The sequence below is a fragment of the Pseudomonas sp. Sample_22 genome (assembly GCF_004307635.1).
In the GTDB taxonomy this organism is placed as follows: domain Bacteria; phylum Pseudomonadota; class Gammaproteobacteria; order Pseudomonadales; family Pseudomonadaceae; genus Aquipseudomonas.
This window is the reverse complement of record NZ_RCNY01000042.1, coordinates 1-56,501: the sequence shown is the minus strand read 5'-3', so window position 1 is coordinate 56,501 and position 56,501 is coordinate 1. Positions and strand designations below refer to the sequence as shown.

Genomic DNA, 56,501 nt, shown 5'->3' with positions numbered 1-56,501 from the left:
AGCGCATTGGTGCGACGGGTACGGTCAAGGATGGCGCGCGACTGGTTGAGGCGCGATGGGCCTGGCGTGACGGCATCCGCCAAAGATTGCTGGCGGTGGATGCACAGGGTCGAACGGGGGCACTGGCGGCGTTGGTGCTGGGCGATGGTGCCGGGCTCAGCCGCGAAGACTGGCAAGTGTTGCAAGACACCGGCACCGTGCACTTGCTGGTGATTTCCGGTCAGCACATTGGATTGCTGGCGGGCGTGGTGTACTTGCTGATCGCCGGTCTGGCCCGCTATGGACTCTGGCCAACTCGCCTCCCTTGGCTGCCCTGGGCTTGCGGCCTGGCATTCATCGCCGCGCTGGTTTACGGATTGTTGGCCGGGTTTGAAGTCCCGGTTCGCCGTGCCTGTCTGATGATCGGTCTGGTGTTGTTGTGGCGTCTGCGTTTTCGTCACCTGGGTGCCTGGTGGCCGTTATTGCTGGCGCTCAATGGCGTATTGCTGCTAGACCCGCTGGCCAGTCTGCAACCGGGATTCTGGCTGTCCTTCGCCGCAGTCGCGGTTTTGATTTTTACCTTTGGCGGTCGTCTCGGCCCCTGGCGTTGGTGGCAAACATGGACCCGCGCCCAATGGCTGATCGCGATTGGCCTGCTGCCGTTGCTGTTGGTGCTGGGATTGCCGATCAGTGTCAGCGGACCATTGGTCAATTTGCTGGCAGTGCCATGGATCAGTCTGCTGGTATTGCCTCCTGCATTGCTCGGCACCCTGTTATTGCCGTTGCCTCACGTAGGTGAAGGCCTGTTGTGGCTCGCGGGCGGTTTGATCGATTTTTTGTTCAAGGGGTTGGCATTGGTCGCTGGGCGGATTGCAGCGTGGGTGCCCATGGCGATTCCGTTCTGGGTAGGGTGCGTGGGGGCCATGGGCGCCTTACTTCTGTTGTTGCCCCAGGGCGTGCCAATGCGTCCGTTGGGGTGGCCGATGCTGCTGTTGCTGGTGTTTCCTCCACGGGCAGAGTTGCCCGAAGGAATCGCCGACATCTGGCAGCTGGACGTCGGGCAAGGCCTGGCGATCCTGGTGCGCACTCGCCATCAGGCCTTGCTGTATGACACCGGCCCGCGCTTCGGTGATTTCGATCTGGGCCAGCGGGTGGTGTTGCCTTCATTGCGCAAGCTTGGCGTAAAAGAGCTCGATTTGATGCTGATCAGCCACGCCGACGCCGATCATGCCGGCGGCGCCCTGGCGGTCGCCAAGGGGTTGGCTGTGAAGCGTGTCATCAGTGGCGATCCGCTGGCACTGCCTGCCGAGTTGCAAGCCCAGGCCTGTGAAACCGACCGGCAATGGATCTGGGACGGGGTGAAGTTCCGGCTCTGGCAATGGTCATCAGCCGGTGACAGCAATCAAAAGTCCTGTGTTTTGCAGATCGAAGCCAATGGCGAGCGCTTGTTGTTGACCGGTGATATCGATGCCGCCGCCGAGCGATCGCTGCTCGACAGTCCATTGGCCGTACCGACCGACTGGTTGCAGGCTCCGCATCATGGCAGCCGCAGTTCGTCGTCCATGGCGTTGCTCAATGGCTTGCAGCCTAAAGCGGTGCTGATTTCTCGTGGGCACGGCAATTCATTCGGCCATCCGCACCCAACCGTCGTGGCGCGCTATCTCAAGCGTGGCATTGCGATCCATGACAGTGCGCATGAAGGTGCCATTCATCTGCAACTGGGGCGGTTTGAATCTCCCCGCTCGATGCGTCTGGAGCGGCGGTTCTGGCGCGTCCCGCCAGTATCGGTTCAATAACCGAGCGTTACTAAAGCCCGACCGGATGCGACATCACGGTCTTCGGTGCGTCCACCCCCTATGTTAGAGTGGCGCACTTTTTCGAGGGGACTGACACTGTGTGGGAATTGGTCAAATCCGGCGGCTGGATGATGCTGCCGATCATCCTGAGTTCCATCGCGGCCATGGCAATCGTTGCCGAGCGTCTGTGGACCCTGCGGGCCAGCCGCGTGACGCCGGAGCATTTGCTCGGTCAGGTCTGGGTCTGGATCAAGGACAAGAAACTCAACAAGGACAGGCTCAAGGAACTGCGCGCCAACTCGCCGTTGGGTGAAATCCTGGCCGCGGGCCTTGCCAACTCCAAGCATGGTCGCGAGATCATGAAAGAGTGCATCGAAGAAGCTGCCGCACGGGTCATCCACGATCTGGAGCGCTACATCAACGCGCTCGGCACAATTGCCGCCATGGCGCCGCTGCTGGGCTTGCTCGGTACGGTGTTGGGCATGATCGATATTTTCAGCGCATTCACCGGCAATGGCATGACCACCAACGCGTCGGTGCTGGCCGGTGGTATCTCCAAGGCCCTGATCACCACGGCTGCCGGTTTGATGGTCGGTATCCCGGCAGTGTTCTTCCATCGATTCCTGCAACGCCGGATCGATGAGCTGGTGGTGGGGATGGAGCAGGAAGCGATCAAACTGGTCGAAGTGGTGCAGGGCGACCGCGACGTGGATCTGGCTGAGGGCAAAGCGTGAAATTCCGCCGCAAACCGCGGGAAACAGTGGACATCAACCTCGCGTCGCTGATCGATGTGGTGTTTATCCTGCTGCTGTTTTTCGTTGTGACCACCACATTCACCCGTGAAACCCAGCTGCGCGTCGATCTTCCCGAAGCGGTCAGTGGATCGCCCGCCGAAGACCAGAACAAGCCGCTGGATATCGCCATCAGTGCCGACGGCGTGTTCTCGGTCAACAACCAGGTGCTGCCCAAAAGTGATCTGGCCAGCCTGATGGACGCATTGCAGAAGGAGTCCAACGGCGATACCAGCCGGCCGCTGTCGATCAGTGCCGATGGTAAGTCCCAGCATCAGTCCGTCGTCACCGCGATGGACGCCGCTGGCAAACTTGGCTTCAGCCACTTGCGCATGACCACAGTCGAGGCGGCGCCGCCCGCGCCCTGATGGCCATGTCCGATCGCCTGTTAGCCGCATGGTACCGAGGCCATCCCGCGCTGAAGCTGTTGCAGCCACTGGAGTGGTTGTATCGGCGTGTGGTCGATAAAAAGCGCAAACGCTTTTTGGCGGGCGAGGGGGAAATCTATCAGCCACCGGTGCCGCTGATCGTGGTGGGCAACATTACAGTCGGTGGCACCGGCAAGACGCCGTTGATTTTGTGGATGATCGATCACTGCCAGCGCAGCGGTTTGCGGGTCGGTGTGGTCAGTCGTGGCTACGGCGCCAAACCGCCACAGTTGCCATGGCGAGTCGAAGCGCAGCACAGCGCGGAAATTGCCGGTGACGAACCGCTGTTGATCGTCCAGCGCACCGGCGTGCCGCTGATGATCGACCCGAACCGCAGCAACGCCGTCAAAGCCTTGCTGGCGAGTGAACCGCTGGATTTGATCCTGTCCGATGATGGCATGCAGCATTACCGAATGGCCCGGGATCTGGAGCTGGTGTTGATCGACGCCGCCCGTGGCCTGGGTAATCGGCGTTGTTTGCCGGCCGGGCCTTTGCGCGAACCGGCCGAGCGCCTGCAAAGTGTGGACGCGGTGCTCTACAACGGCGCCACCGCCGATCGTGAGGATGGGTTTGCTTTTCAATTGCAACCCACTGCGCTGGTCAATCTGCGAAGCGGCGAACGACGTCACCTCGATCACTTTCCCTCGGGCCAGGCATTGCACGCGGTGGCCGGGATCGGCAATCCGCAGCGTTTCTTCAAGACCCTCGAAACGCTACACTGGCAACCAGTCCCGCACGCGTTCGCCGACCATGCCGAATACAGCCTGCAGGCCTTGAATTTCACCCCGTCATTGCCGTTGGTGATGACCGAAAAGGACGCGGTGAAGTGCCGTGCCTTCGCCGCTGCCGACTGGTGGTACCTGGCGGTCGATGCTGTGCCGACGCCGGCCTTCGTGGCCTGGTTCGATACGCAATTGATGCGCCTGTTGCCGGCTCGTCTCTTGCCTTAAATCCGTTTTTATCCAGGGAATGCTCATGGACACCAAATTGCTCGACATCCTCGCTTGCCCGGTCTGCAAAGGCCCGCTCAAGCTCAGCGCCGACAAGACCGAGCTGATCAGCAAGGGCGCTGGTCTCGCGTACCCGATTCGCGATGGCATTCCGGTGATGCTCGAAACCGAAGCCCGCACCCTGACCACCGACGAGCGTCTGGATAAATGACCACAGCCTTTACCGTTGTCATTCCATCGCGCTACGCCTCCACCCGTTTGCCCGGCAAACCGCTGCTGTTGATCGCCGGCAAGCCGATGATCCAGCACGTCTGGGAACAGGCAAGCAAAAGCAGCGCCCAGCGTGTGGTGGTTGCCACTGATGACGCGCGCATCGTCGAGGCCTGCGAGGGCTTTGGTGCCGAAGTGGTGCTGACCCGTGAAGACCACAACTCCGGTACCGATCGCCTGGCGGAAGTCGCGGCGAAACTGGGCCTTGCTCCTGACGCTATCGTAGTCAATGTCCAGGGTGATGAGCCGTTGATCCCGGCGAGCGTGATCGATCAAGTCGCCGCCAATCTGGCTCTGCACACCGAAGCGCGCATGGCCACCCTGGCCGAACCGATCGAAGACGTGGAAACCCTGTTCAATCCCAACGTGGTGAAAGTGGTCAGCGACCTCAATGGCCTGGCGCTGACCTTCAGTCGTGCCACGCTGCCATGGGCACGGGACGCGTTCGCCCAGAGCCGCGAGCAATTGCCGGAAGGCGTGCCGTATCGTCGCCATATCGGCATCTACGCCTACCGCGCCGGTTTCCTGAATGACTTCGTCAGCTGGGGGCCATGCTGGCTGGAAAACACCGAGTGCCTGGAACAGTTGCGGGCCCTGTGGCACGGCGTGCGCATTCACGTCGCCGATGCGCTGATCGCGCCACCTCCGGGCGTCGATACTGTTGAAGACCTTGAGCGCGTTCGTCGCCTGCTGGAGGCCTGATGCGGGTTCTGTTTGTCTGCCTGGGCAACATCTGCCGTTCACCCACGGCTGAAGGCGTGTTGCGCCACAAACTGCGTGAGGCGGGGCTGGCCGGTCAGGTCGAAGTCGCCTCCGCCGGCACCGGTGACTGGCACGTCGGCAGGGCGCCGGACAAGCGCAGCCAGGCGGCGGCGAAGCTGCGTGGCTACGATCTGTCAGCCCAACGCGCCCAGCAAGTGACCAAAGCTGATTTCGCCACCTACGACCTGATCCTGGCGATGGACAACAGCAATCTGCTCCACCTCAAGGCTTTGCAACCGGCAAAGGGCAAGGCTGAGCTGGATTTGTTCCTGCGCCGCTATCAGGTGGAAATCGACGAAGTCCCGGACCCGTATTACGACGGCGACCAAGGCTTTGAGCAGGTGCTGGATCTGATCGAGCGCGCCAGTGATTTGCTGGTGATCGAGCTGAAGGGACGGTTATGAGTTTGCAGGTTCGGTCGCAGGTTTCGCTCAAGCCGTTCAACAGCTTTGGCGTGGATGTCCAGGCCCGGTTGTTTGCCCAGGCCCATAGTGACGCCGATGTACGGGAGGCCTTGGCCTACGGGCTGGAGCATCAGGTGCCGGTGCTGGTAATCGGTGGTGGCAGCAATTTGCTGCTGACGGCGGATATCCAGTCATTGGTGCTGCGCATGGCCACCCGCGGGATTCGTGTGGTGAGCGACGATGGCAACAACGTGGTGATTGAGGCCGAGGCCGGTGAGCCTTGGCATCCGTTTGTGCAGCACACGTTGGCACAGGGCTTGTCAGGCCTGGAAAACCTCAGCCTGATTCCCGGCACCGTCGGTGCAGCACCCATGCAGAACATCGGCGCTTACGGGGTCGAGATCAAGGACGTATTCGCCGGTCTGACCGCGCTTGATCGCCAGAGTGGCGAACTGCGCGACTTCAGCCTGCAAGAGTGCAACTTCGCCTACCGCGACAGTTTGTTCAAACAGCAACCGGGGCGCTGGCTGATTTTGCGCGTTCGCTTTGCCCTCAACCGTGTCGCGCCATTGCATCTGGAATACGGCCCGGTGCGTCAGCGCCTGACCGAGCAAGGCATCGAACACCCGACCGCCAGCGATGTCAGCCAGGCCATTTGCAGCATTCGCAACGAAAAACTGCCGGACCCGGCGGTACTGGGCAATGCCGGCAGTTTCTTCAAGAATCCGTTGGTGCCAGCGGCGCTTGTCGCGCAGCTCAAAATCCAATACCCGGATCTGGTGGCCTATGCGCAACCCGACGGGCAGATGAAAATCGCCGCCGGTTGGCTGATCGAGCGGGCAGGCTGGAAAGGTTTCCGTGATGCCGACGCGGGCGTGCATAAATTGCAGGCGCTGGTGCTGGTCAACTACGGCAGCGCCACGGGTTTGCAATTGCTCGACCTGGCGCAGCGTATTCAGAAAGACATTTCAGAACGTTTTCATGTCGAACTGGAAATGGAGCCGAACCGTTATTGAAGCTAAGCTTTCAGGACTGATTCCCAAGCCCTGCACAATGACCATTGTGCAGGGCTTTTTTGTTAATGCTGGGTTAACTTAGTCAGCTAACGATGCAAACGATTTGTTCTACCAAAGGCCCGGTGCAGACGCTGCCGTTTGCGCAAGAGAGCCGATTTAGCCTGAGCCGATCTGCGTTCCGAACCAAGATCCAACGGCAGATTGCTCGACCCCATAACTCAAGAAATATGCGGGCGTGCCCATGATTACCCTGAAACTCAACGGTCAAGACCATCAACTCGACGTCACCGAGGACATGCCGCTGCTCTGGGCTATCCGCGACGTGGTGGGCTATAACGGCACCAAATTCGGCTGCGGCATGGGCCTGTGCGGCGCGTGCACCATTCATATCGGAGGTGCGCCGGCGCGTAGTTGCATCACGCCGATCGGCTCGGTGGTCGGACAGAACGTCACCACCATCGACAACCTGCATGCCGACCCGGTAGGTAAAGTGGTGCAACAAGCCTGGCTCGATACGGCGGTGGCCCAATGCGGTTACTGCCAGGGTGGACAAATCATGTCCGCCACGGCCCTGCTCAAGACCAACCCGAACCCCAGCGACGAACAGATCGAAGAGGCGATGGTCGGCAATATCTGCCGCTGCGGCACTTATAACCGCATCAAGACTGCCATCCGCCAGGCATCCACCCACCTGAAGGAGGCCAAGGCATGAGCCAGTTACCAATGGATTTCGCCCTGAGCAACCTCAGTCGCCGTGGTTTTCTCAAGGGCGTGGGCGCTGCGGGTGCCCTGGTGGTTGCCGCAAGCTGGGGCTGGCAAGACGCGTTTGCCGAAGAAGTGAAGAAATTCGGCGCCGACGGCATGCCCAATGGTTGGGTGGATGACCCCAAGGTGTACGTCAGCATCGCCGCCGATGGCACGGTAACCGTTGTTTGCAACCGTTCGGAAATGGGCCAGGGCGTGCGCACCAGTCTGACCATGGTGGTTGCCGATGAACTGGAAGCTGATTGGGCGCGAGTCAAAGTGCGGCAGGCGCCGGGTGACGAAGTGCGCTTCGGCAACCAGGACACCGACGGTTCGCGCAGCATGCGCCACTGGTACGAGCCGATGCGCCGCTGTGGCGCCGCCGCGCGGACCATGCTGGAGCAGGCCGCTGCCGATCAGTGGAAAGTGCCGGTCGGCGAATGCCATGCGCAGCTGCACAAAGTCATCCACAAGCCGTCCGGCCGTGAACTGGAGTATGGCGCGCTGGCCGCAGCCGCCGGTGCCTTGGCCGTTCCGCCGCGGGACAGCCTGAAGCTCAAGCAACCGTCGGAATTTCGCTACATCGGCAAGGAAGGCAGCAAGGCCATCGACGGTGACGACATTGTCAACGGCCGGGCAGTGTATGGCGCCGATGTGCATTTCGACGGCATGTTGTACGCCACCATTGCCCGGCCTGCGGTCTACGGTGGCAAGGTCAAAAGCTTCGATGCCACTGCGGCGATGAAAGTCCCGGGCGTGGTCAAGGTGCTGCAGATCGAAAGTCGTCCGCTGCCATCGGAGTTCCAACCATTGGGCGGAATCGCCGTGGTGGCGAACAATACCTGGGCGGCGATCAAGGGCCGCGAAGCGCTGAAAATCGAGTGGGATGACGGCGCCAATGCCAGCTACGATTCGATCGCCTACCGCAAGGAACTCGAAGCCGCCTCCCTCAAGCCAGGCAAAGTCGTCCGCAATACCGGCAACATCGACGAAGCCATGAGCAGCGCCGACAGCACGCTGGAGGCCTCCTACTATCTGCCGCACCTGTCGCAATCGCCAATGGAGCCGATGGTCGCCATCGCTCGCTACAAGGATGGCGCCTGTGAAGCGTGGGGGCCAAGTCAGGCGCCACAGGTCACCCGCGAACGGATCGGCGAGCGTCTGGGTCTGCCGTTCGATAACGTCACGTTCAACGTGACCTTGCTTGGCGGCGGTTTCGGTCGCAAGTCCAAACCCGACTTCATCATCGAAGCGGCCATTCTCGCCAAAGAGTTTCCCGGCAAGGCTGTGCGTGTGCAATGGACCCGTGAAGACGATATCCATTGTTCCTACTTCCACACCGTCTCGGCCGAATACCTCAAGGCCAGCCTGAACAAGGACGGCCTGCCATCCGGTTGGCTGCACCGGACGGTTGCGCCGAGCATTACCGCATTGTTCGCGCCGGGCATGAATCACGAGGCGGCTTTCGAGTTGGGCATGGGCTTCACCAACATGGCCTACGCCATCCCGAATGTGCGCCTGGAAAACCCCGAAGCCACCGTGCACACCCGCGTGGGCTGGTATCGCTCGGTGTCGAACATCCCGCATGGTTTCGCGATCCAGAGCTTTATCGACGAACTGGCGCACAAGGCCGGGCAAGACCCGCTCAAGTACCAGATCAAGTTGCTTGGACCGGACCGGCAGATCGATCCGCGCACCCTGAGTGAGGAATGGAACTACGGCGAATCGCCCGAGCGCTATCCGATCGATACCGGGCGACTGCGTACCGTGCTGGAAACCGCTGCCAAAGCCGCGGGTTGGGGCCGCGAGTTGCCGAAGGGCCGGGGCCTGGGGCTGGCGGTACATTACAGCTTCGTCACCTACGTGGCGGCGGTGATCGAGGTCGAAGTCAAAGACGATGGCACGTTGCTCGTGCACAAGGCTGACATCGCCGTGGATTGTGGGCCGCAGATCAACCCCGAGCGGATTCGCGCGCAGTTTGAAGGCGCTTGCGTGATGGGGCTGGGCAATGCGGTGCTGGGCGAGATCAGCTTCAAGGATGGCAAGGTCCAGCAGGATAACTTCCACATGTACGAAGTGGCGCGCATGTCGCTGGCACCGAAGGAAGTCGCTGTGCATCTGGTCACACCACCAGGCACCGTACCCTTGGGCGGTGTGGGTGAGCCGGGTGTGCCGCCGATTGCCCCGGCGCTGTGTAACGCGATCTTCGCCGCCACCGGCAAACGCATTCGCGACCTGCCGGTTCGCTATCAACTGCAAGACTGGCGCAAGGCGCAAGCCTGATGGACAGCGTCGATCTGAACGTCCTGCGCAGCGTGCTGGAGTGGCGCCGCGCCGGAAAGCGAGTGGTGTTGTACAGCGTGGTCCAGACCTGGGGCACCGCGCCCCGGGCGCCGGGTGCGATGCTTGCGTTGCGCGAGGACGGTGTCGTGATCGGCTCAGTGTCCGGCGGTTGCGTCGAAGATGACCTGATTGCACGGTTGCATGACGGTCGAATACCCTCCGACGGGCCGCCGGTGCAGTTGATTACCTATGGCGTCACCCGCGAGGAGGCCGCACGTTTCGGTTTGCCCTGCGGCGGCACGTTGCGTTTGACCGAAGAGCGGGTCGGCGATGTGGATTGGGTGGCCGAGTTGCTGACGCGCTGCGAGGATCATCAAATCGTCGCGCGTTCGCTGGATATCGAATCGGGCAAAGTGCTTTTGCAAGCGGCCGACAAATCGGACGTGCTGACGTTTGATGGAAAGACGCTGCGGGCCATTTATGGTCCGCGCTGGCGCCTGCTACTGATCGGCGCGGGACAATTGTCCCGATATGTCGCCGAAATGGCACGACTGCTGGATTTCGAAGTGCTGATCTGCGATCCGCGCACTGAATTCGTCTACGGTTGGGAGGAACAGCACGGGCGCTTCGTCTCGGGCATGCCCGACGACGCAGTACTCAGCATCCAGACCGACGAGCGCACAGCGATTGTTGCGCTGACGCACGACCCGCGGCTGGACGACATGGCGCTACTCACCGCCCTGGATTCCAAAGCATTCTATGTTGGCGCATTGGGCTCGCGGATCAACAGCCACAAGCGCCGGGAAAACCTCGCGCAGCTGGGTTTGTCGCAACAGTCCATCGAACGGCTACATGGCCCGATCGGCCTGCACATTGGCAGCCACAGCCCGGCGGAAATCGCGTTGTCGCTGATGGCCGAGATTGTGGCGATCAAGAACGGTGTTGAGTTGAAACAGAAAAAACCGTTGCGGGAGGGCGTATGAACGAGCCCATCGGAGTCATCGTTCTGGCGGCGGGGCAGGGCAGTCGGTTCCGGCAGGTGGCGGGTGAGGAAAAAGACAAGTTGCTGGCGGACTGTAAAGGGCGGGATGGCGCTGTCCGTTCGGTGATCGAGCAGGTGCTGGTGAATCTGCCGGCCACGTTGGACCAACGTGTGCTGGTCACCACGACGGATCGCCCGCAGGTGATTCGGATGGCCAAGGCTTATGGCTGCGAGATCGTGCTGGTCGAATCCACGGGAATGGGTGACAGCATCGCCGCTGGCGTGGCGGCTTGTGCGCAGCTCGGTGGGTGGTTGATGGTGTTGGGGGATATGCCGTTCATCCAGCCTTCGAGCATTGAACACGTTGCGGCGCAGGTGGCTGACGACTGTATCAGTGTGCCGGTGCAGGACGGCGAATATGGCCATCCGGTGGGTTTTGGCCGCAGTTTTGGTTCAGGGTTGATGGCGCTGTCAGGTGATCGCGGGGCCAAGCCGCTGTTTGCACAGGGGCGCGTGGTTGAAGTCGCGGTGGATGATCCAGGTGTGTTGTGGGACGTGGACGTGCCGGAAAAGTTGATCTTTTAAGCTTTAATCAAACAATAAAAAGCCCCGCCTGGGTTCACCAGGCGGGGCTTTTTACTGACCGATGGAATCAGACGAGTGGTTTAGGCTCGTGTTCCTTTTCCTCGGCTTGTTCGTGTTGCTCTACCGCTTCCTGTACGGAGCGCGGTGCTTCCTCGATCACCGACTCAACCTGCTCGGCGGCGACTTCGGCAGCCGGGGCAGGTGCTGCCTCGACCACTTCGGCAGCAACCGGTGCCGCGACAGCAGCTTCAGTCTGAGCAGCAGCGGCAGCCAGTTCGGCTTCCTTCTGCAGGCGCTCTTCTTCACGCTTGCGACGACGCACTTCACGCGGGTCGTTCGGCGCACGGCCGCTTGGCGTCAGGGCGCTGACCGGAGCCGCTTCAACGACAGGTGCTGGCGCTTCGGCGACGACCGGTGCTTCTACAACCGGGGCTGGCTCGGCAGCGGCAACGACCGGTTCGGAAACCGACGCTGCAGGCACTTCAGCTTCGGCAGCCGGTGCTGGAGTTTCGGCAACGGCTGGCTCGGCGACCCAGTTGAACGCAGTTTGCTCTTCGCGGACTTCACGAACGGTTTCAGTCACGGTTTCAACAACCGGTTCTGCAACCACCGCAGGCGCTTCGGCAACCGCGGCTGGTTCAGCAGGCGCTTCAACCACAGGTTGTGCTTCTGGTGCCTGGGCCACTTCGATTTCCGGCGAAGCGGTTACTTCTACCGGCGTGGTCGCTTCAACGACTGGCGCTTCAACTGGAGCAGTCTCCAGGGTGGCGGCAGTGGCGCGTTCGGCTTGCTCGTGAGCTTGTGCTTCGGCCGGAGCGCTGATCACGCTGCTGGCAACGGCTGCGGTAACAGCCAGGCCGGCGGCCAGATCGGCAGTGCTTGGCGCTTCAGCGTTGTCGCCAGCTTCGGACTCTTCCGAACCTTCGATCACGTTGCCGTTGGCATCACGCTGACGCTCGCGACGGTTGCTGCGGCGACGCTGACCACGGGAGCGGCGGCGTGGACGATCGCCTTCGGCGCCTTCCTGACCATCTTCCTGCAGTTGCTCTTCGTTGGTTGGCAGTTCTTCTTCGGCTACAGCGGCAGCGGCTTGCTCGGCACGCGGCTGACGTTCTTCACGCGGTGGGCGTGGAGCGCGTTCTTCGCGTGGCTGGCGGGCCGGACGTTCTTCCACGCTCGCAGCAGCGGCCGGGGCAGCATCCAGTGGCTCACGCAGTTCACGTACGCGTTCTTCACGCTCGCCACGTGGCTTGCGATCTTCACGTGGAGCGCGTGGTGCACGTTCTTCACGCGGAGCGCGTGGAGCGCGTTCTTCACGGGCTACGGCTGGAGTCTCTTCCCGGGCTTCGCGTGGTTGACGCTCTTCGCGTGGTTCACGTGGTGCGCGTTCTTCACGCGGTGCACGTTCCTCGCGCGGCTTGCGTTCTTCATCGCGGCGACCGTTACGGTTGCGGCTCTGTTGGCGACCGTTGCGACGCTCTTCGTTGCGAGCAGGACGCTCGGTAGCCGGCTTCTCGACCACAACGGGAGCCACTGGCTCTTCCTTGGTGGCGAACAGGCTGACCAGCGACTTCACCAGGCCCTTGAACAGGCTTGGCTCTGGCGCGGCGGCAGGGGCGGCAACAGGTGCTGCGACCACTTCGGTCGGAACCGGAGCATTGGCGCGGGCCGGTGCGGTCTTGACCGCGGCTTCCTGGCGAACCAGGGTGCGGGTGGCGGCAGCTGGCTGGACTTCTTCGACTTCGGCAGCGGCTGCAGCGATTTCGTAGCTGGACTGGTTGGTCGCGGCTTCCGGGCTGTCATCACGCAGGCGCTGCACTTCGAAGTGCGGCGTTTCGAGATGATCGTTCGGCAGGATGACGATGCGGGCACGGGTGCGCAGTTCGATCTTGGTGATCGAGTTGCGTTTTTCGTTGAGCAGGAACGCGGCCACCGGGATCGGCACTTGTGCGCGAACTTCGGCGGTGCGGTCTTTCAGGGCTTCTTCTTCGATCAGGCGCAGGATCGCCAGGGACAGCGATTCAACGTCACGGATGATGCCGGTGCCGTTGCAACGCGGGCAGACGATGCCGCTGCTTTCGCCCAGGGATGGACGCAGGCGCTGACGGGACATTTCCAGCAAACCGAAGCGCGAGATGCGACCGACTTGCACGCGAGCGCGGTCGGCTTCCAGGCATTCGCGGACTTTCTCTTCCACGGCGCGCTGGTTCTTGGCAGGGGTCATGTCGATGAAGTCGATGACGATCAGGCCGCCGATGTCGCGCAGGCGCAACTGACGGGCGATTTCTTCGGCGGCTTCGAGGTTGGTCTGCAGGGCGGTTTCTTCGATGTCGCTGCCTTTGGTGGCGCGCGCCGAGTTGATGTCGATGGACACCAGGGCTTCGGTCGGATCGATGACGATGGAGCCGCCGGAAGGCAGTTCGACAACGCGCTGGAAGGCGGTTTCGATCTGGCTTTCGATCTGGAAGCGGTTGAACAGCGGAACGCTGTCTTCGTACAGCTTGATCTTGCTGGCGTACTGCGGCATCACCTGGCGGATGAAGGTCAGGGCTTCGTCCTGGGCTTCAACGCTGTCGATCAGCACTTCGCCGATGTCCTGGCGCAGGTAATCGCGGATGGCGCGGATGATCACGTTGCTTTCCTGGTAGATCAGGAACGGCGCGGCGCGGTCCAGCGAGGCTTCCTTGATGGCGGTCCACAGTTGCAGCAGGTAATCGAGGTCCCACTGCATTTCTTCGCTGCTGCGGCCCAGGCCGGCAGTGCGCACGATCAGGCCCATGTCGGCCGGTGCAACCAGGCCGTTCAGCGCTTCACGCAGTTCGTTGCGCTCTTCGCCTTCGATGCGACGGGAGATGCCGCCGGCACGCGGGTTGTTCGGCATCAGCACCAGGTAACGACCGGCCAGGCTGATGAAGGTGGTCAGGGCGGCGCCCTTGTTGCCACGTTCTTCTTTTTCGACCTGAACGATGACTTCCTGGCCTTCGCTCAGGACGTCCTTGATATTGACGCGACCTTCCGGGGCTTTCTTGAAGTATTCGCGGGAGATTTCTTTGAGGGGCAGGAAGCCGTGGCGCTCGGAGCCGAAATCGACAAAGGCAGCCTCAAGGCTTGGTTCGATGCGAGTAATCCGGCCTTTATAGATGTTGGCCTTCTTCTGCTCGCGTGCACCGGATTCGATGTCCAGGTCGTAGAGGCGTTGGCCATCTACCAGTGCAACACGCAACTCTTCAGGTTGAGTTGCGTTAATCAGCATTCTTTTCATGTAGTACCGTCGGTTTCCGGGCTGCCGGAAACGGCGTTCGGCACACACGACTTCTCACGGTCGGTGTCAGGTGCGTCGGGAGTGGTTGGCCATTCCCGTGTCCAGCGATGTCCGGCCAATGTGGGCCTGCATCGCGACGTACGCGTCCTGCTTGCTGTGGCTACTTAAGCACTCAGTCAGGAGGAGGAATCAACCGGCGGCTGTGGACGAGATGAAGCGTCTTGATAAAGCCTATTGCTACACAGTCCAGCGGTTGTGCATCTCCACCCTACACGTATCCCTGATAATTCGGGTGCTGCCGCGCGCAGAATCCGCAGCGGGTTGGCATTTACCGTGAGCTCCGAAAGGGGAGGTCACGCATCATGGCTAATTTAGGCAATGTTTCCGAAGCGTTCGCTCGGGGTCATTCGCAGCTGACTGCACTTTGTGAACTGGCCGTGAATATGGCGCGCAAAACGAGTCAAAACTCTGCTTTGCGGCGTGATTCAGGCCTCATGTCACCTGCGCTCGTTACACCTGCAAACTCCACCGTTACGTAGCGAAAGCCCCGTAGGACGGCCTCGCGTCCTGGTGAATTGCGTTGGTCAGGGTCGGTTTTTGACCGTTGGTCCGCTGTCCAGGCCGCTTTTGGCGGCGTTCGCGACTATAGCAGCAATGATTAAGTGCTTCAATTCCATAAAAAATTGTTATCATCCGCGCCATGACGACTACTGCCCCTTCGACCCCAGGCGTACAACTGCTTGAGGTCTCGCCGGAATATGCCGGCCAACGTATTGATAACTTCCTTCTCGCTCGGCTCAAAGGCGTGCCCAAGACCTTGATTTATCGCATTTTGCGCAAAGGCGAAGTGCGGGTGAACAAAGGTCGGATCAAGCCCGAATACAAGCTGCAGGCGGGCGATATCGTGCGCGTGCCGCCGGTTCGCGTGCCTGAGCGCGACGAACCCGTGCCGCTGGCACAAGGCCTGCTGCAGCGACTCGAGGCCTCGATTGTCTACGAAGACAAGGCGCTGCTCGTGATCAACAAGCCTTGCGGCATCGCGGTTCACGGCGGCAGTGGCTTGAATTACGGGGTGATCGAAGCCTTTCGTCAGTTGCGTCCCGATTGCAAGGAGCTGGAACTGGTTCACCGTCTGGACCGCGACACTTCCGGCCTGCTGATGATCGCCAAGAAGCGCAGCATGTTGCGTCACTTGCATACGGCACTGCGCGGCGATGGCGTCGACAAGCGCTACATGGCGCTGGTTCGCGGTAACTGGGCGTCCTCGATCAAGCAGGTCCGGGCTTCGCTCGGCAAGAGTAACCTGCGCTCCGGCGAGCGAATGGTCGAGGTGGACGAGGAAGAGGGCAAAGAGTCCGTGACCGTGTTCAAGGTCCTGCGTCGCTTTGGCGACTTTGCCACCCTGATCGAAGCCAAGCCTATTACCGGCCGTACCCACCAGATCCGCGTCCATACCTTGCACGCCGGGCACTGTATTGCCGGCGACAGCAAGTACGGTGATGACGATTTCAGCAAGGAAATCCGTGATCTGGGCGGCAAGCGCCTGTTCCTGCACGCCTACATGCTGACCGTGCCGTTGCCCGATGGCGGTGAACTCAAGTTGCAGGCGCCGGTCGACGAAATGTGGACCAAGACTGTGGAGCGATTGAGTGCGCCCATCTGACTACAAGCTGCTGATATTCGATTGGGATGGCACCCTGGCTGATTCCATTGGTCGGATTGTCGAAGCGATGCATGTGGCGTCCGAGCGATCCGGTTTTCAATTGCGCGATGATCTCGCCGTCAAGGGCATCATCGGGCTGGGGTTGCCGGAGGCGATCCGCACGCTGTATCCGGACATCAGCGATAGCGAGCTGATCGCCTTTCGCGAGCATTATGCCGACCACTACATCGCCTCGGAGGCGGTGCCTTCTCCGTTGTTCGAGGGGGTGGTTGAATCGATGCAGGCGTTTCGCGCCGAGGGATATCACCTGGCAGTCGCAACGGGCAAGGCTCGGCGTGGGTTGGATCGGGTGTTGAATGCGCACGGTTGGGCTGACTATTTCGATATCACTCGTGCCGCCGACGAAACCGCCAGCAAGCCTCACCCACTGATGCTTGAGCAGATTCTTGCGCATTGCGAGGTTCGCCCGGAACAGGCGCTGATGGTCGGCGACTCATCCTTCGATTTGCAGATGGCGCGCAACGCCGGCATGGATTCGGTCGCGGTCAGCTATGGCGCCCAATCGATCGAGTCGTTGAAACTGTTCGAGCCTCGCTTGGCCATCGATCACTTTTCAGAATTGCATGCCTGGCTGAGTCAGCGGGCTTAATACGTTTTTGCTGGGGTAGATGTCATGACCGACGAATGGAAAGCACCCGCCAAGGCGAGCGCAGAGAGCGGTGACGAGAAGAGCTGGAAGCTGTTGGAAAAAACCTTGCTGGCGGGCGTTCAGGAGCAGCGCCGTTCCCGGCGTTGGGGGATTTTCTTCAAGCTGTTGACCTTTGTATACCTGTTTGGCGCGCTGTTGTTGTTCTCGCCGCTGATGGACATGGAAAAAGCCGCTACCCGCAGCGGCAACTACACCGCGCTGATCGACATCAATGGCATGATCGCCGACAAGGAGCCGGCCAGCGCCGACAATATCGTTGGCAGTCTGCGTGCGGCCTTTGAGGACAAGAAGGTCAAAGGTGTCATCCTGCGCATCAACAGCCCGGGTGGCAGTCCTGTGCAGTCAGGCTACGTCTATGACGAGATCCGTCGTTTGCGCGGTCTGCACCCTGATACCAAGCTCTACGCAGTGATTTCCGATCTGGGTGCTTCCGGTGCCTACTACATCGCCAGTGCTGCCGATCAGATCTACGCCGACAAGGCGAGTCTGGTGGGTTCCATCGGTGTGACGGCGGCCGGGTACGGTTTCGTCGGCACCATGGAAAAGCTGGGTGTCGAGCGTCGCACCTACACCTCGGGCGAGCACAAGTCCTTTCTTGATCCGTTCCAGCCGCAAAAGCCGGAAGAAACAGCGTTCTGGCAAGGCGTGCTCGACACCACGCACAAGCAGTTCATCAACAGCGTCAAGCAGGGTCGGGGCGATCGCCTGAAGGACAAAGAGCATCCGGAGCTGTTTTCCGGTCTCGTATGGTCTGGCGAGCAGGCTTTGCCGCTGGGGCTGGTGGATGGCCTGGGCAATGCCAGTTCGGTTGCGCGTGATGTGATCGGGGAAAAAGAACTGGTCGACTTCACCGTTCAGGAATCGCCATTCGACCGCTTCTCGAAAAAGCTTGGTGCCAGCGTGGCTGAGCATTTGGCGATGTGGATGGGGTTCAGCGGTCCGTCGTTGCGCTGATTTCGACACAATCAAGAAAACCGGCCCCACATTTGCGTAATGCTGTTCACTTGAGGGTGAACATTGTACCCGTGGCGAGGGAGCTTGCTCCCGCAGGGGCGCGAAGCGGCCCCAAAAGCGATCCGACAAGCTCCCTCGCCACAGGATGCCTCAGGGGATTTGCACGCCCTCGGCCAGCAGCATGTCGATCAGGCGGATCAGCGGCAGGCCGACAAGGCTGGTGGCGTCGGTGCCTTCGGTGCTTTGAAACAGGCTCACACCCAGGCCTTCGGCCTTGAAGCTGCCAGCGCAATCGTAGGGCTGCTCGGCGTGCAGGTAGCGTTCGATGCGCGCTGCCTCGAGTGTGCGCATGTGTACGGTGAACGGCACGCAGTCGACCTGGCAGTGGCCGGTCTCGCTGTTGAGCAGCGCCAGTCCAGTCAGGAAGGTCACGCTGGCACCGCTTGAGGCCAGCAGCTGTTCGCGGGCCTTTTCGAAGGTGTGAGGTTTGCCGATGATCCTGTCGCCGAGTACGGCGACCTGGTCGGAACCGATGATCAGATGAGCGGCATGGCTGTGCGCCAGTGCGCGGGCTTTGTGCTCGGCGAGACGTTTTACCAGATCAATGGCAGGCTCGCCGGGGCGATGGCTTTCATCAATGTCCGGAGAGCTGCAAGTGAACGGCAGCCGCAGGCGGGCCAGCAAATCCCGGCGATAGACCGAGCTGGAAGCAAGTAATAAAGGCAGCATGCGCAACTCCAAATGGCAGGTGCGAATTCTAGCGAGGCTTCCAAGTGACGGACAGGGCTGAATTTCCTTTGACATGGGCGGGTGCATCCCTATAATGCTGCGCCTATGTTGAATGACCCGATTCCACCTCACGTTGACCCGCGCAAATTGGCTGACCGTGGCACCACCCTTCAAGGTGAAATGCTGCTGGCCGATTTGGAGAGACTCTGCGACCCGCTTTCCGACAATGTCGGTACGGTGCAGGCTAAATTCGTTTTTGAACGAGATGAACGTAAATCTGTGGTAATTCACAGCTTTATCGACACTGAAGTCAAAATGGTTTGCCAGCGTTGTCTTGAGCTGGTCACCCTGCCGATCCATAGCGAATGCAGTTATGCTGTGGTGAAGGAGGGTGCGAATACCCAGTCGTTGCCGAAAGGTTATGACGTGCTGGAACTGGGCGAAGATCCATTGGATCTGCAGTCACTGATCGAGGAGGAGCTTCTGCTCGCCTTGCCCATTGTGCCTGCTCATCATCCGGAAGAATGCCAGCAGCCGGCGGGAGCAGATGAGCCCGAACCGAGCGAGGACGAGGTAACGCGGTCCAACCCGTTCAGTGTATTGGCGCAGTTAAAGCGTGACCCAAACGTTTAGGAGTTAATCAATTATGGCTGTTCAGCAGAACAAAAAATCCCGCTCTGCCCGTGACATGCGCCGTTCGCACGACGCTCTCGAGGCTAGCACCCTGTCTGTAGAAAAAACCACCGGTGAAGTTCACCTGCGTCACCACGTATCGCCAGAAGGCGTATACCGTGGCCGTAAAGTGATCGACAAGGGCGCTGACGAGTAATCACTTGTCCGCTCAAGTCATCGCGATTGACGCAATGGGCGGGGACTTCGGTCCCCGCAGCATTGTCCAGGCCAGCCTTGCTTGCCTGTCTGCTACACCCTCGCTACACCTGACCCTCGTCGGTCAACCCTCCCTTCTTGAAGAACTGATCGCTGGCCATTCGGCTGTGGATCGCGCGCGCCTGTCGATTGCTCCGGCGTCCGAAGTCATCACCATGGACGAGAAACCTGCCCAGGCCCTGCGTGGCAAGCCCGATTCGTCGATGCGCGTGGCGCTTGAGTTATTGCGCGACGGCAAGGTTCAGGCGTGTGTCAGTGCTGGCAATACCGGCGCGTTGATGGCGTTGTCGCGGTTTGTGCTCAAGACGTTGCCGGGTATCGATCGCCCGGCCATGGTGGCGGCGATTCCGACGCAGAAAGGTTACTGCCAGTTGCTCGACCTGGGGGCCAATGTCGATTGCAGTGCCGAACATCTGCTGCAATTTGCAGTGATGGGCTCGGTCGCGGCAGAAACCTTGGGTATTGTTCGTCCACGGGTGGCCTTGCTGAACATCGGCACCGAGGACATCAAGGGCAATCAGCAGGTCAAGCTGGCTGCAACCTTGTTGCAAAGTGCCCGTGGTATCAACTACATCGGCTTCGTCGAAGGTGACGGCTTGTACCGTGGCGAGGCGGACGTGGTGGTGTGCGACGGGTTTGTCGGCAATATCCTGCTCAAGTCCAGCGAGGGGCTGGCGACCATGATCGCCGGGCGAATCGAAGCGTTGTTCAAGAAAAGCCTGCCTTCGCGCATGGTGGGGGCGTTGGCGCTGCCGCTGATGAAGCGACTGCAGGCTGACCTGGCGCCGGCACGACATAACGGTGCGAGCTTTCTCGGCTTGCAGGGTATTGTCGTAAAAAGCCACGGTTCCGCCGGGGTGCAGGGTTTTCAGAGTGCTATTTCCCGTGCCTTGATCGAAATTCAGGAAAATCTGCCAGAACGCATTCACGGTCGTCTGGAGGATTTGTTGCTTTAGGCGTTTTCGTCGGACAATGCTTAAATGTGACCGCTCAGTTCAATTGGCCATCCAACTGTCAGTTTCTTGCGTCCCCGATGGCGGGACGTCAATTCTCCGACGACAAGATCATTAGGGGCTTGTTACATGTCTGCTTCCCTCGCATTCGTCTTTCCGGGACAAGGTTCGCAGTCCCTCGGCATGCTGGCCGAGTTGGGCGCGCAACATCCGGTTGTCCTCGAAACATTCAAAGAAGCCTCCGATGCTCTGGGTTACGACCTGTGGGCACTGACCCAGCAAGGGCCGGAAGAGCAACTCAATCAAACCGATAAAACCCAACCGGCGATCCTGACCGCTTCGATCGCCCTGTGGCGCTTGTGGCTGGCAGAAGGCGGCGCGCGCCCGGCTTATGTTGCCGGTCACAGCCTGGGTGAATACAGCGCACTGGTTGCCGCTGGCAGCCTGAGCCTCGGCGACGCGGTGAAGCTGGTCGAGCGTCGTGGTCAGTTGATGCAGGAAGCCGTTCCGGCCGGGCAGGGCGGCATGGCCGCGATCCTTGGTCTGGACGACGCCGATGTGCTGGCAGCCTGCGCCGAAGCGGCGCAAGGTGAAGTGGTCAGCGCGGTCAACTTCAACTCCCCTGGCCAGGTGGTGATCGCCGGTGCCAAGGCTGCGGTCGAGCGTGCCATCGAAGGTTGCAAGGCGCGTGGTGCCAAGCGTGCCATGCCGTTGCCGGTCAGCGTGCCGTCGCACTGCGAGCTGATGCGTCCGGCTGCTGAGCGTTTTGCCGAGTCGATCGCAGCGATCGACTGGCAGGCTCCGCAAATTCCGCTGGTGCAGAACGTCAGTGCCGATGTGCCTGCCGATCTGGAAACCCTCAAGCGCGATCTGCTTGAACAGCTTTACAAGCCTGTACGCTGGGTCGAGTCGGTCCAGGCGCTGGCAGCCAAGGGTGCGACCAATCTGGTCGAGTGCGGTCCTGGCAAGGTGCTCGCCGGCCTGAACAAACGCTGCGCCGAAGGCGTATCGACTTCCAACCTCAATACCCCAGACGCTTTCGCTGCCGCCCGTGCAGCGTTGGCCTGAATCAGGAGAAACTTGCATGAGTCTGCAAGGTAAAGTTGCACTGGTCACCGGTGCAAGCCGTGGCATCGGCCAGGCCATCGCCCTGGAACTGGGTCGTCAGGGCGCCATCGTTGTTGGCACCGCGACCACCGCTTCGGGTGCCGAGCGTATTGCCGCCACTTTGAAGGAAAACGGTATCCAGGGCACCGGCATTGAGCTCAATGTCACCAGCGACGAGTCCGTGGCGGCTGTCCTGGCGAGCATTCAGGAGCAGTTCGGTGCGCCGGCGATTCTGGTCAACAATGCCGGTATCACCCGCGATAACCTGATGATGCGCATGAAAGACGACGAGTGGCATGACGTTGTCGATACCAACCTGAACAGTCTGTTCCGCCTGTCCAAGGGCGTTTTGCGCGGTATGACCAAAGCCCGTTGGGGACGAATTATCAGTATTGGCTCGGTTGTGGGTGCCATGGGCAACGCAGGCCAAGTAAACTACGCTGCCGCCAAGGCCGGTCTGGAAGGTTTCAGCCGTGCACTGGCGCGTGAAGTCGGTTCGCGTTCGATTACGGTAAACTCGGTGACTCCAGGGTTCATTGATACCGATATGACCCGCGAACTGCCCGAGGCACAGCGTGAAGCCTTGCAGACGCAAATTCCGCTGGGTCGTCTGGGACAAGCTCAAGAGATCGCGTCTGTGGTCGCTTTTCTTGCCTCCGACGGTGCGGCTTACGTTACTGGGGCTACAATCCCGGTGAACGGCGGGATGTACATGAGTTAAATGTGACGGATTGCTTCAAAAAAATGTCATACGAGCTGTCTAAAATCCGTTATAAAGCTGCAATCTATTTATAGGCAGAGGGTCACCGGGTTTGAGGAGTGAAGCTTTCAGTTGAAAAACTGAAAAGTCTTTCTATACACTTACCCACTGGCCAGCTGCCTGAATTTGTCCATTAGGAGTGAAAACAAGGTATGAGCACCATCGAAGAGCGCGTCAAGAAAATCGTTGCCGAGCAACTGGGCGTTAAAGAAGAAGAAGTGGTCAACACTGCTTCCTTCGTTGAAGACCTGGGTGCTGACTCCCTTGACACCGTTGAGCTGGTGATGGCTCTGGAAGAGGAATTCGAGACCGAAATCCCTGACGAAGAAGCTGAGAAGATCACTACTGTACAAGCTGCAATCGACTACGTTACTAGCCATCAGGCGTAATAGTTTGTAATCGTTGCTTGCTGTCATGGAAAAACCGCACTGCCATCATGGCGTGCGGTTTTTTCTTTAGGCCTGATGCAAAGTCGTCATTTGAAAAAAGGAGAGTGCTGTGTCGCGTAGACGCGTCGTAGTCACCGGTATGGGTATGTTGTCGCCACTGGGCACGGATGTGCCGAGCAGTTGGCAGGGCATTCTGGCTGGCCGCAGTGGCATTGGTCTGATCGAACACACCGACCTTTCTGCCTATTCCACCCGTTTTGGCGGCTCGGTAAAGGGCTTCAATGTCGAGGAATACCTGTCGCTCAAGGAAGCACGCAAGCTCGACCTGTTCATTCAGTACGGTCTGGCCGCAGGTTTTCAGGCAGTGCGCAATGCGGGCCTGGAAGTCACCGACGCCAACCGCGAGCGCATCGGCGTGGCCATGGGTTCGGGTATTGGCGGCTTGACCAATATCGAAGAAACCAGCCGCACGCTGCACGAAACCGGCCCGCGACGGATTTCTCCGTTTTTCGTACCCGGCTCGATCATCAATATGATTTCCGGCTTCCTGTCCATCCACCTGGGTGCACAGGGGCCTAACTATGCCATCGCCACGGCGTGTACCACCGGTACGCACTGCATCGGCATGGCAGCGCGCAACATCATGTACGACGAAGCTGACGTGATGATTGCCGGTGGCGCCGAAATGGCCGCCTGCGGCCTGGGCATGGGCGGCTTTGGTGCCTCCCGCGCACTGTCGACCCGCAATGACGAGCCGACCCGCGCCAGCCGTCCATGGGACAAGGGCCGCGATGGCTTCGTATTGTCCAACGGTGCCGGTGCGCTGGTTCTGGAAGAACTGGAGCACGCCAAGGCCCGTGGCGCGACCATTTATGCCGAGCTGATCGGTTTCGGTACCAGCGGCGATGCTTACCACATGACCTCGCCACCCGCCGACGGCGCCGGTGCTGCCCGCTGCATCACCAATGCGCTGCGCGATGCCAAAATCAATGGCGACCAAGTGCAGTACATCAATGCCCACGGTACTTCGACTCCTGCCGGCGACCTCGCGGAAGTCAATGCGATCAAGTCGGTGTTCGGCGAGCACGCCTACAACCTGGCGGTCAGTTCTACCAAGTCGATGACCGGTCACCTGCTCGGTGCGGCCGGCGCGGTTGAAGCGATCTTCAGCGTGCTGGCGATCAACAGCCAGGTGGCACCACCGACCATCAACCTGGATGAGCCGGATGAAGGCTGCGATCTCGATTTCGTACCGCACACGGCGCGCAACATGGATATCGATGTGGTTCTGTCCAACTCCTTCGGTTTTGGCGGCACCAACGGCTCGCTGGTGTTCCGCCGGTTCGCAGGTTGATGGAAAGCTGGGTCGACGGTCAGCCGGCTGACACGCTGTCGCTGAAAGATCGCGGCCTGGCTTACGGCGATGGTTTGTTCGAGACCATCGCCGTGCGCAATGGTTTCCCGGTGATGCTGGATCGCCATGTATTGCGGTTGACCAGAGGGTGTCAGCGGCTGGCAATCAACCTCGATCATGGCACCATGGTTACAGAGCTGCTCAACTACGCTGCAAAGCTCGACGAAGGCGTTCTCAAGCTGATCATCACCCGTGGTGACAGTTTGCGCGGATATGCCTTTGACCCCTCTGTTCAAGCCCGCCGCATCTTGCTGGGTAATCCTCCGGCGACGTATCCAGCCGCGCATGCCGAGCAAGGCATCCGCTTGTTTCCCTGTACTACACGCCTTTCAGATCAGCCCCTGCTTGCCGGACTCAAACACTTGAATCGGTTGGAACAGGTGCTCGCCCGTTCCGAATGGCAAGATAGCGACCATGCCGAGGGCTTGATGCTCGACCGGGCTGGCCGCGTCATCGAGGGAGTGTTCAGCAACCTGTTCATGGTATGCGATGACGTGCTGATCACCGCCGATCTGAACCGCTGCGGCGTGGAAGGGGTGATGCGTGCCGAATTATTGTTTCAAGCCGAGTCACTGGGCATTCCCACGCAAATCACCGATATCACGCTGGATCAGCTGCAATCGGCAGATGAAGTCTTTGTCTGCAACAGCGTTTATGGCGTGTGGCCAGTGCATGCCTGTGGCGCACTGAGCTGGCCGGTTGGGCCGCTCACCCGTAAACTTCAAACCATTGCCCGTGCGCTACTGGATGTTTGATACGTGAGACGTAAATTCTTGCTGCTGCTGGAAACCGGACTGGTTCTGGCGGGGCTGATGTTGGGTGCTTCTGCCTGGAAAATTCATTCGGCGCTGGTTCAGCCGCTGAACATTACTCAGGAAGAATTGCTGGAGGTGCCCAAAGGCACCACACCGAACCGCACCTTTTTGCGAATGGAAGCCGACGGCATCATCAAGGATGCGTTCTGGTTGCGCGTTTACTGGCGCTTCAACCTGCCCAAGCAGCCTTTGCACAGCGGCGAATACCGCATGACGCCCGGCATGACTGTCGAAGGTCTGATCGACCTGTGGAAGCGCGGTGAAATGGTGCAATACAGCCTGACGCTGGTCGAAGGCTGGAATTTCCATCAAGTCCGTGCGGCGCTGGCCAAAGAGGAAAAGATCGAGCAAACCCTTGACGGTCTGAGCGACAGCCAGGTCATGGACAAGCTTGGTCATACCGGGGTTTTCCCGGAAGGACGGTTCTTCCCCGACACCTATCGTTTCGTGCGGGGCATGACCGACGTCGAGCTGCTGAAGACGGCCTACGACCGTCTCGATGAAGTGTTGGCGAAGGAGTGGAATCAGCGTGCCTCCGATTTGCCCTACAGCGGTCCGTATCAAGCCCTGATCATGGCCTCGCTGGTGGAGAAGGAAACCGGCGTGCCACAGGAGCGCGGGCAGATTGCCGGCGTGTTCGTGCGGCGCATGGCGATGGGCATGCTGTTGCAGACTGATCCGACGGTCATTTATGGCCTGGGCGATCGATACAACGGCAAGCTGACACGCGCCCATCTGAAGGAAGCGACGCCTTACAACACCTATATGATTTCCGGCCTGCCGCCGACTCCGATAGCCATGGTTGGCCGTGAAGCGATCCACGCGGCGCTGAATCCGGTGGAGGGCAGCAGCCTCTATTTCGTTGCTCGCGGTGATGGCAGCCATGTGTTTTCCGATGACCTGGATGCCCACAACAATGCCGTGCGAGAGTATCAGCTCAAGCGTCGCGCCGATTACCGTTCCAGCCCCGCACCGGTGACTGCGCCCGAATCGCCGGAAAATGCGATTGAGGAACCTCAAACCGAAGAGCCTCAGGCTGAGCCGGACCAGGCGCCGATCCCGGCTGCATCTCCCGACACTACTCCCGAGGCTTTGCCGCAAGTGCCGCCACAAGAACCTGCACCTACGCCCGCACCGGATGCAGCCGCGCCGCAAAACCCGCAATGATTCTGACTAAGGACCGCCTGTGACTGGCTTGTTTATTACGCTGGAAGGCCCGGAAGGCGCCGGCAAGAGCACCAATCGTGAATACCTGGCCGAGCGTCTGCGCGCAGCCGGTATCGAGGTCGTGCTGACCCGTGAGCCGGGAGGTACACCATTGGCCGAGCGCATTCGTGAAGTGCTGCTGGCCCCGGTCGATGAGGTGATGAATCCGGACACCGAACTGCTACTGGTATTTGCAGCGCGTGCCCAGCATCTGGCCGAGGTGATTCGCCCGGCGCTGGCCCGTGGTGCGGTGGTCTTGTGTGATCGTTTCACGGATTCGACTTATGCCTATCAGGGTGGTGGCCGCGGCTTGTCACTGGAGCGAATCGCCGCGCTGGAAACCTTTGTCCAGGGTGATCTGCGCCCCGACCTGACGCTGATCTTCGATCTGCCGGTGGAAGTCGGTCTGGCCCGCGCCAGTGCACGCGGACGTCTGGATCGTTTTGAGCTGGAGGGCCGGGCCTTTTTCGATGCCGTGCGCAATGCCTTCCTCACGCGCGCAGCTGCGGAGCCGGCACGTTATGTCCTGGTCGACGCCGCGCAATCGCTGGCGCAGGTTCAGCTGGCTCTGGACGCCTTGCTCCCACGTCTGCTGGAGTTGACCCGTGGCTGAAGCCTATCCGTGGCAGGACAGTCTGTGGCAACAACTGGCCGGTCGTGCTCAGCACGCGCATGCCTATTTGTTGCACGGCCCGGCCGGGATCGGCAAGCGGGCGTTGGCCGAGCGTTTGATGGCCAGCCTGTTGTGCCAGCGTCCAACTGCTCAGGACGCCTGTGGAGAATGCAAATCCTGCCTGTTGCTCAAGGCAGGCAGTCATCCGGACAACTACATCCTGGAGCCGGAAGAAGCCGACAAGGCGATCAAGGTCGATCAGGTTCGCGACCTGGTCAGTTTCGTGGTGCAGACCGCGCAGTTGGGCGGACGCAAAGTGGTGCTGATCGAGCCGGTCGAGTCGATGAACATCAACGCGGCCAATGCCTTGCTCAAAAGCCTTGAAGAACCTTCAGGCGACACGGTGCTGCTGTTGGTCAGTCACCAGCCCAGCCGTCTGCTGCCGACCATCAAGAGTCGCTGCGTGCAGCAGGCCTGTCCGCTGCCAAGCGAAGCCATGAGCCAGGCCTGGCTGGCCAAGGCCTTGCCCGATTGTTCGGAAGACGAACGGGTTGAATTGCTGACGTTGGCTGCCGGCTCTCCTCTGGCCGCCGTCAACCTGCAGGCCCAGGGCGTTCGCGAGCAGCGTGCGCAAGTGGTCGAAGGGGTAAAGAAATTGCTCAAGCAGCAGCAATCGCCGACGCAACTGGCCGAGGGTTGGAATGCGATCCCGCTATTGTTGCTCTTCGATTGGTTCTGCGACTGGTCGAGTCTGATCCTGCGCTATCAGTTGACCCAGGATGAAGAAGGCTTGGGGCTGACCGACATGCGCAAGGTGATTCAGTACCTGGCTCAGAAATCGGCGCAAGACAAAGTCCTGAATATCCAGGACTGGATTCTCGCCCAGCGCCAGAAGGTGTTGAGCAAGGCCAACCTCAATCGGGTCTTGCTGCTGGAGGCCCTGCTGGTGCAATGGGCATCCTTGCCTACCCAGAGGTGACGGTCTGCGCCTAGACTCTGTGCATCAGCAGTGGAGGTCAGCATGAACGAATCTGTCAGCCCGGGGCCACGCAACGGCATTTTGTCGCTCACCATCAAGGACAAATCCGTGCTTTACGCGGCCTACATGCCGTTCATCAAGAACGGTGGCCTGTTTATCCCGACCAACAAGAGCTACAAGTTGGGCGATGAGGTATTCATGCTGCTGCATCTTATGGATGAGCCGGAAAAAATCCCGGTGGCCGGAAAGGTCGCCTGGGTCACGCCCAAAGGCGCGCAGGGTAACCGTGCCGCCGGTGTCGGCGTACAGTTCGGCGACGGTGACGACACCGCTCGCAGTCGAATCGAAACCCATCTGGCCGGAGCACTGAAGTCCGACCGTCCCACTCATACGATGTAAGTTGCAGCCATTTTTATGCTCGTAGATTCCCATTGCCACCTTGATCGACTTGACCTTGCCGCCCACGACGGTTCCCTCGATGCCGCACTGGATGCGGCACGTCAGCGCGGGGTAGGGCACTTTCTGTGTATCGGCGTCAGCGTCGACAACGCTGCCGAGGTCAAAGCCCTGGCCGAGAAATACGACGACGTGGACTGCTCGGTCGGCGTGCATCCGCTGGATGTGCAGCCCGGCGCCGCACCCGCGCTGGACTGGCTGTTGCAGGAACTCAATCACCCACGCGTAGTGGCGATCGGGGAAACCGGTCTGGATTATCACTACGAGCCCGAGGCAGCCGAGTTACAGCAGCAATCGTTCAGGCTGCACCTGCAAGCGGCAAAGCAGACTGGCAAGCCAGTGATCATTCATACCCGTGGTGCGCGCGCCGACACCTTGAACCTGCTGCGCGAAGCGGCGTTGCCTCAGGCAGGCGTGCTGCACTGTTTCACCGAAGATTGGGACATGGCGAAAGCCGCGCTGGACATGGGGTATTACATTTCCCTGTCGGGGATAGTCACGTTCCGCAACGCGGACGCATTACGTGATGTGGCGAGCAAGGTGCCGGCGGACCGCTTGCTGGTGGAAACCGATTCGCCGTACCTGGCACCGATTCCTCATCGCGGCAAACCGAACCTGCCGCAGTACGTGCGAGAGGTTGCGGAATTTCTGGCAATGTTGCGCGGCGAGTCCTACGAGCGATTTGCTGAACAGACCACCGAAAACTTCCAGCGATTGTTTCCCCTGGCGCATGTCAGGGCAGCGTCGTAACGCCAGAAACAAATCGCAGCCTGGGGCCGCGCCCACGGGGCTTTGGTCGTTAAATCGCAGGCAAAAAAAACCCGGGTTCTGGGGGGTGAATCCGGGTTAAGACCATTAGGAGTAAAACAATGGTACGCGGTCCGTTGGTACCAATATCGGCGTGACACTTGGGGGAGATGTCCCGCCGACAGTTCAAGTATTGATCAGTATTGCGCCCAGTCCAGTTTGAGAACCGGGGTTTTTAAACAAATTTGGAATACGGGCGCTTCGGAAGAGTTCTCATCAACCTTGCGGCGTGCGCAAAATGACCAGAAAACACAGATATGGTCGGATGATCCGTGCATTTTGGCGCAAGTTAGGCATAATACGCGGCTTCGAATTTTGACCCCTACAGACCTTTTCTTATGCATAAAGAACCTCGTAAGGTCCGTGAGTTTCGTCGCCGCGAGCAAGAAATTCTCGATACCGCGCTCAAGCTGTTCCTCGAACAAGGTGAAGACAGTGTCACCGTCGAGATGATTGCTGATGCCGTCGGTATCGGCAAAGGCACGATCTACAAGCACTTCAAATCCAAGGCCGAGATTTATCTGCGCCTGATGCTCGATTACGAGCGCGATTTGAACGAATTGCTGCATTCCGCCGACGTCGACAAGGACAAGGAAGCCCTGTCCCGCGCCTATTTCGAATTCCGCATGCGCGATCCGCAACGTTATCGCTTGTTCGATCGCCTGGAAGAAAAGGTGGTCAAGGGCAACCAGGTCCCGGAGATGATCGAGGAGCTGCACAAGATCCGTGCCTCGAACTTCGAACGCCTGACCCTGTTGATCAAGGGCCGGATCAGCGAAGGCAAGCTCGAAGACGTGCCGCCGTACTTCCATTACTGCGCGTCCTGGGCGTTGGTGCACGGCGCGGTAGCGCTGTATCACTCGCCGTTCTGGAGTAATGTGCTGGAAGATCAGGAAGGGTTCTTCCAGTTCCTGATGGACATCGGTGTGCGCATGGGCAACAAGCGCAAGCGCGACACCGACACCCCGAGCAGCTGAGCCATTCAGCAGCCTTATTGCCCCATGATTTCGCTACATGAGGCAGTACCGCAGGAATATACTCAGGCATAGGACTTGCTAAAACTTGATTTGTGAGTCAAGTTTTAGCAATCCGAATATCCTTTTGCCGGAGTGGCCATGATCGTTGACCGTCAAGGCAGGCGTTTTCGCAATTTGCGAGTCAGCCTGACATCAGCCTGCAATTACGCCTGTACCTACTGCGTGCCCAATGGCAAGCGGTTGGTGGCTGCGCAGGATGAACTGTCGGCAGAGGCCATGGCGCGTGGTGTGGCCTATCTGATCGAAGCGGCCGGCATCGAGCGTTTGCGCATCACCGGTGGCGAACCGCTGGTCAGCCCCAAACTCGAAACCTTCATGAATGCGGTCGGGCAGATGGGCCTGCAAGACATCAGCCTGACCACCAATGGTCAGTTGCTGGCGAAGAAACTGCCGCTGTTGGTGGATGCAGGTATTCGGCGCATCAACGTTTCCCTCGATACCCTCGACGCCAGCGCCTTCCGCAGCATTGCCCGTGGCGGCGACCTGGCTACCGTGCTCGACGGCATGGATCAGGCACGCAAGGCCGGCATGAAGATCAAGGTGAACATGGTGCCGCTGCGCGGGCAGAACCTCGATCAGGTGATGCCGTTGCTCGATTATTGCCTGGAGCGGGGTTATGAGTTGCGCTTCATCGAGTTGATGCGCATGGGCCACCTGGCCAGTGACTCCAATGGCTTTCTGCAACAGTTCGTCAGCCTGCAGCAATTGCTGAGTCTGATCGGCGAGCGTTATGAATATTTGCAGGCCGATGCGCCGGTGGATGCGACGGCGGTGCGCTACGAGATTCCCGGGCTTGGGCATTTCGGCGTGATCGCCAATGAAAGCGTGCCGTTCTGTCGGACTTGTTCGCGCTTGCGTCTTTCCTCCACGGGATGGCTGCATGGCTGCCTGTCGTCGAGCAATCGCCACTATGTCGGCGATCTGCTGGACAAGCCGCGCCATCAGGCGTTGCCGGCCTTGCAGCGATTGCTGGTGAAAGCTCTTGGGGACAAGCAGGAGGTGGCGTTCTCAGGTGGCGCTACCGTCATGAAGATTATCGGCGGCTGATTGACCCCTGTGGCGAGGGAGCTTGCTCCCGCTGGGGTGCGAAGCAGCCCTAAATGATCAAATACACAGTATTCCTCAGTATTTACGACTGCTGCGCAGCCGAGCGGGAGCAAGCTCCCTCGCCACATGATCAATCCGGAAATATCCGTGATCGCAAGGAATGGCGCAAAATCTGCATCCCACGGCCATTCGCCGGTTTTCCGTCACCGGCCTCTGGAGGATAGGATGCGTAGCCTGGTTTTGCTGCTGGCCGTTTTGGCGCTCGGTGGCTGCATGAACGTCAGCGATATGGCCGAAGGGACTCGCTACCATATGAGCGATGCAGGCCTGCTGGATCACAGCGACAGCCGCCGCGTGAACAACCTGCGCATTCAGCCGGACTCGTTCGTCTACATCGCTCAGGGCGCGTTCGTGCCGCCGGGCAGTGCCGTGTACCCTCGGCCAAACGTGATCGCCGAAGTCGCCTTCGACGGCTTCATCGAATACTTTCCGATGGTGCGCCGCGCGCGCGTGCCGGAAGGCCTCGATCAGGCGATGAGCGAAGCCCGTGCCCTGGGTGCGCATTATCTGCTTTACACGCGATTCGCCAAATCCGATGACCGCATCGGCAACTCCGATGAGTGGCTGGATCAGGAAGCCGTGGATCGCCTTGGCGTCGATACCGGCGTGATTCAAATCATGTTGATCGAGACCAGCACCCAGTATTTGATTGATACTGCACGTATCAAGAGTCGTGGCGGTTTGCTGACGTTCCACGACGAAAAACCCGAAGACCTGATGGGCCCGCCGCTGGAGCAATATGCTCGTGGCCTGTTGGGCCTCAGCGATCAGTAATTTCAAGGAGAACGCCATGAGTGGCCCGCAAAAAGCCAACGACCTGTTGGGGCAAATCCCCAAGACCAAAGGCTTGCCACCGGTCCACTTGTGGAATCCTGACTTCTGCGGCGATATCGATATGCGCATCGCCCGGGACGGTACCTGGTACTACCTGGGCACGCCGATTGGACGCAAGCCGATGGTCAAGCTGTTCTCCACGATCATTCGCCGCGACGGCGATGATTACTTTCTGATTACCCCGGTTGAAAAGGTCGGCATCAAAGTCGATGACGCGCCGTTTGTGGCGATTGCCGTGGACGTGGAAGGCGAGGGTGAACAGCAGGTTTTGCGCTTCACCACCAATGTCGACGAAACCACCGAAGCCGGTGCTGAACACCCGATTCGCGTGGTGATTGATCCGCACACACAAGAACCCGCGCCCTATGTGCATGTGCGCACCAATCTCGAAGCGCTGATCCATCGCAATGTGTTCTATCAATTGGTGGAACTGGCGGTGAGCCGTGAACTGGACGGGCAGCGTTGGCTGGGTGTTTGGAGTGGCGGTGAGTTCTTCCCCATTGGCCTCGAGCCCTGACGCAAAACCCTGTAGGAGCGAGCCTGCTCGCGATGAGGTCGTGACATTCAACATCCTGGTTGCTTGTTACATCGCCATCGCGAGCAGGTTCGCTCCTATTGGGGGTTGTGTGTTCAAAAAATCAAATTGACAACCAATCATATGATGATTAGCGTGGGCATCCATTGCGAACGGCTTTGAGGTGTCCATGTCCAGCAGCTTTCATGCGTCGACGGTCGATTGGCTGGGTTGCTGGATCGCGACCGGGCAGATCAAACCCGGGGAAACGCTCAAGGTCGAAGCCGATCTCGGCGAGCAGCTCGGGGTCAGCCGCACCGTTATTCGCGAAGCCATCAAGACTCTGGTTGCCAAGGGCATGCTCGAAGTCGGGCCGAAAGTCGGCACGCGGGTGTTGCCGGTGCGGCGCTGGAATCTCTTCGATCCACAAGTCGTAGGCTGGTTGTCACGCAGCGGATTGCCGGAAAACTTCGTCGATGACTTGCTCGACCTGCGTCGCACCATCGAGCCCATGGCCGTGCGCTGGGCTTGCGAGCGGGCGAATGCCGAGCAGGTTAAAGCCGTGCTGCTGGCCTACAACGCCCTGGAAAGGGCGGTGGAAAGCGGTGTCGATTACAACCGCGCGGATCAGATATTCCATGAGTGCATTCTTGCCGCCAGCCACAACCAATTCATTGAACAAATGATCCCGGCCCTCGGTGCGCTATTGGCGGTGTGTTTCGAAGTGTCCGCTGCCGACCCCGACGAACTGCGCCGCACCTTGCCCATTCATAAAGACATGGCCGATGCCATCGCCGCCCGGGATGCCGCGCGGGGCGTCTGGGCTTGCATGACCCTGATCGATAACGCCGACCTGGCGATCAAGCGCTATTACCCGCAAGTCATGGCCGATAAAAAAGCGGGCTGACAAAAAGCACCACGGATAAAAACAATAACAATGCAGGAGGTTTCATGACGTTGACCGCGGTCACCGAACACCGGGCACAGCTAGGCGAAGGCCCCTTCTGGGATGCGCCGACCCAGGCATTGTACTGGGTGGATATCGCCGGCAAGCAAGCGTTGCGGCTGATCGGCGCGAATGTGCAGATCTGGCAGATGCCGGAGCATGTTTCTGCGTTTATCCCCTGTGAAAGCGGTGATGCTCTGGTGACGTTGAGCAGCGGCGTGTACCGCCTTGATCTTGATTCCCCAGGGCTCGAGCCGCGGTTGACGCTGTTGTGCGTTGCCGATCCGCAACCGGGCAACCGCGCCAACGAAGCCCGCTGCGATGCTCAGGGTCGGCTCTGGCTTGGCACCATGCAAAACAACATCGGCGAACAGGGCGAAGACTTGCCCATCGAGCGCCGCTCGGGCGGGTTGTTCCGTATCGATAGCGATGCGCGGGTGACGCCGTTGCTGCGCGGATCAGGCATTCCCAACACACTGCTGTGGAGCGATGACGCGACCACCGTGTATTTCGGCGACAGCCTGGACGGCACGTTGTATCGGCACTTCATCCGCACCGACGGCAATCTTGAGCCCGCGCAACCCTGGTTCGGCCCTCATGCACGCGGCGGCCCGGACGGCTCGGCGATGGATGCCGAGGGATTTATCTGGAACGCCCGCTGGGACGGCAGCTGCCTGCTCAGGCTGACGCCGGACGGCAAAGTCGATCGGATAATCGAATTGCCTGTCAGCCGTCCGACCAGTTGTGTGTTCGGCGATGCCGATCTGAAAACCCTGTACATCACCAGTGCCGCGAGCCCGCTCGGTCACCCGCTGGATGGGGCAGTTTTAGCGATTCGGGTGGACGTGCCAGGAAAGCTGTGTACTCGGTTCTCGGGATAAATCCCTAAATATGGGATGCAAATATATATATTGAGATTATCTGCGAGCCGGGTTTATAGTCGGCTCCATCAGTTACACGCACTCACACTTAAAAAAACAAAACAGGTGAAGTGATGCAGCGATCCATGGCTGAACCCCTTTCCTTGCCGGCGGCGCCCACTCCGCCCAAGGGCGAGCGTCTGAAAAACAAGGTAGTGCTGCTGACCGGCGCCGCCCAGGGCATCGGCGAGGCGATTGTTGGGTCTTTTGCGTCGCAACAGGCCAAGCTGATCATCAGCGATATCCAGGCCGGGAAAGTCGAAGCAGTCGCCGCGTATTGGCGAGGCCAAGGGGCCGATGTGCTGGCGATCAAGGCCGACGTTTCGCAACAGCAAGATCTGCATGCCATGGCCAGACTGGCTGTAGAACGTCACGGTCGGATCGACGTGCTGGTCAACTGTGCCGGGGTCAACGTGTTTCGTGACCCACTGCAAATGACCGAAGAGGACTGGCGCCGCTGCTTCGCCATTGATCTCGATGGCGCCTGGTTCGGCTGCAAGGCTGTATTGCCGCAGATGATCGAGCAAGGCGTCGGCAGCATCATCAACATCGCGTCCACTCATTCTTCTCATATCATTCCGGGCTGTTTTCCCTATCCGGTGGCCAAGCACGGCTTGCTCGGCCTGACCCGCGCCCTGGGGATCGAATACGCGCCCAAAGGTATCCGGGTCAACGCCATCGCCCCGGGCTACATCGAGACTCAATTGAACGTCGACTACTGGAACGGTTTTGCCGATCCACACGCTGAGCGTCAGCGCGCTTTGGAATTGCATCCGCCCAAGCGCATCGGCCAGCCGCAAGAAGTGGCCATGACGGCTGTATTCCTGGCCAGTGATGAAGCGCCGTTCATCAACGCATCCTGCATCACCATCGATGGTGGTCGCTCGGTGATGTACCACGACTGAATGAACGGATTGAAGTGGAAAATTACGCCTGAAATCCAATCATCATACGATATGACTATTAGTAGTACGGCTACACCGCCTTATGGCTTTCAAAGAACGCTCAAGAAAAATAACAAGGAGTCAGCTTATGAATCGTCGTCATGCCATCCGAACCCTGTGCTGTGCCGCCCTGGCGGTTTCGGCGGTCAGCCTGAGCAGCACGCTGCTGGCGGCTGAAGAGGTGAAAATCGGATTTCTGGTCAAGCAAGCGGAGGAGCCCTGGTTCCAGACGGAATGGGCGTTTGCCGAAAAGGCCGGCAAGGACAAGGGCTTTACCCTGATCAAAATCGCCGTGCCGGACGGCGAGAAAACCCTGTCGGCCATCGACAGCCTGGCGGCCAACGGCGCCAAGGGTTTCGTGATCTGCCCGCCGGATGTGTCACTCGGTCCTGCAATCATGGCCAAGGCCAAGCTCAACGGCCTGAAAGTGATTGCTGTGGATGACCGCTTTGTCGATGCCAGCGGCAAGTTCATGGAAGAGGTGCCGTACCTCGGCATGGCCGCCTTTGAAGTTGGCCAGAAGCAGGGCAGCGCCATGGCCACCGAGGCGAAAAAACGCGGCTGGGAATGGAAAGACACCTACGCGGTGATCAACACCTACAACGAACTCGACACCGGCAAGAAACGCACCGACGGTTCGGTCAAGGCGCTGGAAGATGCCGGCATGCCAAAAGACCATATCCTGTTCGCCGCCCTGAAAACCCTCGACGTACCGGGCAGCATGGACGCTACCAACTCGGCGCTGGTGAAACTGCCGGGCGCGGCGAAAAACCTGATCATCGGTGGCATGAACGACAACACCGTGCTCGGCGGCGTGCGTGCCACGGAAGCCGCCGGCTTTACCGCAGCGAACGTGATCGGCATCGGCATCAATGGCACCGACGCCATCGGCGAACTGAAAAAGCCCAACAGCGGCTTCTTCGGTTCGATGCTGCCGAGCCCGCACATCGAAGGCTACAACACCGCCAGCATGATGTACGAGTGGGTCACCACCGGCAAAGAGCCGCCGAAATACACGGCGATGGACGACGTAACGCTGATCACCCGCGACAACTTCAAGCAGGAACTGGAAAAGATCGGCCTGTGGAATTGAAGGCTGGTTGATTTCATCGGCGGCCTCGGCAACGGGGCCGCCCGTTCTGTGTGAAGAGGTGGGCTATGCACGCGCAAACACAAATACAACACAATGCAGGCGGCAGCTTGCGCTTCAACGGGATCGGCAAGACCTTTCCCGGGGTGAAGGCGCTGGACAACATCAACTTCGTCGCTCATCCGGGGCAGGTTCACGCCTTGATGGGCGAGAACGGCGCCGGCAAGTCGACGCTGCTTAAAATTCTCGGCGGCGCTTACATCCCCAGCAGCGGCAATCTGCAGATCGGCGAGCAGACGATGGCATTCAAATCCACCGCCGACAGCATCGGCAGTGGCGTCGCGGTGATCCACCAGGAGCTGCACCTGGTGCCGGAAATGACCGTGGCGGAAAACCTGTTTCTCGGACATTTGCCGGCCAGTTTCGGCCTGATCAATCGCAGCACGTTGCGTCAGCAGGCATTGGCCTGTCTCAAGGGCCTGGCCGACGAAATCGACCCGCAGCAGAAGGTCGGGCGGTTGTCGCTTGGCCAGCGGCAACTGGTGGAAATCGCCAAGGCGCTGTCCCGTGGCGCCCATGTCATAGCTTTTGACGAACCCACCAGCAGCCTGTCGGCGCGGGAGATCGATCGCTTGATGGCGATCATCGGCCGCCTGCGCGATGAAGGCAAAGTGGTGCTTTACGTTTCTCATCGCATGGAAGAAGTGTTCCGTATCTGCAACGCGGTGACGGTGTTCAAGGACGGCCGTTACGTGCGTACTTTCGAAGACATGCGCGAGCTGACCCACGATCACCTGGTCACGTGCATGGTCGGTCGCGACATCCAAGACATCTACGATTATCGCCCGCGCCCGCGTGGCGCGGTGGCGTTGAAGGTTGACGGCCTGCTCGGCCCGGGTCTGCGCGAACCGGTGAGCTTCGAAGCGCACAAAGGCGAGATCCTCGGGTTGTTCGGCCTGGTTGGGGCGGGGCGCACGGAGTTGTTCCGGATGCTCAGCGGCCTGGAACGCAACACGGCAGGGCGCCTGGAGTTACGCGGTCATGAGCTGAAACTGCGCTCGCCCCGCGACGCGATTTCGGCGGGGATTCTGCTGTGTCCCGAAGACCGCAAGAAGGAGGGCATCATGCCGCTCTCCAGTGTTGCCGAGAACATCAATATCAGTGCACGCGGCGCCCATTCCACCTTCGGTTGCCTGTTGCGCGGCCTGTGGGAAAAGGGCAATGCCGACAAGCAGATCAAGGCGCTGAAAGTGAAGACGCCGAGCGCAGCACAGAAAATCATGTACCTGTCCGGCGGCAATCAACAGAAGGCCATTCTCGGCCGCTGGCTGTCGATGCCGATGAAAGTCCTGCTGCTCGACGAGCCGACCCGTGGCATCGACATCGGCGCCAAGGCCGAGATCTACCAGATCATCCATAACCTGGCGGCGGACGGTATTTCGGTGATCGTGGTGTCCAGCGACCTGATGGAAGTGATGGGCATTTCCGACCGCATCCTGGTGCTGTGCGAAGGCGCGCTGCGTGGCGAACTGAGCCGCGAACAGGCCAATGAATCCAACTTGCTGCAACTGGCTTTGCCGCGCCAACGCGCTGACGGCGTGGCGAACTGAGAGGTGACTATGATGACAACCCAAAACGAAACCCTGCCGACTGCGCGCAAACCCCTGGACTTGCGGCGCTTTCTCGATGACTGGGTGATGCTGCTGGCGGCCGTAGGGATCTTCGTGCTCTGCACTTTGCTGATCGACAACTTTCTTTCGCCACTGAACATGCGCGGGTTGGGGCTGGCGATTTCAACGACCGGGATCGCGGCGTGCACCATGTTGTATTGCCTGGCGTCCGGGCACTTCGACCTGTCGGTGGGATCGGTGATCGCCTGCGCCGGGGTGGTTGCGGCGGTGGTTATGCGCGACACCGACAGCGTGTTGCTGGGCGTCGGCGCGGCGTTGGTGATGGGCCTGATCGTGGGCTTGATCAACGGTATCGTGATTGCCAAGCTGCGGGTCAATGCGTTGATCACCACGCTTGCAACGATGCAGATCGTCCGCGGCCTGGCGTACATCTTTGCCAACGGCAAAGCGGTGGGCGTTTCCCAGGAGTCGTTCTTCGTCTTTGGTAACGGCCAACTGTTCGGCGTGCCGGTGCCGATCCTGATCACGATCGTCTGCTTCCTGTTCTTCGGCTGGTTGCTCAACTACACCACCTATGGCCGCAATACCATGGCCATCGGCGGGAACCAGGAAGCGGCGCTGCTGGCCGGGGTCAACGTTGACCGGACCAAGATCATCATCTTCGCCGTGCACGGTGTAATCGGTGCGTTGGCCGGCGTAATCCTCGCCTCGCGCATGACCTCCGGTCAGCCGATGATCGGCCAGGGTTTCGAGCTGACGGTGATTTCTGCGTGTGTGCTGGGTGGGGTTTCGTTGAGTGGCGGGATTGGCATGATCCGGCACGTGATCGCCGGGGTGCTGATTCTGGCAATCATCGAGAACGCGATGAACCTGAAGAACATCGACACCTTTTACCAGTACGTGATCCGCGGCTCGATCCTGTTGCTGGCGGTGGTGATCGACCGTCTCAAACAGCGCTAACCCCTCAGCTGATCGTTCCCACGCAGAGCGTGGGAACGATCATCACAGTGCTGATTCCTTTGTAGTAGAGAGCTTTTGTGGCGAGGGAGCTTGCTCCCGCTGGGCAGCGAAGCGGCCCCACAAGCGCTTGTCGCGGTGAGTCTGGTAGACCGCACCTTTCCGGGCTTACGACTGTTGCGCAGCCGAGCGGGAGCAAGCTCTCTCGCCACGGTTCTGTGATCCTTCCGTCTGGATCGATAAATTTTCCTTGCCCGCCCGAACCGGTTTCGGTTATCAATTTGTACATGATTAGACAGGTTCGATTTGACAAGAAACAACGGGTGGTCGACGAACTCATCCGGCGCATCGAAAGCGGCCTCCTTGAGGACGGCTTTCAGTTGCCGGGCGAGCATCAGTTGGCTCAAGAATTCAAAGTCAGCCGCGGCACTTTGCGTGAAGCCCTGGCCGAATTGAAACGGCGCAATTACATCGCGACGCAAAGCGGGGTGGGTTCCATCGTCACCTTTGACGGTGTGGTCCTCGACCAGCGCAGCGGCTGGGCCCAAGCCCTGGCCGATAGCGGAGCGCTGGTCAATACCGAGGTGCTGCGGCTGGAGGCGGTGACTCGCCCCGACCTGCTGTCGCGGTTCGGCACTGACCAATTCATCACGCTCGACCGTCGCCGCCGTTCCAACGACGGTACGCTGGTTTCCCTCGAACGCTCGCTGATGCCCGCCACCGGAGGCCTGGAAAGCCTGCCGCGGGTCGGTCTGATCGACAATTCCCTGACCATCACCCTGGCTGCCTATGGCTACATCGGTGAGCGTGGCGATCAATGGATCGGCGCCGAACCATTGAATGAACTGGATGCCGAGTTGCTGGGGCGCCCGGTCGGCACGGTCTTTCTCAAGGCGCTGCGTACAACTTACGACCGACAGAACCGCTTCATGGAGCAAGTGGAAAGTTTGCTCGACCCTGTGCATTTCCGTCTGCACCTGCAATTTGGAACGTCGAAATGACTGCGCTCAACCGTGCCTTGGGCGCGTTCTACGGTCTGGCTTTGGGCGATGCCCTGGGCATGCCGACGCAATCGTTGAGTCGTGCTGCAATCCAGGCGCGTTTTGGCCAAATCACTGACCTTGAAGATGCCGGCCCAGATCAACCGATCGCCGCCAACATGCCCAAAGGCTCGATCACCGATGACACCGAACAGGCTATCCTGGTCGGCCAGTTGCTGATCGAGGGCGAAGGTCGCATCGAACCGTCGGTGCTTGCCCAGCGCTTGATCGATTGGGAAGCGGTGATGCAGGCCAAGGGCTCGCAGGATCTGCTCGGTCCTTCGACCAAGCGCGCCATCGAGATGATCCTCGCGGGTCATTCACCGGAAGAGGCGGGGCGCTACGGCACCACCAATGGCGCGGCGATGCGCATTACGCCGGTCGGGATCTCGGCGGATGTTGTCGATCCGCAGCGTTTCATTGAAGCGGTCGTGCAGGCCTGCCAGGTCACCCACAACACCACGCTGGGGATTTCCAGCGCGGCGGCGGTGGCGGCGGTGGTGTCCGCCGGGATCAATGGCATGGACCTGGGCGAAGCATTGAACCTCGGTCAGCAAATCGCCCAGCAAGCAGAAACCCATGGTCACTGGGTCGCCGGCGGACGCATTGCCTCGCGCATCAGTTGGGCGCGGAGCATCAGCGTTGACAGCGACAAAGCGCTGCTGGCGGATCTGATGTACGACGTGATCGGTACGTCGGTGGCTTCGCAGGAGTCGGTGGTGGTGTCGTTTGCCCTGGCCCAGCAGGTGGCCATCGGCGAAATGAATGCCTTCGAAGCGTTGTGCATGGCCGCCAGCCTTGGCGGTGACACCGACACCATCGCAGCGATTCTCGGCGCGATGCTTGGGGCCTGCCTGGGCCTTGAGAGTTGGCCGGTCGAGATGATCGACAAGGTCAAGGTCGTCAATGATCTGGAGCTTGAGCCTTTGGTGCAAGGGCTGCTGGTTCTGCGCTGATTTTTGGATCAAGCCAATATTCTGTGGCGAGGGAGCTTGCTCCCGCTCGGCTGCGCAGCAGTCGTAAACGCTGACGACTCGGTGTGCCTGCTTCACTACTGTCGCAGGTTTGGGGCCGCTTCGCGGCCCAGCGGGAGCAAGCTCCCTCGCCACAGGGCTGTAGTGTCGATATCCGATTTGCCCACAACCACAAAAATGGCAACAGGAGCATTTTTCATGAGTTCATCAAACGCCGGGCAAAGTGCCGGGCAACTGGAAACCCGCGGCATCGAACCAGTGCCGGAATCCGAGTGCAATGGTCATCCGTTGCAACTGTTCTGGGTCTGGTTTGCCGCCAACATTTCCATCCTCGGCCTGCCATTGGGTGCGACCCTCGTGGCCTTTCGCGGTTTGGCGATCTGGCAGGCAATCATCGTTGCGATCCTCGGCGCCGCCGGTTCATTTGCGGTGGTCGGCATCATCTCGATCGCCGGTCGTCGCGGCCGCGCACCGAGCCTGACCTTGTCGCGAGCGATCTTCGGCGTGCGCGGCAATATCGGCCCGACCCTGGTTTCGCTGATGTCGCGGCTGGGCTGGGAAACCGTCAACACCACCACCGCCGCGTTCGTGCTGCTCTCACTGTGCTCGATCCTGTTCGGCTCGCCGGTGGAAGCGAAAAGTGCGCCTGCGCTGACGCTGCTGTTCATCGCGATTTTCGTCTTGTTGACCTTGTCGGTGTCCGGCCTCGGTCATGCGACGTTGCTGGTCATTCAGAAATGGGCGACCTACGTCTTCGGCGCGCTGAATATTCTGGTCGGCGGCTTCCTCTGCGCCACCATCGACTGGAGCGCGGTGTTCAACGCTACGCCTGCGCCGATCAGCGCGATGATCATCGGCATCGGCACCATGGCGGCCGGCACCGGGATCGGTTGGGCCAATGCCGGTGCGGACATGTCGCGCTATCAGCACCGCAGCGTCAAAGCCGTACGCCTGGTGGCTTCGGCGGCATTCGGTGCGGGGATTCCGCTGGTGCTGCTGATCACCCTCGGCGGCCTGTTGTCGGTGGGCAACAATGACCTGGCCCAGGCTACTGACCCGATCATCGCGATCCGCGACATGCTGCCGACCTGGATGGCCGTGCCGTACCTGATCACTGCGTTTGGTGGCTTGCTGCTGTCGAACAATCTGTCGGTGTATTCCGCCGGTTTGACCACGCTGACGCTCGGGCTCAAGGTCAAGCGCGTCTACGCCGTGGTGGTCGACATCGTCGCGATCTTTGCTGGCTCGATTTACTTCATGCTGATCGCCGACAGTTTCTACGGCCCGTTCATTACCTTCATTTCTTTGCTGGCGGTGCCGATCACGGCATGGGTCGGGATCTTTGTGGTCGACCTGATTCATCGGCATTACTACAGCCCCAAGGACTTGCTGGATGTCAGCCCGAGCAGCGCCTATTGGTATCGCGGCGGTGTGGAATGGCGCGCATTCAGCGCGTGGGCCATCGCCATCGTGCTCGGTTTCAGCTTCACCACCATCGGCACCACGGCAGAAAATGTCTGGTTCAAGGGCTTCCTGTCCGACTCGTGGCTGGGGCACAACGGCCTCGGCTGGATCGTGACTTTTGTCGTGGCTGGCGGGATTTATTTTGTACTCGGTGGGGCGAAAGACCGTCGCGCCGCGCTTACCGAGAATGCTCATGCCTAAGATGCTGCACACCGGCCAGGTCATCATCGACCTGGTGATGGCCGTGGATAAATTGCCGCAAGCAGGGGGTGACGTATTAGCGCAATCCGCCAGTTTCGAAGCCGGCGGCGGGTTTAATGTAATGGCCGCCGCGCAGCGCAACGGATTGCCGGTGGTGTACCTCGGGCGACACGGCACCGGGCGTTTCGGTGATCTGGCCCGCGACGCCATGAGCGCGGAAGGCATCCGTATCGGCATTACAGATCCGGCCGAACGTGATACCGGGTTGTGCGTCGCGATTACGGACGCCTCGGCCGAGCGTAGTTTCGTGTCCTACATCGGCGCCGAAGGCGAATTGAGCGCCGAGGATTTGGCCAGTGTCCCGGCCGAGGCGGGCGATTTTGTCTACGTCAGCGGCTACAGCCTGCTGCATGTGGGCAAGGCGCAACCGTTGGTGGACTGGGTGCTTGCGCTGCCGAAAGGTGTCAACGTGGTGTTCGATCCGGGGCCACTGGTGGATTCACCTGATGAGCCGCTGATGCAGGCGTTGCTGCCGCGCATCGACGTGTGGACCAGCAACAGCGTCGAAGCACTGAAGATTACCGGCGCTGCGGATATTGCTCAGGCACTGGATCGACTGGTCGGCTATCTACCGCAGGATGTGCTGATGGTGGTGCGTGATGGGCCGAATGGCTGCTGGATCAACCAGGGTTCCGAGCACAGGCATGTGCCGGGATTCAAGGTCGAGGCCGTGGACAGCAACGGTGCCGGTGATGCTCATGCGGGAGTGTTCATCGCCGGATTGGCCCAGGGGTTGGACGCACAGGAGGCGGCGCGTCGGGCCAATGCGGCGGCGGCATTGGCGGTCACACGCTGGGGGCCTGCGACGTCGCCCGGGTCTACAGAGGTGGATGCGTTGATCCGTAATACTTTCGGCGGCTGATCCGTCGCGATCGCCAGCAGGCTAGCTGCTGGCGATCGGAGTCATTCAGACATCCAGTTTGCGTGCGGCCTCAACGCCAGCGGCGCTGAGTTTGATCGGCAGGTTCAACGAGTGTTCGCCGGCTTCGTTGCACTGCACATTGCCGTGCTGGATCAAGCCGCGGTCCTGCAATTCGGCAAGGGTGCTGGCCACGACTTTCTCCCCCCGGTAATTGTCCAGGACCTCCTTGCCCAGTCCGCTTGGATGGGCGTGCAGCAGGCGGGTGAGGACTTCTTTTTCCAGGTTTTTATCGACGTTCATGGTTACCTCTTCATGGCGATGGGTAGGTCTTGCGGCGAACTTACTGGCTCACTCCACCTTCGGAGCCTGAGCCACCGGTGGTGGTTTTCGAGCCAACGCCGGGGCCGGCGTTGTCGGGTGTCTTGGTGTCCGGCAGGTTCAGGCCGCCCTGGCGGCCCATATCGTTGCCTTGAGTCCGTGGGTCAGTACCCGTGGACGGCGGCAGGCTGTCGTCGACGCCCGTACCGTTGGTGTTCATGCCGGGGGCGCTTTGGATGGCGGGAGCCTTGGGCGGTTCGACCGGATTGGTCGGGCCGGTGCCGGACGCGGTGGTCGCAGCGACAGCGAACGGGGAGAGCAGGGCAGCAAAGGCTAGAGCGGGCAGCCTGGACATGATCATGGTGGTGTCTCCATTGATTTAGAGTCCTTACCTGATGTTGGTCCGCCCCTGTTTCTGATTGGTGCCTGATGAACGACGAACGGTTCAGCCCGGTTGCGATGTCTCGCCACAAATCACTCACCGACTTAGTATGGCGTTTTCCACTTTTGACAAGGCACGTCCATGACGATCGAAATCCGCCCGGCGACCCCCAGCGATGCGCCGCAAATTCTCGCGTTCATCACTGAACTGGCCGACTACGAACGTGCCCGCCATGAAGTCATCGCCAGCGTCGCCGACATCGAGCGCAGTCTGTTCAGCGAAGGCGCAACGGCCCATGGTCTGATCTGCCTGCGCGATGGCTTGCCGATCGGCTTCGCGGTGTTCTTCTTCAGCTACTCCACGTGGCTGGGCAGCAACTGCCTGTACCTCGAAGACCTCTACATCACCCCTGAGCAGCGTGGTGGCGGGGCGGGCAAGACGTTGTTGCGCCATCTGGCCAAAATCGCCTGTGCCAATGACTGCGGCCGTTTTGAGTGGAGCGTGCTGGAGTGGAACACCCCCGCCATCGATTTCTACAAATCCCTGGGTGCGCAGCCGCAGGAGGAATGGGTTCGCTATCGGATGGATGGGAAGGTGTTGAGAGAGTTCGCCGAAGGTAATTGAACCGCTCTCTGTAGGCGCGAGCCTGCTCGCGAAAAAATCGCAAACACCACAGGGTTTCAGGTTTCCCCCATTATCGTTGACGACCATCGCCAGCAGGCTGGCTCCTACAGGAGGCTGTCGCAGGCGATGGTTTTTTTTTGGAGTTGTTCCAATATATGGGATTGATATTTATATATTGAGATTTACCTGTGCCAAGGTTTATAGTCCCGCTCACTCACTGCCAAAAAACAAAACAGGTGAAGCGATGCTGGCGCAATTGATCGCGCTCGATTGGGGGACAACCTCATTACGTGCTTACAAACTTGCCGAAGGCGGCCAGGTCCTTGAACAGCGCTCGCTGTCGTCGGGGATCATGCAGTTGCCCAAGGCGCCGCGACTCATCAACGGTCGTGAATGCACCGACGGTTTTGAACTGGCTTTTGACGAGGCTTGCGGCGACTGGCTCGATGCTCAGCCAGATTTGCCAGTGATAGCCTGCGGGATGGTCGGCAGCGCCCAGGGCTGGCGTGAAGCGGCCTACTGCGATACGCCGGCGAATGTCGCCAATCTCGGAACTTCCCTGCAAACCGTGCGCAGTCTGCGCGGTGTCGATGTACATATTGTGCCGGGCGTGATTCAACGCTCGCGCCTGCCAAACGTGATGCGTGGCGAAGAAACCCAGGTACTCGGTGTTCTGCAAACGCTGGCGGACGAGGCGGGCGCCGGACTGTTGATCGGCCTGCCAGGCAGCCATTCAAAATGGGTGGAAGTCACCGATGGCTGCATCGTGCACTTCGATACCTTCATGACCGGTGAAGTCTTCGCCGTACTCAGCGAACACAGCATCCTGGGGCGCACCCAACAGCGCGGCGGCGCGTTTGATGGCGCTGCGTTCGATCGCGGGGTGCAGGTCGCGTTGTCGGCGGACGGTGAGATCGGCGTGCTGTCGACTTTGTTCAGCGCCCGCAGCCTCGGATTGACCGGCGAGCTGAGCGCTGCAGCGCAACCGGATTATCTGTCCGGCCTGTTGATCGGCCATGAGCTGTCGGCCCTGGCCAATGCTCAACGGCGTCGTCGCAACAGCGTGCATCTGCCATCAATCATCCTCATCGGCAATTCCCAACTCTGCACTCGTTATAGCCGCGCCCTCGACGCTTGCGGCTTTGCCCGAGTGTCCCTGGCCGAGCAGGCCACCGAACGCGGGTTGTGGCAAGTGGCGCTGGCCGCCGGCCTGATCCGGCCCAACCCAATCCGTTAAACCTGACTGGAGTCCTGACATGCTCAAACAAGCACTGGCGCAAAACGGTCTGATCGCGATCCTGCGCGGCCTGCATCCGCAAGAAGCGGCCGCCATCGGGGAAGTCCTGTACGCCGCCGGTTTCCGGGTTATCGAGGTCCCGCTCAACTCTCCTGTGCCGTACGAAAGCATCCGTATCCTGCGCGATACCTTGCCCGCCGATTGCCTGATCGGTGCGGGGACAGTGCTGACCGCGGAACAGGTCGAGCAGGTGAAAGCGGCGGGCGGGCAGGTGATCGTCATGCCCCACAGCGACCCGAAAGTCCTGCGCGCAGCGAAATCAGCCGGGCTGTACCTGTCACCGGGCGTCGCTACACCGACCGAAGCGTTCGCGGCACTGGCTGAAGGCGCGGACGTGCTGAAAATGTTCCCGGCCGAGCAGATGGGGCCGGCAGTCGTCAAAGCCTGGCTCGCGGTGCTGCCGGCCGGAACCGTCCTGTTGCCCGTCGGCGGGATTACCCCGGACAACATGCAGGCGTTCATCGACGCGGGCGTCAAAGGTTTCGGCCTCGGTTCGGGCCTGTTCAAACCGGGCATGACCCCGGAGCAAGTGGCGGCCAATGCCAAGGCCTATGTCACTGCCTGGAAAGCCCTTCGCTAAGACTTTTTTGGCGCTGCGAGCGCTGCATCTAACAAGAGAGACAATCAGATGAAAATCACCAAACTGACCACTTTCATCGTTCCACCGCGCTGGTGCTTCCTCAAGGTTGAAACCGACGAGGGCGTGACCGGCTGGGGCGAGCCCGTGGTCGAAGGTCGTGCTCACACGGTGGCGGCTGCCGTTGAAGAATTGTCCGATTACCTGATCGGCAAGGATCCGCGCAACATCGAAGACATCTGGACCGTGCTCTATCGCGGCGGTTTTTACCGGGGCGGGGCGATTCACATGAGTGCCCTGGCCGGTATCGATCAGGCGTTGTGGGACATCAAGGGCAAGGCGCTGGGCGTGTCGGTCAGCGATCTGCTGGGTGGCCAGGTTCGGGACAAGATCCGCGTGTATTCGTGGATCGGTGGTGACCGTCCGGCAGACACCGCGCGAGCAGCCAAGGAAGCGGTCAGCCGTGGTTTCACTGCAGTGAAAATGAACGGCACCGAAGAGCTGCAATTTCTCGACACCTTCGAGAAAGTCGACCTGGCCCTGGCCAATGTCGCCGCCGTGCGTGACGCGGTCGGCCCGAACGTCGGCATCGGCGTCGACTTCCATGGCCGCGTGCACAAGCCGATGGCCAAGGTACTGATGAAGGAGCTTGATCCGTACAAGCTGATGTTCATCGAAGAGCCGGTGCTCAGCGAAAACTACGAAGCGCTGAAGGAACTGGCACCGCTGACCAGCACGCCGATTGCCCTCGGCGAGCGGCTGTTCTCACGCTGGGATTTCAAGCGTGTGCTCAGCGAAGGCTACGTTGACATCATCCAGCCGGATGCATCCCATGCTGGCGGCATCACCGAAACCCGCAAGATCGCCAACATGGCCGAGGCCTACGACGTGGCGCTGGCGCTGCATTGCCCGCTCGGCCCGATTGCCCTGGCGGCGTGCCTGCAACTGGACGCTGTTTGCTACAACGCGTTCATCCAGGAACAAAGCCTGGGCATCCATTACAACGAGAGCAACGACCTGCTCGACTACATCAAAGACCCACGGGTGTTCGACTACGACAAAGGCTTCGTGAAGATCCCCAATGGCCCGGGCCTGGGCATCGAGATCAACGAGGAATACGTGATCGAACGCGCCGCCGTCGGTCACCGCTGGCGCAACCCGATCTGGCGCCATGCCGATGGCAGTTTCGCCGAGTGGTGATCACCTCCTGAATCACCAGTAAACCTGTGGGAGCTGGCTTGCCAGCGATGACGGCCGCACATTCAACAGTGATGTGACAGATCCACCGCTATCGCTGGCAAGCCAGCTCCCACAGGGTTCAGTGCAAGGCCACAGGCCGACCTCAATAAACATAAAAAGAGGCACTCCCCATGCAACCGCAAACCCTTACCGGGCAGGCGTCGTTGGCGGCGCCCAGCCGCAAGCGTTTTTTCATCATGGTGCTGCTGTTCATCACCGTAGTGATCAACTACCTGGACCGCAGCAACCTGTCGATTGCCGCTCCGGCGCTGACCAGCGACCTGGGCATCGATCCGATTCACGTCGGCCTGATTTTCTCCGCGTTCGGCTGGACCTACGCCGCCATGCAAATCCCCGGCGGCTGGCTGGTGGACCGGGTACCGCCGCGAATCCTCTACACCGCCGCTTTGCTGCTGTGGTCGATTGCCACGGTGATGCTCGGGTTCGCTGGCAGCTTCATTGCGCTGTTCGTCCTGCGCATGGCCGTCGGTGCTCTCGAAGCACCGGCCTATCCGATCAACAGCCGCGTGGTCACCACCTGGTTCCCCGAGCGCGAACGCGCCACGGCCATCGGCTTCTACACCTCGGGACAGTTTGTCGGCCTGGCATTCCTGACGCCAGTGCTGGCCTGGCTCCAGCATGAATTCGGCTGGCACATGGTGTTCGTCACCACAGGTGCAGTGGGCATTCTCTGGGCGGTGATCTGGTACGCGGTGTATCGCGAACCACGGGATTTCAAAGGCGCCAACCAGGCTGAAATCGATCTGATCCGCGAAGGCGGCGGGCTGGTGGATATCCAGGCCGAACAAGCCAAGGTCAAGGCCAAATTCAGTTGGGCCGACCTTGGTATTGTCTTGAGCAAGCGCAAACTCTGGGGCATTTACCTTGGCCAGTTCTGCCTCAATTCGACGTTGTGGTTTTTCCTGACGTGGTTCCCGACCTACCTGGTGAAATATCGCGGCATGGACTTCATCAAGTCCGGTCTGTTGGCATCGCTGCCTTTTCTGGCGGCGTTCGTCGGCGTGTTGTGTTCCGGTTTCTTCTCCGACTTTTTGATCCGCCGTGGCTACAGCGTCGGTTTCGCCCGCAAGTTGCCAATCATCAGTGGCCTGCTGATTTCCACGTCGATCATCGGCGCCAACTTCGTCGAATCGACGCCGCTGGTGATTGCGTTCCTGGCATTGGCCTTTTTCGGCAACGGTCTGGCTTCGATCACCTGGTCGCTGGTGTCGACGCTGGCGCCGGCCCGCTTGCTGGGATTGACCGGTGGCGTGTTCAACTTCATCGGCAACCTGTCGGCCATCGCCACGCCTATCGTGATCGGCTTCCTCGCCAGCGGTGATTCCTTTGCTCCGGCGATCACCTACATTTCGGTACTGGCATTGATGGGAGCGCTGTCCTACATCTTGCTGGTGGGCAAGGTCGAGCGTATCAAGTTGTAGTCGTGCCATCCGGGCGACCATAATGCCGCCCGTTCACTCGCTCAACGGTAAAGGCTGGATATGCAGGAAGACGCCCCAAAAATCGCCAAGGACGCCGCACCGACCGGCACCCAGACACTGCTTCGCGGTTTGGGTGTGGTCCAGGCCGTGGCCAGCGGCGCCCGCGATCTCAAGGAAATCGCCCGCTTGATTGGCACCACGCGCAGCACCACTCATCGCCTGGCCAGTTGCCTGGTGGACGAGCGTTACCTGCGGGTGGTGCCGCAAGTCGGATATCTGTTGGGGCCGAAGCTGATCGAGCTGGGATTCCAGGCGCGCGAAGAGTTGCCGCTGGTGACCCTGGCCGGGCCGTATCTGGATGAGTTGTCGGCTTTGACCGGCGACACCATTCACCTGGCGATCCGTGAAGGCGACGAGGTGTTGTACCTGCACAAGAATCCGGGGCGCAACGGCCCGGAAATGCGCTCGCGGGTCGGCCACCGCATGCCGTTGGCGCGCACCGGGATCGGCAAGGCGCTGATGCTCGATGATTCGCCGCAAGAGTGGCAGCGCCTGTACGAAGTCAGCCTGCCGGTGGGTGGAAAAAACCAGTTCTGGCCGCAGCACCCGGAGCAATCCTGGGAGCAGTTCCAGCAGCGCATGATCGAGTACGTGGCCGGTGGTTATGCCTTCGACCTGGAAGACAACGAACCGTCGATCCGCTGCGTGGCCGCGCCGATTCGTGATGCCAGCAAACGCATCGTCGCCGGCATCAGCATTGCCAGCACCGTCCCCTACATGCCGCTGGAAAAAATGGCCGAGCTGATTCCTCTGATCAAAGGCGTTACAGCGCGGCTGTCGGCGGAGCTTGGCCTCAAGGTTTAAACACATTCCCCCTGTAGGAGCGGGCTTGCCCGCGATAGCGGTGGGTCAGTCGACGGCAATGTTGAATGATGAACCGTCATCGCTGGCAAGCCAGCTCCCACAGGGAGTGGTGTTATGCCCTGGATCGCAGGCAACAAAAAGGCCCCCGTTTCGGGAGCCTTGATGTTCGCGGTTCGGCTTACATGTTCGGGTAAGTCGGGCCGCCAGCGCCTTCCGGTGTCACCCAGGTGATGTTCTGTGCAGGGTCCTTGATGTCGCAGGTCTTGCAGTGAACGCAGTTCTGGGCGTTGATCTGGAAGCGCTTCTCGCCGTCTTCCTTGGTGATCACTTCGTACACGCCGGCCGGGCAGTAACGCTGGGCAGGCTCATCGTACAGCGGCAGGTTCTTGCTGATCGGGATGCTCGGATCGGTCAGCTTCAGGTGGCACGGTTGTTCTTCTTCATGGTTGGTGCCAGAGATGAACACCGAGCTCAGTTTGTCGAAGCTGATCTTGCCGTCCGGTTTCGGGTAGTCGATCTTCTTGCAGTCGGCCGCCAGCTTGAGGCACGCATAATCCGGCTTGGTGTCGTGCAGGGTGAACGGCAGTTTGCCACCGAAAATGTTCTGGTCCAGCCAGTTGAAACCACCGCCGACAATAGCGCCGAACTTGTGGATCGCCGGGCCGAAGTTACGGCTGGCGAACAGTTCTTCGTGCAGCCAGCTGTTCTTGAACGCATCCACGTAAGTGGTCAGCTCTTCGGTGCCGTCCTTGTCGGCGAACAGGGCGTCCGCCACGGATTCCGCCGCGAGCATGCCGGACTTCATCGCCGTGTGGCTGCCTTTGATCTTGGCGAAGTTCAGGGTGCCGAGGTCGCAACCGATCAGCGCACCGCCCTTGAAGACCATTTTCGGCAGCGAGTTCAGGCCGCCCTTGCAGATCGCACGCGCGCCGTAACTGATGCGCTTGCCGCCTTCCAGGTACTGCTTGAGCACCGGGTGATGCTTGAGGCGCTGGAACTCGTCGAACGGCGACAGGAAGGTGTTGCTGTAGGAAAGATCGACGATCAGGCCAACGACCACCTGGTTGTTTTCCAGGTGATAGAGGAAGGAGCCACCGGTGTTTTCGGTGCCCATGATGTCCATCGGCCAACCGGCGGTGTGCACCACCAGGCCTGGCTGGTGCTTGGCCGGGTCGACTTCCCAGATTTCTTTCAGGCCGATGCCGTAGTGCTGGGCGTCGGCATCGCTGTCCAGATTGAAACGCTTGATCAGTTGCTTGCCGATGTGGCCACGGCAGCCTTCGGCGAACAGCGTGTATTTGCCACGCAGTTCCATGCCCGGGGTGTACAGGCCTTCTTTGGGCTGACCTTCGCGGTCAACGCCCAGGTCACCGGTGATGATCCCGCGAACCACGCCGTTTTCATCGAACAATGCTTCCTGAGCGGCGAAGCCCGGGTAGATTTCCACCCCGAGGTTCTCGGCCTGCTGGGCCAGCCAGCGGCACAGGTTGCCCAGGGAGATGATGTAGTTGCCTTCGTTGTGCATGGTCTTGGGCACAAAGAAGTCAGGAATTTTCTGCGCGCTTTCAGCGTTCTTGAGAACGAAGATGTCGTCGCGGGTGACGGGCGTGTTCAGCGGCGCGCCGAGTTCTTTCCAGTCCGGGAACAGTTCGTTCAGGGCGCGTGGTTCAAACACGGCACCGGAGAGAATGTGAGCACCGACTTCGGAGCCTTTTTCGACCACGCAGACGCTGATTTCCTTACCGGCTTGCGCAGCCTTCTGCTTCAAGCGGCAGGCGGCGGAAAGACCAGCGGGGCCGGCACCGACGATGACCACGTCGAATTCCATGTATTCGCGTTCCACAGGCTATCTCCTACTCAAGGCTCAACAGTTTTTTTCTAATTTTGGAGGTTAGGTGTCGCATCCTTGAATCCCGGCGTAACGTCGGGAGAGGACAATCGAGTGACCACCTTTCTCTTTGGGTGGCGCATTATATCTACACCACTCTCAGGGTCCAATACAAACGTTTGTTTGAAATGGCTCAAACCCAGAGAAATCAAAGTCACGCGGCTTATGAACGGCTATTTTGCCGTATTGACCGGAATAGGTGTTCCGGTCAAGATACGGGCGGTTTTGCGCTCGCCGTAGGCTGAATGTTGGTTTCAAGAGCACCTCTAAAGACAGGGCGATGGCCTGGGCAAGTGATGCGCCGCGCGGGTTTGGCGCGCAGTTTACACGCCGCGATATTGAATGACTCGTCAGTCACTGCTGACGAACGGTCATCTACATCGTGAGCGATGCTCACTTGACACTTTTGCCGGCGTTTTTGGAGGTGCCCTTGCGCCCGATGAGCATCAACCGCCAGGTTCGCCTAGGCGACTTTCTTTTCACCGGAGAGTAACGAGGAATCCATGAAGGTTCTTGTAGCTGTCAAACGCGTTGTGGATTACAACGTCAAGGTTCGCGTCAAGGCGGACAATTCCGGCGTCGATCTTGCCAACGTCAAGATGTCGATGAACCCATTCTGCGAGATCGCCGTGGAAGAAGCCGTACGCCTGAAAGAGAAGGGTGTTGCGACTGAAATCGTCGTCGTCTCCGTCGGCCCGTCCACCGCTCAGGAGCAACTGCGCACCGCGCTGGCTCTGGGTGCCGACCGTGCCATCCTCGTCGAATCCGCCGAAGATCTGACTTCCCTGGCTGTTGCCAAACTGTTGAAAGCGGTTGTCGACAAGGAACAGCCTCAGCTGGTGATCCTTGGCAAGCAAGCGATTGACAGCGACAACAACCAGACTGGCCAGATGCTCGCTGCATTGAGCGGCTACGGTCAGGGCACGTTCGCTTCGAAAGTCGAAATCAGCGGCGACACAGTTGCCGTGACTCGCGAAATCGACGGCGGCGCGCAGACTGTTTCCCTGAAACTGCCAGCGATCGTCACCACCGACCTGCGTTTGAACGAGCCGCGCTACGCGTCCCTGCCAAACATCATGAAAGCCAAGAAGAAGCCTCTCGAGACGCTGACTCCGGACGCTTTGGGCGTTTCCACCGCCTCCACCAACAAGACCCTGAAAGTCGAAGCGCCTGCTGCACGCAGCGCGGGTATCAAGGTCAAGTCGGTGGCTGAACTGGTCGAGAAACTGAAAAACGAAGCGAAGGTAATCTAAATGACTATCTTGGTTATTGCTGAACACGACAACAAAGTGCTGGCCCCGGCCACGCTGAACACCGTTGCTGCCGCTGCCAAAATCGGCGGCGACATCCACGTGCTGGTTGCAGGCCAAGGCGCTGGCGCCGTGGCTGAAGCCGCTGCGAAAATCGCAGGCGTGAGCAAAGTCCTGAACGCTGACAACGCTGCTTACGCGCATCAGCTGCCGGAAAACGTCGCGCCACTGGTTGCTGAACTGGGCAAGGGCTACAGCCACATCCTGGCTGCCGCCACTTCCAATGGCAAAAACATCCTGCCGCGCGTTGCCGCTGCACTGGACGTTGACCAGATCTCCGAGATCATCTCGGTAGAAAGCGCTGACACCTTCAAGCGTCCGATCTACGCCGGTAACGCCATCGCGACCGTTCAATCGAACGCTGCGGTCAAGGTCATCACCGTGCGTGCCACCGGTTTCGACCCGGTTGCCGCTGAGGGTGGTTCGGCTGCCGTTGAAGCGGTTGCTGCTGCTCACGACGCTGGCATCTCCAGCTTCGTCGGCGAAGAACTGGCCAAGTCCGATCGTCCGGAACTGACCGCTGCCAAGATCGTCGTTTCCGGCGGCCGCGGCATGCAGAACGGCGACAACTTCAAACACCTGTACGCCCTGGCCGACAAGCTGGGCGCTGCCGTTGGTGCTTCGCGCGCCGCGGTCGACGCAGGTTTCGTACCCAACGACATGCAGGTCGGCCAGACCGGCAAGATCGTTGCGCCACAGCTGTACATCGCCGTCGGTATCTCCGGCGCGATCCAGCACCTGGCCGGCATGAAAGACTCCAAAGTGATCGTTGCGATCAACAAGGACGAAGAAGCGCCGATCTTCCAGGTGGCCGATTACGGTCTGGTGGCGGACTTGTTCGAAGCCATCCCTGAGCTGGAGAAGCTGGTCTAATCCGGCCGCTTCACTTATAAAGAGCCCGACCGTTTGGTCGGGCTTTTTTTTGTATTTTTGCCCTGTAGAAGCGAACCTGTCGAATCGTCGCACCGTCGCGATGGACGTCAACGATGACGTGGTGATCCTGGATACACGCGGTGCATTTGAGACCATCGCGAGCGGGCTCGCTCCTACAGGATATAAACGGTCTTAACCGGAGTGCATTGCCATGGATCTGCGTCTCGCGTGGAGTTTGCTGGGTTTGGCGCTGTTGCCCACGCTGTCCGTAGCAGCAGGCAAGTGCGAGCGCCTGGTTGTGACCGGTAGCCCCGATGCGCCGCCGTATCTGTGGCAAGACCCGGAAAACCCCAAGCATCTGATCGGCGCAAGTGTCGATCTTTTGCAGCAAGTGGCAGGGGAGTTGGGCATCAAGGTCGAGGTGCTTTACGCCGGCAAACGTTCACAGGCGCTGGATGAAGTTCGCAGTGGTCGCATGGATATGCTGGCCGACGCTCCATTGACAGTCAGTGAACTGGAGTCCCTGGATTACATTCATCCACCCTTGCTGGAAAACGATTATCTGGTCTGGACCCGCAAAGATTCGCCACTGGTCTACAACGACGTGCAGGACCTGCAAGGGCATCCTGGCGCTTTGTCGGAAAAGTCTCGCTTGACCCAGGCTTTTGGCACATTTGCCGAGCAGAAATTGACGCTTACCCGCACAGCCAATTTGACTCAGGCCTTTCAGAAACTACTGCTGGGCGAGGTGGAATTTGTCCTGGCCGGACGTTACTCCGGCATGGCGATGGCGCAGACATTGGGCATGGCCAACGACCTGATCGGCCGAGCGCAACCGGTCGACAGACCCGGGCTGTTTCTGGCGGTTTCCCATAACTCGGCATGCAACGATCCCTGGTTGCGCGGACAGCTGGCCAAAAAGATGACAGAATTGCCCGCGTCCGGGCTGACGGAGGCTGTGCTGTTGCGCAATATCGAGCGCTGGAACGCTCAACGTTCTCAACGGCAGAAACAACCTGTCAGCGCCCCAAAACTGTAGGGATTTTTAGTGAGTATTCGACCTCTTTTCGCTGCCCTGGCCATTCTGGCTCTGGCGGGTTGTGCAGCCGATCCGGCGCCGAATGAACAAATGCGCCTCACCGAACAGGCGCTCGAACAAGCCAAGGCTGTGGGCGCAACGGCCGACGACGTGCCGGAAATGAAACTGGCGCAAGACAAGTTCAAGCGAGCCAAGGGCAGCATGGACGACCAGTCCTACAAGAATGCGCGGATGCGGGCCGAGCAGGCCGAGCTGGATGCGCGTCTGGCTGAGGCTCGGGTCTTGACCCTCAAGAGCGAGGAACAGTTGGACGTACTCAACACCCGCATCACTCGTCTGCGCAAGCAGTTGGGAGATGCCCAATGAACCTCAAGTCAACAGTGCTCGGTGGTTTGATTCTGGCTGGATGCGCGAGCCTCTACGGTTGCGCCGGTCAGCACAGCGAGGCGGCGTTGCAGCAGGCCGGTAGCGATTTCCAGAAGGTCAAGGAAGACTCCAATGTGCTGCGAATCGCGCCCAAGGATGTGATTCGTGCCGGTGAATCCCTGGCACGTGCCGACCGTCTGTCCACTTACTGGGGCAGTGGTTCTGACGTGGTGCATTACGCGTATCTGAGCCAGCGCTACAGCGAAATTGCCCGCGAGCACACCAATCAGGTGCTTAACGAAGAGCGTGCAGCCAAGCTCGAACTGGAGCGTCAGCGTCTGCAATTGGCCTTGCGCGAATCCAAGCTGCTCAGTGTGCAGCAGCAGGGCAAATGGCTTGAAGAGCAGATCGTGGCCTTGGCCACGACGCAGACTGACCGTGGCCTGGTGATGACCCTGGGCGATGTGCTGTTCGATACCGGTCAGGCAGAGCTGAAGAGCTCCGCCAACCGCGTAGTGTTGAAGATCGTGCAGTTCCTGCAGCTCAACCCAAAACGCGTCGTACGCATCGAAGGCTATGCCGACAGTACCGGCGGCAAACAGGAAAACCTCAAGCTGTCCCGTGACCGTGCGCAATCGGTCGCTGATGTGTTGATGGACCTGGGCATCGATGACAAACGGATCAAAGTCGAAGGTTATGGCGATGAATACCCGGTAGATGCGAACGCCTCCGAAAGGGGCCGTGCGCAGAACCGCAGGGTGGAAATTGTGTTCTCCGACGAAAAGGGCCAGCTCGGCGCCGCCCGCTAAAGGGTTGCGTTACTGGAAAGCCCGGCCTGCCAGACAGCGCCGGGTTTTTTTATGCCTGCCAGATACCCCGCAAAAACAGTACAGTTTTTGCTGACACTGCACTGTACTGTCGACTATTGTGACAACTGTCCCAGTACACTTCCAAACTGTTCCGGTATTGTTTCACACAAGAATAAAATGCCCGTGAAATCGAGTGCT

At 59.9% G+C, this 56,501-nt stretch carries 58 protein-coding genes (1 of these 58 running past the window's edge); 53 read left to right on the top strand and 5 right to left on the bottom strand.

Features of this window, described 5'->3' with window-relative positions; translation table 11 throughout:
- The 12 genes from D8U73_RS10830 to D8U73_RS10775 form a co-directional block, all read left to right on the top strand.
- Window positions 1-1,775: the 3' portion of a DNA internalization-related competence protein ComEC/Rec2 gene (locus D8U73_RS10830; protein ID WP_130904439.1), read on the top strand. The gene continues 460 nt to the left of window position 1, outside the view; 1,775 of the gene's 2,235 nt are visible here — the last part of the coding sequence; its start codon lies off the left edge, out of view; the stop codon is at window positions 1,773-1,775.
- A 98-nt stretch (window positions 1,776-1,873) separates the two neighbouring features.
- Window positions 1,874-2,509, top strand: coding sequence for a MotA/TolQ/ExbB proton channel family protein (locus tag D8U73_RS10825; RefSeq protein ID WP_056855950.1), 636 nt, complete (start codon window positions 1,874-1,876; stop codon window positions 2,507-2,509).
- Window positions 2,506-2,934 carry a biopolymer transporter ExbD gene (locus D8U73_RS10820; RefSeq protein ID WP_056855949.1) on the top strand — a complete coding sequence of 143 codons (429 nt, stop codon included), beginning with the start codon at window positions 2,506-2,508 and terminating at the stop codon, window positions 2,932-2,934. The genes D8U73_RS10825 and D8U73_RS10820 overlap by 4 nt, the downstream gene beginning before the upstream one ends.
- A complete protein-coding gene (lpxK, locus tag D8U73_RS10815; RefSeq protein ID WP_056855948.1) occupies window positions 2,934-3,944 on the top strand; it encodes a tetraacyldisaccharide 4'-kinase in 1,011 nt (336 codons plus the stop codon). Before D8U73_RS10820 ends, lpxK begins: the two co-directional genes overlap by 1 nt.
- Window positions 3,945-3,969: 25 nt before the next feature.
- Window positions 3,970-4,155: a Trm112 family protein gene (locus tag D8U73_RS10810; RefSeq protein WP_007945752.1), complete on the top strand. Its 186-nt coding sequence runs from the start codon at window positions 3,970-3,972 to the stop codon at window positions 4,153-4,155.
- Window positions 4,152-4,916, top strand: coding sequence for a 3-deoxy-manno-octulosonate cytidylyltransferase (gene kdsB, locus D8U73_RS10805; RefSeq protein WP_130904438.1), 765 nt, complete (start codon window positions 4,152-4,154; stop codon window positions 4,914-4,916). The genes D8U73_RS10810 and kdsB overlap by 4 nt, the downstream gene beginning before the upstream one ends.
- Entirely contained in the window at window positions 4,916-5,380 is a 465-nt protein-coding gene (locus tag D8U73_RS10800) for a low molecular weight protein-tyrosine-phosphatase (protein ID WP_056855946.1), read from the top strand. The genes kdsB and D8U73_RS10800 overlap by 1 nt, the downstream gene beginning before the upstream one ends.
- On the top strand, window positions 5,377-6,396 hold the full coding sequence (gene murB, locus D8U73_RS10795; RefSeq protein WP_130904437.1) for a UDP-N-acetylmuramate dehydrogenase: 1,020 nt from the start codon (window positions 5,377-5,379) through the stop codon (window positions 6,394-6,396). The genes D8U73_RS10800 and murB overlap by 4 nt, the downstream gene beginning before the upstream one ends.
- Before the next feature lie 241 nt (window positions 6,397-6,637).
- Complete coding sequence (locus tag D8U73_RS10790; protein WP_130904436.1) at window positions 6,638-7,108, top strand: (2Fe-2S)-binding protein; 471 nt, start codon at window positions 6,638-6,640, stop codon at window positions 7,106-7,108.
- Entirely contained in the window at window positions 7,105-9,423 is a 2,319-nt protein-coding gene (locus D8U73_RS10785) for a xanthine dehydrogenase family protein molybdopterin-binding subunit (RefSeq protein WP_056855943.1), read from the top strand. Before D8U73_RS10790 ends, D8U73_RS10785 begins: the two co-directional genes overlap by 4 nt.
- Window positions 9,423-10,406, top strand: a complete 984-nt coding sequence (locus D8U73_RS10780; protein WP_130904435.1) for an XdhC family protein — start codon at window positions 9,423-9,425, stop codon at window positions 10,404-10,406. The genes D8U73_RS10785 and D8U73_RS10780 overlap by 1 nt, the downstream gene beginning before the upstream one ends.
- The gene (locus D8U73_RS10775; RefSeq protein ID WP_130904434.1) at window positions 10,403-10,990 is read left to right on the top strand and encodes a nucleotidyltransferase family protein; all 588 of its coding nucleotides are present in this window, start codon (window positions 10,403-10,405) and stop codon (window positions 10,988-10,990) included. Before D8U73_RS10780 ends, D8U73_RS10775 begins: the two co-directional genes overlap by 4 nt.
- Before the next feature lie 67 nt (window positions 10,991-11,057).
- Here the strand turns inward: D8U73_RS10775 and rne are convergent, their stop codons facing one another.
- Window positions 11,058-14,252 (bottom strand): ribonuclease E, encoded by a 3,195-nt coding sequence (gene rne / locus D8U73_RS10770; RefSeq protein ID WP_130904433.1) that lies wholly within the window; start codon window positions 14,250-14,252, stop codon window positions 11,058-11,060.
- Between the two features lie 700 nt (window positions 14,253-14,952).
- Here rne and rluC point away from each other — a divergent pair.
- The 3 genes from rluC to D8U73_RS10750 are packed head-to-tail and all read left to right on the top strand — an operon-like array spanning window position 14,953 to window position 17,578.
- Complete coding sequence (rluC, locus tag D8U73_RS10760; RefSeq protein WP_130904432.1) at window positions 14,953-15,915, top strand: 23S rRNA pseudouridine(955/2504/2580) synthase RluC; 963 nt, start codon at window positions 14,953-14,955, stop codon at window positions 15,913-15,915.
- A complete protein-coding gene (locus D8U73_RS10755) occupies window positions 15,902-16,564 on the top strand; it encodes an HAD-IA family hydrolase (RefSeq protein WP_130904431.1) in 663 nt (220 codons plus the stop codon). The genes rluC and D8U73_RS10755 overlap by 14 nt, the downstream gene beginning before the upstream one ends.
- Before the next feature lie 24 nt (window positions 16,565-16,588).
- Complete coding sequence (locus tag D8U73_RS10750) at window positions 16,589-17,578, top strand: S49 family peptidase (RefSeq protein ID WP_130904430.1); 990 nt, start codon at window positions 16,589-16,591, stop codon at window positions 17,576-17,578.
- A gap of 150 nt (window positions 17,579-17,728) precedes the next feature.
- On the opposite strand, the gene D8U73_RS10740 is transcribed toward D8U73_RS10750, so the two are convergent.
- Window positions 17,729-18,307, bottom strand: coding sequence for a nucleoside triphosphate pyrophosphatase (locus tag D8U73_RS10740; RefSeq protein ID WP_130904429.1), 579 nt, complete (start codon window positions 18,305-18,307; stop codon window positions 17,729-17,731).
- 105 nt (window positions 18,308-18,412) lie between these two features.
- Between D8U73_RS10740 and D8U73_RS10735 the strand changes: the two genes are divergently transcribed.
- From D8U73_RS10735 to D8U73_RS10605, 27 genes are all read left to right on the top strand, one after another.
- Entirely contained in the window at window positions 18,413-18,940 is a 528-nt protein-coding gene (locus D8U73_RS10735) for a YceD family protein (protein ID WP_007942001.1), read from the top strand.
- Window positions 18,941-18,953: 13 nt separating this feature from the next.
- Window positions 18,954-19,136 (top strand): 50S ribosomal protein L32, encoded by a 183-nt coding sequence (gene rpmF, locus D8U73_RS10730; RefSeq protein WP_003179396.1) that lies wholly within the window; start codon window positions 18,954-18,956, stop codon window positions 19,134-19,136.
- A 4-nt stretch (window positions 19,137-19,140) separates the two neighbouring features.
- Window positions 19,141-20,151 (top strand): phosphate acyltransferase PlsX, encoded by a 1,011-nt coding sequence (gene plsX / locus D8U73_RS10725; RefSeq protein ID WP_082557643.1) that lies wholly within the window; start codon window positions 19,141-19,143, stop codon window positions 20,149-20,151.
- 126 nt (window positions 20,152-20,277) lie between these two features.
- On the top strand, window positions 20,278-21,216 hold the full coding sequence (gene fabD / locus D8U73_RS10720; protein WP_056855935.1) for an ACP S-malonyltransferase: 939 nt from the start codon (window positions 20,278-20,280) through the stop codon (window positions 21,214-21,216).
- A gap of 16 nt (window positions 21,217-21,232) precedes the next feature.
- Window positions 21,233-21,976 (top strand): 3-oxoacyl-ACP reductase FabG, encoded by a 744-nt coding sequence (fabG, locus tag D8U73_RS10715; RefSeq protein WP_056855934.1) that lies wholly within the window; start codon window positions 21,233-21,235, stop codon window positions 21,974-21,976.
- Between the two features lie 191 nt (window positions 21,977-22,167).
- On the top strand, window positions 22,168-22,404 hold the full coding sequence (gene acpP, locus D8U73_RS10710; protein WP_003175607.1) for an acyl carrier protein: 237 nt from the start codon (window positions 22,168-22,170) through the stop codon (window positions 22,402-22,404).
- A gap of 109 nt (window positions 22,405-22,513) precedes the next feature.
- On the top strand, window positions 22,514-23,758 hold the full coding sequence (gene fabF, locus D8U73_RS10705) for a beta-ketoacyl-ACP synthase II (RefSeq protein WP_130904428.1): 1,245 nt from the start codon (window positions 22,514-22,516) through the stop codon (window positions 23,756-23,758).
- Window positions 23,758-24,573, top strand: coding sequence for an aminodeoxychorismate lyase (gene pabC, locus D8U73_RS10700; protein WP_056855932.1), 816 nt, complete (start codon window positions 23,758-23,760; stop codon window positions 24,571-24,573). Before fabF ends, pabC begins: the two co-directional genes overlap by 1 nt.
- 3 nt (window positions 24,574-24,576) lie before the next feature.
- A complete protein-coding gene (mltG, locus tag D8U73_RS10695; RefSeq protein WP_130904427.1) occupies window positions 24,577-25,800 on the top strand; it encodes an endolytic transglycosylase MltG in 1,224 nt (407 codons plus the stop codon).
- A 19-nt stretch (window positions 25,801-25,819) separates the two neighbouring features.
- Window positions 25,820-26,452, top strand: coding sequence for a dTMP kinase (gene tmk / locus D8U73_RS10690; protein WP_056855930.1), 633 nt, complete (start codon window positions 25,820-25,822; stop codon window positions 26,450-26,452).
- Window positions 26,445-27,431, top strand: a complete 987-nt coding sequence (locus tag D8U73_RS10685) for a DNA polymerase III subunit delta' (protein WP_056855929.1) — start codon at window positions 26,445-26,447, stop codon at window positions 27,429-27,431. Before tmk ends, D8U73_RS10685 begins: the two co-directional genes overlap by 8 nt.
- Before the next feature lie 42 nt (window positions 27,432-27,473).
- Complete coding sequence (locus tag D8U73_RS10680; RefSeq protein ID WP_056855928.1) at window positions 27,474-27,830, top strand: PilZ domain-containing protein; 357 nt, start codon at window positions 27,474-27,476, stop codon at window positions 27,828-27,830.
- 15 nt (window positions 27,831-27,845) lie between these two features.
- Entirely contained in the window at window positions 27,846-28,637 is a 792-nt protein-coding gene (locus D8U73_RS10675) for a TatD family hydrolase (protein ID WP_130904426.1), read from the top strand.
- Window positions 28,638-29,032: 395 nt separating this feature from the next.
- A complete protein-coding gene (locus D8U73_RS10670) occupies window positions 29,033-29,671 on the top strand; it encodes a TetR/AcrR family transcriptional regulator (protein ID WP_034149949.1) in 639 nt (212 codons plus the stop codon).
- Window positions 29,672-29,809: 138 nt separating this feature from the next.
- Window positions 29,810-30,778: a radical SAM protein gene (locus tag D8U73_RS10665; RefSeq protein WP_056855926.1), complete on the top strand. Its 969-nt coding sequence runs from the start codon at window positions 29,810-29,812 to the stop codon at window positions 30,776-30,778.
- 225 nt (window positions 30,779-31,003) lie between these two features.
- Entirely contained in the window at window positions 31,004-31,612 is a 609-nt protein-coding gene (locus tag D8U73_RS10660; RefSeq protein ID WP_056855925.1) for a DUF4823 domain-containing protein, read from the top strand.
- 16 nt (window positions 31,613-31,628) lie between these two features.
- Window positions 31,629-32,189 carry a DUF1285 domain-containing protein gene (locus D8U73_RS10655; RefSeq protein WP_130904425.1) on the top strand — a complete coding sequence of 187 codons (561 nt, stop codon included), beginning with the start codon at window positions 31,629-31,631 and terminating at the stop codon, window positions 32,187-32,189.
- A gap of 187 nt (window positions 32,190-32,376) precedes the next feature.
- The gene (locus tag D8U73_RS10650; protein ID WP_056855923.1) at window positions 32,377-33,093 is read left to right on the top strand and encodes a FadR/GntR family transcriptional regulator; all 717 of its coding nucleotides are present in this window, start codon (window positions 32,377-32,379) and stop codon (window positions 33,091-33,093) included.
- A 44-nt stretch (window positions 33,094-33,137) separates the two neighbouring features.
- Window positions 33,138-34,013, top strand: a complete 876-nt coding sequence (locus tag D8U73_RS10645; protein ID WP_130904424.1) for an SMP-30/gluconolactonase/LRE family protein — start codon at window positions 33,138-33,140, stop codon at window positions 34,011-34,013.
- A 125-nt stretch (window positions 34,014-34,138) separates the two neighbouring features.
- A complete protein-coding gene (locus tag D8U73_RS10640) occupies window positions 34,139-34,957 on the top strand; it encodes an SDR family oxidoreductase (RefSeq protein ID WP_056856301.1) in 819 nt (272 codons plus the stop codon).
- Window positions 34,958-35,084: 127 nt separating this feature from the next.
- Window positions 35,085-36,089 (top strand): substrate-binding domain-containing protein, encoded by a 1,005-nt coding sequence (locus D8U73_RS10635; RefSeq protein ID WP_056855921.1) that lies wholly within the window; start codon window positions 35,085-35,087, stop codon window positions 36,087-36,089.
- Window positions 36,090-36,154: 65 nt separating this feature from the next.
- Complete coding sequence (gene araG, locus D8U73_RS10630; RefSeq protein ID WP_130904423.1) at window positions 36,155-37,696, top strand: L-arabinose ABC transporter ATP-binding protein AraG; 1,542 nt, start codon at window positions 36,155-36,157, stop codon at window positions 37,694-37,696.
- 12 nt (window positions 37,697-37,708) lie between these two features.
- A complete protein-coding gene (gene araH, locus D8U73_RS10625) occupies window positions 37,709-38,677 on the top strand; it encodes an L-arabinose ABC transporter permease AraH (protein WP_056856300.1) in 969 nt (322 codons plus the stop codon).
- Between the two features lie 284 nt (window positions 38,678-38,961).
- A complete protein-coding gene (locus D8U73_RS10620) occupies window positions 38,962-39,675 on the top strand; it encodes a GntR family transcriptional regulator (RefSeq protein ID WP_056855918.1) in 714 nt (237 codons plus the stop codon).
- Entirely contained in the window at window positions 39,672-40,670 is a 999-nt protein-coding gene (locus D8U73_RS10615; protein WP_130904422.1) for an ADP-ribosylglycohydrolase family protein, read from the top strand. The genes D8U73_RS10620 and D8U73_RS10615 overlap by 4 nt, the downstream gene beginning before the upstream one ends.
- Window positions 40,671-40,886: 216 nt before the next feature.
- On the top strand, window positions 40,887-42,353 hold the full coding sequence (locus D8U73_RS10610) for a cytosine permease (RefSeq protein ID WP_130904421.1): 1,467 nt from the start codon (window positions 40,887-40,889) through the stop codon (window positions 42,351-42,353).
- Window positions 42,346-43,275, top strand: coding sequence for a PfkB family carbohydrate kinase (locus tag D8U73_RS10605; protein ID WP_056855915.1), 930 nt, complete (start codon window positions 42,346-42,348; stop codon window positions 43,273-43,275). Before D8U73_RS10610 ends, D8U73_RS10605 begins: the two co-directional genes overlap by 8 nt.
- Window positions 43,276-43,320: 45 nt before the next feature.
- Here the strand turns inward: D8U73_RS10605 and D8U73_RS10600 are convergent, their stop codons facing one another.
- Together D8U73_RS10600 and D8U73_RS10595 are read right to left on the bottom strand one after the other, a co-directional pair.
- On the bottom strand, window positions 43,321-43,575 hold the full coding sequence (locus tag D8U73_RS10600) for a hypothetical protein (protein ID WP_130904420.1): 255 nt from the start codon (window positions 43,573-43,575) through the stop codon (window positions 43,321-43,323).
- 40 nt (window positions 43,576-43,615) lie between these two features.
- Window positions 43,616-43,954: a hypothetical protein gene (locus tag D8U73_RS10595; RefSeq protein ID WP_130904419.1), complete on the bottom strand. Its 339-nt coding sequence runs from the start codon at window positions 43,952-43,954 to the stop codon at window positions 43,616-43,618.
- 162 nt (window positions 43,955-44,116) lie between these two features.
- Here D8U73_RS10595 and D8U73_RS10590 point away from each other — a divergent pair, with 162 nt between their 5' ends.
- The 6 genes from D8U73_RS10590 to D8U73_RS10565 all read left to right on the top strand — a co-directional run bounded on the left by D8U73_RS10590 (window position 44,117) and on the right by D8U73_RS10565 (window position 50,018).
- Window positions 44,117-44,599: a GNAT family N-acetyltransferase gene (locus tag D8U73_RS10590; protein WP_056855912.1), complete on the top strand. Its 483-nt coding sequence runs from the start codon at window positions 44,117-44,119 to the stop codon at window positions 44,597-44,599.
- A gap of 244 nt (window positions 44,600-44,843) precedes the next feature.
- Entirely contained in the window at window positions 44,844-45,836 is a 993-nt protein-coding gene (locus tag D8U73_RS10585) for a 2-dehydro-3-deoxygalactonokinase (protein ID WP_056855911.1), read from the top strand.
- Between the two features lie 19 nt (window positions 45,837-45,855).
- Window positions 45,856-46,476, top strand: a complete 621-nt coding sequence (locus D8U73_RS10580; RefSeq protein WP_056855910.1) for a 2-dehydro-3-deoxy-6-phosphogalactonate aldolase — start codon at window positions 45,856-45,858, stop codon at window positions 46,474-46,476.
- Window positions 46,477-46,524: 48 nt separating this feature from the next.
- Window positions 46,525-47,673: a galactonate dehydratase gene (gene dgoD, locus D8U73_RS10575; RefSeq protein ID WP_056855909.1), complete on the top strand. Its 1,149-nt coding sequence runs from the start codon at window positions 46,525-46,527 to the stop codon at window positions 47,671-47,673.
- 170 nt (window positions 47,674-47,843) lie between these two features.
- Window positions 47,844-49,154: an MFS transporter gene (locus D8U73_RS10570; protein WP_056855908.1), complete on the top strand. Its 1,311-nt coding sequence runs from the start codon at window positions 47,844-47,846 to the stop codon at window positions 49,152-49,154.
- A 60-nt stretch (window positions 49,155-49,214) separates the two neighbouring features.
- Entirely contained in the window at window positions 49,215-50,018 is an 804-nt protein-coding gene (locus tag D8U73_RS10565) for an IclR family transcriptional regulator (protein ID WP_056855907.1), read from the top strand.
- A gap of 178 nt (window positions 50,019-50,196) precedes the next feature.
- Here D8U73_RS10565 and D8U73_RS10555 read toward each other — a convergent pair whose 3' ends face one another.
- Window positions 50,197-51,861: an electron transfer flavoprotein-ubiquinone oxidoreductase gene (locus D8U73_RS10555; RefSeq protein ID WP_056855906.1), complete on the bottom strand. Its 1,665-nt coding sequence runs from the start codon at window positions 51,859-51,861 to the stop codon at window positions 50,197-50,199.
- Between the two features lie 548 nt (window positions 51,862-52,409).
- Between D8U73_RS10555 and D8U73_RS10550 the strand changes: the two genes are divergently transcribed.
- The 5 genes from D8U73_RS10550 (at window position 52,410) to D8U73_RS10530 (ending at window position 56,303) form a co-directional block, all read left to right on the top strand.
- On the top strand, window positions 52,410-53,159 hold the full coding sequence (locus D8U73_RS10550) for an electron transfer flavoprotein subunit beta/FixA family protein (protein ID WP_130904417.1): 750 nt from the start codon (window positions 52,410-52,412) through the stop codon (window positions 53,157-53,159).
- Window positions 53,160-54,089, top strand: coding sequence for an FAD-binding protein (locus D8U73_RS10545; protein WP_116579999.1), 930 nt, complete (start codon window positions 53,160-53,162; stop codon window positions 54,087-54,089). It abuts the gene before it with no gap.
- A gap of 211 nt (window positions 54,090-54,300) precedes the next feature.
- Window positions 54,301-55,128, top strand: coding sequence for a transporter substrate-binding domain-containing protein (locus tag D8U73_RS10540; protein ID WP_056856492.1), 828 nt, complete (start codon window positions 54,301-54,303; stop codon window positions 55,126-55,128).
- A 9-nt stretch (window positions 55,129-55,137) separates the two neighbouring features.
- Window positions 55,138-55,494 carry a DUF4398 domain-containing protein gene (locus tag D8U73_RS10535; RefSeq protein ID WP_056856491.1) on the top strand — a complete coding sequence of 119 codons (357 nt, stop codon included), beginning with the start codon at window positions 55,138-55,140 and terminating at the stop codon, window positions 55,492-55,494.
- Window positions 55,491-56,303, top strand: a complete 813-nt coding sequence (locus D8U73_RS10530) for an OmpA family protein (RefSeq protein WP_130904416.1) — start codon at window positions 55,491-55,493, stop codon at window positions 56,301-56,303. The genes D8U73_RS10535 and D8U73_RS10530 overlap by 4 nt, the downstream gene beginning before the upstream one ends.
- Window positions 56,304-56,501 lie beyond the last annotated feature (198 nt).

Excerpts from the sequence above, each read along its gene's own strand:
- araH (WP_056856300.1), top strand. The coding sequence starts at position 37,709 with ATGACAACCCAAAACGAAACCCTGCCGACTGCGCGCAAACCCCTGGAC.
- D8U73_RS10740 (WP_130904429.1), bottom strand. The coding sequence starts at position 18,307 with ATGCTGCCTTTATTACTTGCTTCCAGCTCGGTCTATCGCCGGGATTTG.
- D8U73_RS10660 (WP_056855925.1), top strand. The coding sequence starts at position 31,004 with ATGCGTAGCCTGGTTTTGCTGCTGGCCGTTTTGGCGCTCGGTGGCTGC.
- D8U73_RS10775 (WP_130904434.1), top strand. The coding sequence starts at position 10,403 with ATGAACGAGCCCATCGGAGTCATCGTTCTGGCGGCGGGGCAGGGCAGT.
- D8U73_RS10620 (WP_056855918.1), top strand. The coding sequence starts at position 38,962 with ATGATTAGACAGGTTCGATTTGACAAGAAACAACGGGTGGTCGACGAA.
- murB (WP_130904437.1), top strand. The coding sequence starts at position 5,377 with ATGAGTTTGCAGGTTCGGTCGCAGGTTTCGCTCAAGCCGTTCAACAGC.
- D8U73_RS10640 (WP_056856301.1), top strand. The coding sequence starts at position 34,139 with ATGGCTGAACCCCTTTCCTTGCCGGCGGCGCCCACTCCGCCCAAGGGC.
- araG (WP_130904423.1), top strand. The coding sequence starts at position 36,155 with ATGCACGCGCAAACACAAATACAACACAATGCAGGCGGCAGCTTGCGC.
- D8U73_RS10645 (WP_130904424.1), top strand. The coding sequence starts at position 33,138 with ATGACGTTGACCGCGGTCACCGAACACCGGGCACAGCTAGGCGAAGGC.
- D8U73_RS10670 (WP_034149949.1), top strand. The coding sequence starts at position 29,033 with ATGCATAAAGAACCTCGTAAGGTCCGTGAGTTTCGTCGCCGCGAGCAA.
- rluC (WP_130904432.1), top strand. The coding sequence starts at position 14,953 with ATGACGACTACTGCCCCTTCGACCCCAGGCGTACAACTGCTTGAGGTC.
- D8U73_RS10530 (WP_130904416.1), top strand. The coding sequence starts at position 55,491 with ATGAACCTCAAGTCAACAGTGCTCGGTGGTTTGATTCTGGCTGGATGC.
- D8U73_RS10565 (WP_056855907.1), top strand. The coding sequence starts at position 49,215 with ATGCAGGAAGACGCCCCAAAAATCGCCAAGGACGCCGCACCGACCGGC.
- D8U73_RS10570 (WP_056855908.1), top strand. The coding sequence starts at position 47,844 with ATGCAACCGCAAACCCTTACCGGGCAGGCGTCGTTGGCGGCGCCCAGC.
- D8U73_RS10750 (WP_130904430.1), top strand. The coding sequence starts at position 16,589 with ATGACCGACGAATGGAAAGCACCCGCCAAGGCGAGCGCAGAGAGCGGT.
- D8U73_RS10545 (WP_116579999.1), top strand. The coding sequence starts at position 53,160 with ATGACTATCTTGGTTATTGCTGAACACGACAACAAAGTGCTGGCCCCG.
- D8U73_RS10550 (WP_130904417.1), top strand. The coding sequence starts at position 52,410 with ATGAAGGTTCTTGTAGCTGTCAAACGCGTTGTGGATTACAACGTCAAG.
- D8U73_RS10540 (WP_056856492.1), top strand. The coding sequence starts at position 54,301 with ATGGATCTGCGTCTCGCGTGGAGTTTGCTGGGTTTGGCGCTGTTGCCC.
- D8U73_RS10735 (WP_007942001.1), top strand. The coding sequence starts at position 18,413 with ATGTTGAATGACCCGATTCCACCTCACGTTGACCCGCGCAAATTGGCT.
- D8U73_RS10800 (WP_056855946.1), top strand. The coding sequence starts at position 4,916 with ATGCGGGTTCTGTTTGTCTGCCTGGGCAACATCTGCCGTTCACCCACG.
- D8U73_RS10595 (WP_130904419.1), bottom strand. The coding sequence starts at position 43,954 with ATGATCATGTCCAGGCTGCCCGCTCTAGCCTTTGCTGCCCTGCTCTCC.
- rne (WP_130904433.1), bottom strand. The coding sequence starts at position 14,252 with ATGAAAAGAATGCTGATTAACGCAACTCAACCTGAAGAGTTGCGTGTT.
- D8U73_RS10780 (WP_130904435.1), top strand. The coding sequence starts at position 9,423 with ATGGACAGCGTCGATCTGAACGTCCTGCGCAGCGTGCTGGAGTGGCGC.
- D8U73_RS10665 (WP_056855926.1), top strand. The coding sequence starts at position 29,810 with ATGATCGTTGACCGTCAAGGCAGGCGTTTTCGCAATTTGCGAGTCAGC.
- acpP (WP_003175607.1), top strand. The coding sequence starts at position 22,168 with ATGAGCACCATCGAAGAGCGCGTCAAGAAAATCGTTGCCGAGCAACTG.
- D8U73_RS10615 (WP_130904422.1), top strand. The coding sequence starts at position 39,672 with ATGACTGCGCTCAACCGTGCCTTGGGCGCGTTCTACGGTCTGGCTTTG.
- D8U73_RS10790 (WP_130904436.1), top strand. The coding sequence starts at position 6,638 with ATGATTACCCTGAAACTCAACGGTCAAGACCATCAACTCGACGTCACC.
- rpmF (WP_003179396.1), top strand. The coding sequence starts at position 18,954 with ATGGCTGTTCAGCAGAACAAAAAATCCCGCTCTGCCCGTGACATGCGC.
- D8U73_RS10580 (WP_056855910.1), top strand. The coding sequence starts at position 45,856 with ATGCTCAAACAAGCACTGGCGCAAAACGGTCTGATCGCGATCCTGCGC.
- D8U73_RS10635 (WP_056855921.1), top strand. The coding sequence starts at position 35,085 with ATGAATCGTCGTCATGCCATCCGAACCCTGTGCTGTGCCGCCCTGGCG.
- fabD (WP_056855935.1), top strand. The coding sequence starts at position 20,278 with ATGTCTGCTTCCCTCGCATTCGTCTTTCCGGGACAAGGTTCGCAGTCC.
- D8U73_RS10675 (WP_130904426.1), top strand. The coding sequence starts at position 27,846 with ATGCTCGTAGATTCCCATTGCCACCTTGATCGACTTGACCTTGCCGCC.
- lpxK (WP_056855948.1), top strand. The coding sequence starts at position 2,934 with ATGGCCATGTCCGATCGCCTGTTAGCCGCATGGTACCGAGGCCATCCC.
- D8U73_RS10785 (WP_056855943.1), top strand. The coding sequence starts at position 7,105 with ATGAGCCAGTTACCAATGGATTTCGCCCTGAGCAACCTCAGTCGCCGT.
- D8U73_RS10605 (WP_056855915.1), top strand. The coding sequence starts at position 42,346 with ATGCCTAAGATGCTGCACACCGGCCAGGTCATCATCGACCTGGTGATG.
- pabC (WP_056855932.1), top strand. The coding sequence starts at position 23,758 with ATGGAAAGCTGGGTCGACGGTCAGCCGGCTGACACGCTGTCGCTGAAA.
- D8U73_RS10600 (WP_130904420.1), bottom strand. The coding sequence starts at position 43,575 with ATGAACGTCGATAAAAACCTGGAAAAAGAAGTCCTCACCCGCCTGCTG.
- D8U73_RS10585 (WP_056855911.1), top strand. The coding sequence starts at position 44,844 with ATGCTGGCGCAATTGATCGCGCTCGATTGGGGGACAACCTCATTACGT.
- D8U73_RS10610 (WP_130904421.1), top strand. The coding sequence starts at position 40,887 with ATGAGTTCATCAAACGCCGGGCAAAGTGCCGGGCAACTGGAAACCCGC.
- D8U73_RS10590 (WP_056855912.1), top strand. The coding sequence starts at position 44,117 with ATGACGATCGAAATCCGCCCGGCGACCCCCAGCGATGCGCCGCAAATT.
- kdsB (WP_130904438.1), top strand. The coding sequence starts at position 4,152 with ATGACCACAGCCTTTACCGTTGTCATTCCATCGCGCTACGCCTCCACC.
- fabG (WP_056855934.1), top strand. The coding sequence starts at position 21,233 with ATGAGTCTGCAAGGTAAAGTTGCACTGGTCACCGGTGCAAGCCGTGGC.
- D8U73_RS10650 (WP_056855923.1), top strand. The coding sequence starts at position 32,377 with ATGTCCAGCAGCTTTCATGCGTCGACGGTCGATTGGCTGGGTTGCTGG.
- dgoD (WP_056855909.1), top strand. The coding sequence starts at position 46,525 with ATGAAAATCACCAAACTGACCACTTTCATCGTTCCACCGCGCTGGTGC.
- D8U73_RS10810 (WP_007945752.1), top strand. The coding sequence starts at position 3,970 with ATGGACACCAAATTGCTCGACATCCTCGCTTGCCCGGTCTGCAAAGGC.
- D8U73_RS10680 (WP_056855928.1), top strand. The coding sequence starts at position 27,474 with ATGAACGAATCTGTCAGCCCGGGGCCACGCAACGGCATTTTGTCGCTC.
- D8U73_RS10655 (WP_130904425.1), top strand. The coding sequence starts at position 31,629 with ATGAGTGGCCCGCAAAAAGCCAACGACCTGTTGGGGCAAATCCCCAAG.